This is a genomic window from Microbacterium sp. CCNWLW41 (genome assembly GCF_037083505.1).
Map to the genome: position 1 here is coordinate 399,404 of NZ_JBAOJP010000005.1, position 45,482 is coordinate 444,885.

A 45,482-nucleotide genomic window follows, 5' to 3' on the forward strand; every position below is an offset into this window, starting at 1 on the left:
TCGCGGCACGAAGGTCGTGACGGTGAGCCCCGACTACGCCGACAACACGAAGTTCGCCGACGAGTGGCTGCCCTGCCAGGCGGGCACCGACGCGGCGCTGGCGATGGCGATGGGGCACGTCGTGCTGAAGGAGAACTACGTCGACCGCCGTGTGCCGTTCTTCGCCGACTTCGCCCGGCAGTACACCGACCTCCCCCACCTCGTCCGTCTCGTCGAGCGAGACGGCGCCTTCGTGCCGGGGAGGTTCCTCACTTCGAAGGACCTCGGCGGCGACACCCCCGAGGACGCGTGGAAGACGGTGGTGCTGGATGCCGCGACCGGCGGACCGCGCGTCCCCAACGGATCGATGGGCTTCCGGTACGCCGCGTCGGGTGAGGGCCGCTGGAACCTCGATCTCGAGGGCGTCGAGCCGGCGCTGTCGATCGCCGACCTCGGCACGCCGGGCGAGCCGGTCGAGGTGCTGCTCCCCCGCTTCGACTCGGCGGACGGGTCGGGCGGGGTGCTGCGCCGCGGGGTTCCCGCGACCCGCGTCGACGGCATCCTCGTCACGACCGTGCTCGACCTCATGCTCGCCCAGTACGGCGTCGCGCGCGACGGGCTGCCCGGCGAATGGCCGTCGGGGCTCGACGACGCCGAGACGCCGTACACGCCCGCCTGGCAGGAGGAAATCACCGGCGTGCCCGCGCAGGCGTGCACGCGCATCGCGCGGGAGTTCGCAGCCAACGCCGTCGAGTCCGGCGGCCGCTCGATGATCATCATGGGCGCCGGGATCTGCCAGTGGTTCCACGGGGATGCCACGTACCGGGCGATCCTCGCGCTGCTGATCCTGACGGGGTCGATGGGCCGCAACGGCGGCGGCTGGGCGCACTACGTCGGGCAGGAGAAGTGCCGCCCGATAACCGGCTGGCTCTCGCTCGCGAACGCCCTGGACTGGTCCAGGCCGCCCCGCACGATGATCGGCACGGCCTACTGGTACATGCACACCGACCAGTGGCGCTTCGACGGGTACTCCGCCGATGCCCTCGCCTCGCCCCTGGCCGAGGGCAACCTCGCCGGCATGCACACCGCCGACACGATCGCCCAGTCCGCGCGCCTGGGCTGGATGCCGTTCTACCCGCAGTTCGACGTCAACCCGCTCGACCTCGCCGATCGCGCCGATGCGGCGGTGGCGAACGGGGAGGCGGCGGATGCGGCATCCTTCGTCGCCTCGCAGCTCCAGTCCGGCGACCTGCAGCCGGCGATCTCCGACGTCGACGCCCCGCAGAACTGGCCGCGTCTGCTCACGCTGTGGCGGTCCAACCTCATGGGCTCCAGCGCGAAGGGCAACGAGTACTTCCTGAAGTACCTGCTCGGCACGCACAGCAACGTCATGGCCACCGACGAGGCGAGTGTGCGGCCGAACGACGTCGCCTGGCGCGACGAGATCCCCGAGGGCAAGCTCGACCTGCTGGTGTCGGCCGACTTCCGCATGACCTCGACGACCCTGCTGTCGGACGTCGTCTTCCCCGCGGCCACCTGGTACGAGAAGCACGACCTGTCGTCGACCGACATGCACCCGTTCGTGCACGCGTTCACCCCGGCGATCGACCCGCCCTGGGAGGCGAAGAGCGACTTCGACCTGTTCCACGCGATCGCCGAGGAGTTCTCGGCGCAGGCGCGCACCCACCTCGGCACCCGCCGCGACCTGGTGTCGGTGCCGATGCAGCACGACACGCCCGGTGAGACGTCGCAGCCGGGCGGGGAGGTGCGCGACTGGGCGCGCGGGGACGGCGCCGGCGTCCCGGGCAGGACCATGCCGCAGTTCACGGTGGTCGAACGGGACTACACCGCGATCGCCGACAAGCTCGCCGCCGTCGGGCCGCTGGCCGACACGCTCGGGTTCACGATCAAGAACGTGACCTACGACGTCGCGCACGAGGCCGTGCGACTGGCGCAGAAGAACGGGGTGATGCTCGGCGGCGCGGCCGACGGCCGCCCCGCGATGGACACCGACGTCAAGATGGCCGAGGCGATCCTCGCCTTCTCGGGCACGACCAACGGCGAGCTGGCCGCCCAGGGGTTCCGCACGCTGGAGAAGCGCGTCGGCAAGCCCCTCGCCGACCTCGCCGAGGGCTCCGAGGAGAAGCGGATCACGTTCGCGATGACGCAGGCGGCGCCCGTGCCGGTGATCACGTCACCGGAGTGGTCGGGCTCCGAGAGCGGCGGGCGGCGGTATGCGCCGTTCACGGTGAACATCGAGCGCCTGAAGCCGTTCCACACCCTCACCGGCCGCATGCACTTCTACCTCGACCACGCGTGGATGCGCGATCTCGGCGAGGCGCTGCCGATCTACCGCCCGCCCCTGGACATGCACCGGCTGTTCGGCGAGCCCAAGCTCGGTCCGGACGGTGCGCAGCAGGTGGTGGTGCGCTACCTCACTCCGCACTCCAAGTGGTCGATCCACTCGGAGTACCAGGACAACCTCTTCATGCTGTCGCTGTCGCGCGGCGGCCCGACGGTGTGGATGAGCCCCGCGGATGCCGCGGCCATCGGCGCCGCCGACAACGACTGGGTCGAGTGCGTCAACTCGAACGGCGTGCTCGTGGCGCGGGCGGTCGTGTCGCACCGCATGCCCACGGGCGTGGTCTACGTGCACCACGCGCAGGAGCGCACGATCGACGTGCCCAAGTCCGAGGCGACCGGCCGGCGCGGCGGCATCCACAATTCCGTCACGAGGCTGCTGGTCAAGCCCACGCACCTCATCGGCGGGTACGCGCAGCTGTCGTACGCGTTCAACTATCTGGGACCGACGGGGAACCAGCGCGACATGGTGGCGACGGTGCGCCGCCGCTCGCAGGAGGTGGTGTTCTGATGCGCGTGATGGCCCAGATGGGCATGGTGATGAACCTGGACAAGTGCATCGGATGCCACACCTGCTCGGTCACGTGCAAGCAGGCGTGGACGAACCGGGCAGGCACCGAGTACGTGTGGTTCAACAACGTCGAGACGCGCCCCGGCCAGGGCTATCCCCGCCGCTACGAGGACCAGGAGCAGTGGCGCGGCGGCTGGACGCTCAACAAGCGCGGCCGGCTGTCGCTGCGCACCGGCAGCCGCCTGAAGCGCCTCCTCACGATCTTCTCCTCGCCCGTGCAGCCGAAGCTCGAGGACTACTACGAGCCCTGGACCTACGACTACGAGACGCTCATCGACGCGCCCCTGGGCGACGACTTCCCGGTCGCCCGGCCGAAGTCCCTCATCACCGGCGAGGACACGAAGATCACGTGGTCGGCGAACTGGGACGACGACCTCGGCGGGGCCTCGGAGATGGGACACCTCGATCCCATCGTCCAGCGCGTGCGGCGCGAGTCCGAAGACAAGATCAAGCTGCAGTTCGAGAAGACGTTCATGTTCTACCTGCCCCGGATCTGCGAGCACTGTCTCAATCCGTCGTGCATGGCTTCGTGCCCGTCGGGCGCGATCTACAAGCGCGCCGAGGACGGCATCGTGCTCGTCGATCAGGACCGCTGCCGCGGCTGGCGCCAGTGCATCACCGGCTGCCCGTACAAGAAGATCTACTTCAACCACAAGACCGGCAAGGCCGAGAAGTGCACGCTGTGCTACCCGCGCCTCGAGGTCGGCATCCCGACGGTCTGCTCCGAGACGTGCGTCGGACGACTGCGCTACCTCGGCCTGTTCCTCTACGACGCCGACCGCGTCACCGAGGCTGCCTCCACGCCCGATCCGAAGGATCTCTACGAGGCGCAGCTCGACCTCATGCTGGACCCGAACGACCCCGAGGTGATCGCGGCGGCCCGCGCGCAGGGCGACATCCCCGAGGACTGGATGGATGCCGCCCGCCGCTCCCCCGTCTACGCCCTGGCGAAGACCTACAAGGTGGCGCTGCCGCTGCACCCCGAGTACCGCACGATGCCGATGGTCTGGTACATCCCGCCGCTGTCGCCGATCGTCGACCTGCTGCGCGACCAGGGCCACGACTCGGAGGCCGCCGGCACGCTGTTCGGAGCCATCGAGGCGCTGCGCATCCCGGTCGAGTACCTGGCCGAGCTCTTCACCGCCGGCGACACCGACGTCATCACCGGCGTCCTGTGGCGCCTGGCGGCCATGCGCTCGTACCTGCGCGACATCACGCTCGACCGCGAGCGCGACGAGTCCATCCCCGCGGCCGTCGGCATGACCGGCGAGTCGATCTACGCGATGTACCGGCTCCTCGCGATCGCGAAGTACGAGGACCGCTACGTGATCCCGACCGCCCACTACGAGCGGGCGCACGAGCTCGAGGAGCTCGGGTGCTCGCTCGACTTCGACGGCGGGCCGTACGGCAACGAGCCGGGCATGTTCGGCGAGGCCAGCGGCCGGCCGGTGCCGGTCGCGGTCGAGACCTTCCATGCCCTCAAGGAGCGACAGACCTCCGACGCCGCGGCGAGCGACGAGTCGCTGCGAGGCCGTGTGAACCTCCTGAACTGGGACGGCAACGGCGCGCCGCCCGGCCTGTTCCCCCCTCGGGACCAGGGGACGGATGCCGCTGCCGGAGGCGCTCCGTGAACGTCCGGGTGGTCTACCAGGCGGCGTCGCTGTGCCTGAGCTACCCCGACGACGGCGTGCTGGGGTCGTCGGCGCTGATCGGCCGGGCCGTGAGCGAAGCGGCGCCGCGGGCCGCGGCATCCTTCGCCCCTGTGCTCGAATGGTGGGCGAACACCCCGGCCGCCGACGTGCAGGCCGCGTACGTCGACACGTTCGACATGTCGCGTCGCCACGCGCTGTATCTCAGCTACTGGACCGACGGCGACACCCGCCGGCGCGGTGCCGTGCTGGCCGATCTGAAGCGCCGCTACCGCGAAGCGGGGCTGGCGATCGACGGCACGGGCGAGCTGCCCGACTTCCTGCCGCTCGTGCTCGAGTTCGCCCGGCATGCGCCCGGCGAGGGGGCCGCCCTGCTGCAGGAGTATCGCCCGAGCCTGGAGCTCATCCGGCTGGCGCTCGGCGAGCGCGGATCGCCGTACGCCGGCGTGGTGGCCGCGGTGTGCGACACCCTCCCCGGCCGCTCCCCCGCGGACCGCCAGCAGGCGATGGCGATGGCCGCCGCCGGACCGCCGCGCGAGTCGGTCGGGCTCGACGCGCATGACCCGCGGCTCCTGCCGCTCGAGCCGGTCGGGAGGCGCTGATGGAGCTCTTCCTGTGGGGCATCCTGCCGTACCTCATGGTCGCGGTGCTCATCGGCGGCACGGTCTGGCGCTACCGCTACGACCAGTTCGGCTGGACGACGCGCTCCTCGCAGCTGTACGAGTCGCGGCTGCTGCGCATCGGCTCGCCGCTGTTCCACTTCGGGATCCTCGTCGTGATCATCGGGCACGTCGTGGGGCTCGTCATCCCGAAGGCGTGGACCGACGCGCTCGGCGTCTCGGAGGACATGTACCACCTCGCCGCGCTCGGCCTGGGGACGGTGGCCGGCTTCGCCACGCTCGTCGGGGTCGGCATCCTGATCTATCGCCGCCGCACCACCGGACCGGTGTTCATGGCGACGACGAAGAACGACAAGACCATGTACGTCGTGCTGGTGGCGGCGATCGTCGCGGGCCTGGCCACGACGGTGCTGAGCGTCATCGGCCCGCCGCACGAGACGACGTACCGCGAGACGGTGGCCCCGTGGTTCCGGTCGCTGTTCGTGTTCCAGCCGGACATCGCGGCGATGAGCCATGCGACGCTCGACTTCCAGATCCACACCGTCATCGGCATGGTGCTCTTCATGATCTGGCCGTTCACGCGGCTCGTGCACGCATTCACGGCGCCGGTGCACTACCTCTTCCGCCCGTACATCGTCTACCGCTCGCGGGACGGGCGACCGACGACGGCGCGCGGCATCCGCCGCGGCTGGGCGCCCGTGGGCACCACCGACCGCACTCCCGACCGCAAGGCCTCGACCACGGGCAAGACCGGAGGACGACGATGACCACGGATGCTGCCGCCACCGCCGCGACGGGCACTCGAGAGCTGCCGGGCCGCACGAAGAACCTCCTCCTCGCCCTGCTGGCGTTCACCATCACGTTCTGGGCGTGGAACATGGTCGCGCCGCTCGCGGTGCAGTACACCGCCGAGATGGGACTGACGTCGACGGAGGCCTCGCTCCTCATCGCCACACCGGTGCTGGTCGGTTCGCTCGGCCGCATCCTCACCGGCGCGTTCACCGATCGGTTCGGCGGCCGACTCATGTTCACGATCCTGACCGCGGCGTCGGCCGTGCCCGTCGTGCTCGTCGCACTGGCGGGCGTGTGGGGGTCGTACGCGCTCATGATCGCCTTCGGCTTTCTGCTCGGTATCGCCGGCACGACCTTCGCGATCGGCATCCCCTTCGTCAACGCCTGGTACGAGCCCGCCAAACGCGGCTTCGCCACGGGCCTCTTCGGCGCCGGTATGGGCGGCACCGCGCTGTCGTCGTTCTTCACCCCGCGCATGGTCGCGTGGTTCGGCTACGTCGCGACGCACATCATCATCGCTGTCGCCCTTCTGGTGGTCGCGGTCATCGTGTGGCTGTTCATGCGTGACTCGCCGCTGTGGAAGCCGAACACCGCGCCGGTCATGCCGAAGCTCAAGGCCGCGTCGAAGCTCGCCGTCACGTGGCAGATGGCGTTCCTGTACGCGGTGACGTTCGGCGGCTTCGTGGCCTTCTCGACGTACCTGCCGACCTACCTCAAAGAGGTCTACGGGTACGACCTCGCCGACGCCGGCGCGCGCACCGCGGGCTTCGCGATCGCGGCGGTGATCGCCCGGCCCGTCGGCGGCTGGCTGTCGGACCGCATCGGACCGGCGACCGTGCTCAGCATCTCGCTCGGCGGCGCCGCGGTGATGGCCGTCGTGATCGCCCTCCAGCCGCCTCCCGAGCTGGCGGCGGGAGCATCGTTCGTGCTGATGGCCCTGTTCCTCGGCCTCGGCACCGGCGCGGTGTTCACGTGGGTCGCGCAGCGCGCCCCCTCCGAACGGGTCGGCACGGTCACCGGCATCGTCGGCGCCGCCGGCGGACTCGGCGGCTACTTCCCGCCGCTCGTCATGGGCGCGACGTACAACGCGGAGGCCCACAGCTACACGATCGGGCTCAGCCTGCTGTGCCTCACCGCCCTCGTGGCGCTGGGCTTCGTGATCTTCCTGGCACGGCGAGATCGCCGGGCCGCGTCCTAGCCGGGCACAGCATCGGAGGTCGCGAGCGCCACGCCGGGTCGGCGGCCGGGCGCTCGGCGTGTCGGCGGAAACCTCCGACGCTGTGCACGCCGCCCGCCCGACGCCGGGTCACCTACCGCCCGGTGAGACCGGATTCCGCCAGCTCGGCTCCCGCGTGCGCCAACTCGGCCAGGGCCGCGTCGCTGGATTCGGCGGCGACGCCCGCGACGAGGTCGGTGAGGATGCGCACGTGCCGTCCGTGCTCGATCGCGTCGAGTGCCGACGCGCGCACGCAGTAGTCGGTCGCGATGCCGGCGATGTCGACGTCCACCACGCCGTTCTCCTCGAGCAGGTGCGCGACCGTCTCGCCGTCGTCGGTCGTGCCTTCGAACAGCGAGTACGCCGGCACGCCCTGCCCCTTCTTGACGTGGTGCGTCACCGCCGACGTGTCGAACCCCGGGTCGTACTCCGCCCCCTCGGTGCCGCCCACGCAGTGCACCGGCCACGTGTCGACGAAGTCGGGCTCCGAGTGGAAGTGCCCCCCGTTGTCGCCCTCGGCGTGGTGCCAGTCACGCGAAGCGACGATCACGGCGTAGTCCTCGGCGTGGGTGACGAGGAACTCGGTGATGCGCTGCGCGACGGCGTCACCGCCTTCCACTCCGAGCGCACCCCCCTCGGTGAAGTCGTTCTGGACGTCGACGATGAACAGCGCCTTGCTCATGGTTCGAGCGTACGCCGGTCCTCCGGACCGCGCCGCCAGAGCTTCGAGGGCCACCAGATCGCCCTGCCGATGTCGTACGAGAGCGCCGGCACCAGCAGCGAGCGCACGATGAAGGTGTCCAGCAGCACGCCGAAGGCGACGATGAAGGCGATCTGCGCGAGGAACAGGATCGGGATGACGCCGAGCGCCGCGAACGTCGCCGCGAGCACCAGTCCCGCCGACGTGATGACGCCGCCTGTCGCCACGAGGCCACGCAGGATGCCCGGCCGCGTGCCGTGGACCAGCGACTCCTCGCGCACGCGCGACATCAGGAAGATGTTGTAGTCCACGCCGAGCGCCACCAGGAACACGAAGCCGAAGAGCGGCACCGCCGGGTCGGCTCCGGGGAATCCGAAGACGTTGTTGAAGACGAGGGCGCTCACCCCCAGCGCCGTCGCGAACGACAGGATGACGGTGGCGATGAGCAGCACGGGGGCCAGCACCGAGCGCAGCAGCAGCATCAGGATCAGGAGGATCACGACGAGCACGACCGGGATGATGACGCTGCGATCGCGGGTGGACGTGTCGTTGGTGTCGATGTCGGTGGCGGTCTCGCCTCCGACGATCGCCGTACCGGCGCCGAGCGTCTCGTCGAGGTCGGCGCGGAGTTCGCGAACCTGGTCCTCGGCGGCGACGGAGTCCGCGGCATCCGTCAGCGTCCCGATCACGAGCACGTCGCCGTCCGCGACGGTCGCCTCCGGCGCCGGCGTGCCGGGCGGACCGACCGCGGTGAGCACCGCCTCGCCGTCCTCGACGGTCACCGCGGCCTGACCGGTGGGCGATTCCTCCGAGGCGACGGCGACCGAGTCGATTCCGTCGGCATCCTCCAGCACCTGCGCGGTGTCGGCCAGGTCGCCCTCGGGCACGATGACGTACACCGGCGATCCCGAACCCGCCGGGAAGTGCTCGGCGAGCACCTCCTGGCCGTCGCGGGCCTCCGAGGCTCCCAGCACGAGCTCGCTCGTGGAGACGCCGTCGGCTTTGAGCTGCGTGATGCCGAAGGCGCCGGCCAGCAGCACGATCGTGCAGGCGATCCACACCGTCCGCGCGTTGCGGGCGACGAAGCGCGCCTGCCGCGGCCACAGACCCTTCACCGGCTGAGTGAGGTCCTCGGGGATGGTCGCGAGCGGTTCCTTGGGGATGAACGGCCAGAATGCCGCGCGTCCGCACAGCGCCAGCAGTGCGGGCAGGAACGTCAGCGCCGACAGCACCGAGAAGGCGATGCCGATCGATGCGATCGGGCCCAGCGCCCGGTTGGTGGCGAGGTCCGACAGCAGGAGGCACAGCAGACCCGCGATCACGGTGCCGCCCGAGGCGAGGATGGGCTCGAACGATCCACGCCACGCCGCCAGCGTGGCATCCCACTTCCCCATCCCGGCGGCGATCGCCTCGCGGAACCGGGCGACGTACAGCAATGCGTAGTCGGTCGCCGCGCCGATCACGAGGATGAAGAGGATGCCCTGCACCTGCCCGTTGAGCACGACGATGCCCGCGTAGGCGAGCCACCACACCGTCAGCAGGGCCGCACAGAGCGCGAAGACGGAGGTCGACAGCACGAGGACGGGCAGCAGCGGAGAGCGGTACACCACCACCAGGATCAGGAAGACGGCGATGAGCGCGACGGCCAGCAGCAGCCCGTCGATGCCGAGGAAGCCCTCCGCGAGGTCGGCGGTGAAGCCCGCGGGACCAGTGACCCAGCCCTCGAGGCCCTCGGGCAGGTTCTCGGAGAGCAGCGTGCGCATCTCGTCGACGGTCTCCCCGACCTCGGCCGAGGAGTCGATGGGCACGAAGATCTGCACGGCCTCACCGTCGTCCGAGGGAACGGGCGGTGAGACGTCACCGGCGACGGCGTCGAGGGCGGCGATGTCGTCGACGACGGACTGCACCTGCGCGATCTCGTCCTCGGTCAGCTCGCCTTCTCCGGTGACGACGATCACCGCAGGGATGCTCTCCTCGCCCAGGAAGTCGGCGAGCCGCTCGTTGACCTTGGTGGCGTCGGCGCTCTCGGGCAGGAACGTCGAACGGTCATTGGAGGACACCTCGTCGACCTTGCCGAAGTAGGGCCCGCCGATCGAACCGGCCGCCAGCCAGATGAGGGTGAGGAGCACCGGGATGCCGATGCGCAGCCAGCGGGAGGGACCGCGGCGAGCTTCCTTCTGCACGTGCATATCGCTAGCCTATCTAGCGAAATAAGTTTGCTGCGACCCGTACGAGTCCACGCTTCTACGCTGATTCACGATGCTGCCCGCCGCCGTCGCCCTCCTCGGCGCGCTGACCTACGGCGCGATGCGGCGGCCAACGCGCTCATCCTGCTCGCGCTGAGAACGGGCGACCTCGCCGTCGTGTCGGCGCTCACCGCCCTGTATCCGGCCGGCACCATCATCCTGGCCTCCGTCGTGCTGCGCGAGCGCGTCGCCGCGGTTCAGTGGGTGGGGCTGGGACTCGCGTTGACGGCCGGCGGTCTGCTCGCGATCGCGTGACGCCCGCAGGTCGGGCGCACCCGGGCTCAGCCGCGGACGAACAGCATGATCAGCGACGTGGCCAGCGCGACCACGCCGAGGCCGAGCAGGCCCATCGCCAGCCGCGCCACCGCCCGCACGGCAGGCGAACCCTGGGTCAGCCGCATCCGGTCGAGGGACCCCCGTCGCACGAACACGTCCGCCGTGTCGGCGTCGCCGATCTCGTGCTCCTGCTCGTGGGTGAGGTGGGCCTCGCCCACTCCGCCTTCGTCGTCGAACCAGCGGGCGACGCGTCCGTGCGGCGACTCCTCGACGACGGCGCGCGCCGGGACCCACGTGCCGTCGAAGAGGTACATGATGAGCGCCACGCCCGCGAGCAGGGCGCCCAGGCCGAAGCCGATCCACGAGAAGATCTCGGCGAGGGCGTCGATCGCCTGGGGCACCGCACCACCGTCCTTCGGATACGGAAAACGGCCGCCGCGGCGGCCGCTTCCGGTTCTGAGCCACCTAAGGGAATCGAACCCTTGACCTATTCATTACGAGTGAATCGCTCTGCCGACTGAGCTAAGGTGGCGCGCCCCGCTTGCGCGATGCACAAGCAACGATCTTACAGCCTCCGGCGGGTGCTCGCGAACCACGGCCCTCGTCTCACTCGCACCGCAGACCGTCCTCGGGAGGCGTGCCCTCGAGGAGATAGGTCTCGACCGCGGCGTCGACGCAGCTGTTGCCCTTGTTGTAGCCGGTGTGCCCCTCGCCCACGCGCGTCACGAGCACACCCGACGAGAGCTGATCGGCAAGCGATACCGACCACTCGTACGGTGTCGCCGGATCGTTGGTGGTGCCGACCACGACGATGGGCGCGGCGCCCTCGGCGGCGATGGGCTCGCGGACGCCGGTGGCCGGGTACGGCCAGACCTCGCACGGATCGGGGCCCTCCCAGTACGGCGCGATCGTCGGCGCCTCGGCGGCGAGCAGGGCCTCCGCCGCGGCCTCGGCCTCCGGTGTCGCGTCCACCGGGTAGTCCATGCAGTTGTACGCCCGGAAGGCCTCGGTCTGATTGTTGAGGTACGTGCCGTCCTCGCGGTCGTAGTAGATGTCGGCCAGCTGGAAGGCCGCGGCGGGATCGCCGGCAAGCGTCTCAGCCAGCGCGAACGTCAGGAAGCTCCAGCTGTCGGGCGAGTACAGCGCTGCGACGATCGCGGTCATGAGCGTGTCGGCGCCCAGCAGGCGGCCGTCGGCGCCCGGCAGCGGATCGCGGTCGACCGCGGCCAGGAGCGTGCCGAGGTCGGCCATCGCCTCGTCCACCGTCCCTCGGAAGGGACACTCGTCGTCCTGGAGGCAGTCGGCCATGTACGCCCGCAGCGCAGACTCGAAGCCGAGACCCTGGGTGAGGCCCACGTCGATCCCGGGGATCGACGGATCGATGGCGCCGTCGAGCACGAGGCGCCCCACCTTGTCGGGGAACAGCTTGGCGTAGGTCGCTCCCAGGAAGGTGCCATAGGAGTAGCCGAGGTAATTCAGCTCGGTGTCGCCGAGCACCGCGCGGATCAGATCCATGTCGCGGGCGGCGTTCTCGGTGGTGATGTACGGCAGGATGCCGTCGCTGTTCGCCTCGCACGCCTCGGCGAAGTCCGTGTGGGCCGCAAGAAGCTCGTCCGTCCAGGCCTCGGAGCCGCGCTCGCCTTCCGGGATGTCGAACAGGTAGGCGTCCATGTCGGTGTCGTCGTAGCAGGTCACCGCCGTCGACTCCCCGACCCCGCGGGGGTCGAACCCGATCGTGTGGAACTCCTGGCGCACGGGGTCGCTCACCGCGAAGGACACCGAGTCCCGCACCAGCGAGACGCCGCTCGCCCCGGGGCCGCCCGGGTTCGTCAGGAGCGAGCCGATCGGCTCGCCCGCGCCCTCGGCGCGGCTGCGGATGAGGGCCAGCTCGATCTCGCCCTTCGTGGGGTCCGCCCAGTCCAGCGGCGCCGTCACCGTGGTGCAGTCGAAGTCGTCGCACGCGGTCCAATCGAGCGTCTGCGAGTAGAAGGGAAGCAGCTCGGGCGCCACCCCGGCGACATCGGGCGACTCGCTGGTCGCCGGCCGGGGGGTCGCATCGGGGATGGTCGCGTAGAGGCAGCCGCTCAGCGCGAGGGCGGCCGCGACGAGGCCGGCGAGGACCGTGGCGCCCTTCGACAGGCTCCGGGACCGAGGGCGGGGGCGGGTGCGGGTCACGGGGTCCTTCCGCTGGCGACGGTGATGAGCATGCTCTCGAGGGCGAGCACGGGGGCGGCGTTGAGTTCGAGGTTCTCCCGCGTCGCCGCGATCCGGTCGACGACGGCGAGCGTGCGCTCCGGCGTCCATGCGGCCGCCAGCGCGCGGAGGTCGGATTCGAGCTCGCGGTTGATGAGGTCGCCCTCGCGGCCGAACTGCAGCATGAGGGTGTCGCGGAACATCGATTCGAGGTCGGTGAGGACGCGGTCGATCCCGTCGCGCAGACTGCGTGTCGCGCGGCGCTTCTGCTCGTCCTCGAGGGCCGACAGCTGCGACCGCACCGCAGGCGGCACGGCCGCGCCCTCGGCTATGCCGAGCGTGCGCAGGAGCGTCGCGCGCTCGGCCTCGTCGCGCTCGGCGGTGAGCGCTTTGGCGTCGTCGGCCGCCGCGGCGACGATGGCGCCCGCCACCTCGACGGCGTCGCCCACACCCCGTACGCCCAGCACACCGCGCAGGGTCGCGTCGCGGCGGGCGCGGGCCGCGGCATCCGTCGCCAGACGCTGCGCCATGCCGATGTGCCGCTGCGCATGCCGGGCGGACTGCTCGGCGATCGCGGGATCGGCGCCGCTGCGCCGGACGATGAGCTCTGCGACGTCGTCGACGTCGGGTTCGCGCAGGCGCAGCGTGCGCACGCGCGAGCGGATCGTGGGCAGGAGGTCGGCGTCGCTCGGCGCGCACAGCACCCACACCGTGCGCTCGGGCGGCTCTTCGAGGGCCTTCAGCAGCACGTTGGAGGTGCGCTCCGCCATGCGATCGGCGTCTTCCATGACGATGACGCGATAGCGGCCGAGCGAGGGGGCGAAGTACGACCGCTCCACGAGCGCGCGTGCGTCCTTGATCGAGATGATGACGCCCTCGGTGCGCAGTGCGGTGAGGTCGGGGTGCGTGCCCGCGAGGACCTGCTGCATCGCGCGCTCGTCGCCGGGCTCGGCGATGAGGGCTGCGGCGAACGCGTGCGCGAGGATCGAGCGGCCCGAGCCGGGCGGGCCGGTGATGAGCCACGCGTGGGTCATCGATGCGGGGTCGGATGCCGCATCCCGCAGCGTCGCCACCGCGGCGTCCTGCCCCCACACCTCGCGCCACGGCCCGCCCAGGTCCGCGGCGTCGCGCGCATCGGGAGCGCCCGCGGCGGCGGGCTGGGTCGCGGCATCCATCCCGCCCAGCCTAACCGCCGCCTCCGACGCGAAGCCCCGGTCGCCGCGTCCGACGCGGACCTCCGGCACCGAGCCGATGGTCAGTGGAGCAGCGTCTCGACGCGGGCGCGCACGGCGGCGGCCAGGTCGGCCGCGGGCAGCGCGGCGTCGAGCACCAGGAAGCGCGTCGGCTCGGCTGCCGCGAGGGCCAGGAACTCCTCGCGCACGCGGGCGTGGAAGTGCTCCTCCTCGGCCTCCAGGCGGTCGAAGGGCTTGTCGTCGGCGTCCAGGCGCGACCGCGCGGCGGACGGGTCGAGGTCGAGGAGGACCGTCACGTCGGGGAGGAGCCCTTCGGTGGCCCACAGCGACAGCCGGCGGACCTCATCGCGCCCGAGCACACGGCCGGCGCCCTGATACGCCACGGACGAGTCGAGGTAGCGGTCCTGGATGACGACCTCGCCGCGCGCCAGCGCCGGACGGACCAGCGTCTGGACGTGATGGGCGCGGTCCGCCGCGTACAGCAGGGCCTCCGCGCGGGCGGACACCTCGCCGCGATGGTGCAGCACGATGTCGCGGATGAGCACGCCCACCTCGGTGCCCCCCGGCTCGCGGGTGCGCACGACGGTGCGGCCCGCCTGGGTCAGCCACTCCTCCAGGAGCGCCGCCTGCGTGGTCTTGCCGACGCCGTCCCCGCCTTCGAAGGTGACGAACAGCCCCTTCTCCGGTCGGCGACCGGCGGTGGGCGCAGGCGGCGTGTCCGCGTGCTCCGCCGTCACTTCTTGGCCGCGGTCTTGCGCGTGGTCGTGCGTCGCGCGGGACGCTTCGCGGGGCCCTTCGCCCGCTTGTCGGCGAGAAGCTGCACCGCGCGCTCGAACGTGACCTCCATCGCGTCCTCGCCGCGCGGGATCGTCGCGTTCGTCTCGCCGTCGGTGACGTACGGCCCGAAGCGGCCGTCCTTCAGCTTGATCGGCTTGCCGCTGGTCGGGTCGTTCTCGAACTCCTTGAGAGCCGAACTCGCACCGCGGGCGCCGTACTTCGGCTGCGCGTAGACGGCGAGCGCCTCCTCGATCGTGATGTCGAAGATCTGCTGCTCGCTCTGCAGCGTCCGCGAGTCCGTGCCCTTCTTCAGGTAGGGGCCGTAGCGCCCGTTCTGCGCGGTGATCTCGGCGCCGCTCTCGGGGTCGACTCCCACGACGCGGGGCAGGTCGAGCAGCTGGAGGGCCGCGTCGAGGTCGATGGTGTCGACCGACATCGACTTGAACAGCGATGCCGTGCGGGGCTTCGGCGCCGCCTCCTTCTTCGCGCCGCGCTTCTTGGGCGCGGGCTCCGGCTCGACGGCGACCACCTCTCCGGTCTCCTCGTCGACCTCTTCGTTCGCGGGCGGATCGGTCTCCTGGACGTAGGGGCCGAAGCGCCCGTCCTTCACCACCACGAGCTTGCCGTTGGCCGGGTTCTCCCCCAGCACGCGGTCGCCGGCGACGGGGGCGTCGATGAGCTCCTGCGCCTTGGCGGGGGTCAGCTCGTCGGGTGCGAGGTCTTCGGGGATGTTGACACGGCGGGGCTCGGCATCCGGATTCTCCTTGTCGGGCACCTCCAGGTACGGGCCGTACTTGCCGAACCGCAGCGTGGCGACCTCGCCGATGGGCGTGGAGTTGAGCGCGCGGGCGTCGATCTCGCCGAGGTTGTCGACGATGTTGCGCAGACCCACGTGGTCGGTGGAGCCGAAGTAGAACTCCTTGAGCCAGTCCTCGCGCTTCTGCTCTCCGCGGGCGATCGCGTCGAGGTCGTCCTCGAGGGCCGCGGTGAAGTCGTAGTCGACGAGGTCGGCGAAGTGCTGCTCCAGCAGCCGGACGACGCTGAACGCCAGCCAGCTCGGGATGAGCGCCTGCCCGCGCTTGGTGACGTAGCCGCGGTTGAGGATCACGTCGATGATGCTCGCGAACGTCGAGGGCCGCCCGATGCCCTTCTCCTCGAGCGCCTTGACGAGGCTCGCCTCGGTGTAGCGCGGCTTGGGGCTGGTCGCGTGGCCCTTGGGCTCCACGTCGCGCAGCCGCAGCACGTCGCCCACCGACATCGCCGGAAGCGACTGGTCGTCGGACTTGTCGGCGTCGCCGCGCTTCTCGTCGCGGCCCTCCTCGTACGCCTCGAGGAAGCCCTTGAAGGTGTACACGGTTCCGGATGCCGTGAACTCCGCGCGCCGGGCGCCCGCGGCGACGTCGAGGGTCACCGTCGTCGTCTCGTACTTCGCGTCCGACATCTGGCTGGCCATCGTGCGCTTCCAGATGAGGTCGTACAGCCGCAGCTCGTCGCGGTCGAGCTGGCCGGACACCTCGGAGGGCGTGCGGAACGTCTCGCCCGACGGACGGATCGCCTCGTGCGCCTCCTGGGCGTTCTTGCTGTTGTTGCGGTACGTGCGGGGGTTGAGCGGCACGGACGCGGCACCGTACATCGCGACCGCCTGCTCACGCGCGGCCTGGATGGCCTGCGTCGACAGCGCGGTGGAGTCGGTGCGCATATAGGTGATGTACCCCTTCTCGTAGAGCCGCTGCGCGACGCCCATGGCGTGCTTGGCGCTCATCGAGAGCTTGCGGCCGGCCTCCTGCTGGAGCGTGGACGTCGTGAAGGGGGGCTTGGGGCTGCGGGTTCCCGGCTTGGACTCGAGGGCGGTGACGGATGCCTCGCCCGCCGCTTCGATCGCGGCGGCGAGCTCGCGCACCTGCGTCTCGTCGAGGACGACGACGGCCTTCTTCAGCTGGCCCTTGTCGTCGAAGTCGGTGCCGCGGGCGAGCACCGCTCCGTCCACGCGCGTCAGGCGGGTCGAGAAGGCCTCATCGATGCCCTGGGGGCGGTTGGGCGCGGCGAGCGCCTCGATGTCCCAGTACGACGCCGACACGAACGCCATGCGCTCGCGTTCGCGGTCGACGACCAGGCGCGTGGCCGCGGACTGGACGCGTCCGGCCGAGGTGCCCTGCTGCACCTTGAACCAGAGCACCGGGCTGACGTCCCAGCCGTAGAGACGGTCGAGGATGCGGCGGGTCTCCTGCGCGTCCACGAGCGCGAGGTCGAGTTCCCGGGTGTTGCCGACGGCGGCCTGGATCGCGTCCTTGGTGATCTCGTGGAACACCATCCGCTTGACCGGCACCTTGGGCTTGAGGGTCTGCAGGAGGTGCCACGCGATGGCCTCGCCTTCGCGATCCTCATCGGTGGCGAGCAGGAGCTCGTCCGCCCCCTTCAGCGCTCGCTTGAGCTCGGCGACGGTCTTCTTGCCGCGCTCGCTCTCGACGTAATAGGGGTCGAAGCCGTTGTCGATGTCGATCGAGTACTTCCCGTACGCCTGCTTCTTCTCAGCGGGGATGTCTCTCTTGTCCGCGAGATCGCGGATGTGGCCGACCGAGCTGAGCACCTCGTAGCCATCGCCGAGGTAGCCCTGGATCGACCTCATCTTCGTCGGTGACTCGACGATGACGAGCTTCTTGCCTTCTGCCAACGGGGGCGTCCTTTCTTCGACGCAAACCATACACGCCGCTTCTCGGTGCGAGCGCTGTGAGTCCGGATCACGGCGGCGGCCCGGCCCGGGCGATCGCGTGCGCGGTGACGGGTCCGATGCGCAGCGAGACCGCCACCGTGGCGACGAGTTCGTCCAGGTCGCAGGTCTCGACGACCGCGCCGAACGTGGCGACGACCTCTGCCGCCCGATCGCACGGCGCACCCGGCACGGCGCCGGAGGCCGAGTCCGCCGCGGCGAGCGCGCCCGCGTCCGCCGCGGCGGCGATCCGCTGGCCGGCCACCGCTGCCGCGCCGACCGTCGCCAGGCCGCCGGTGAGCACGACCGCGCCGGCGGCCACGGCGGCCGCCGCGAGCGCGCCGGGCATCAGCCGCCTCCGTGGGACGCTGGTCCCCGCGCCGCGGCGAGCGCGCCGGTCACAGCCCACCCGCCAGCGCGCATCCCTCGGCGCTCACGCGCAGTCCCAGCAGGGCGGGCGCGGATGCCGCCACGCACACCAGGTCGCCGCGCGGTGAGATGTCGACGGACGCACCCGCGACGACGGCCGCCACGGCGTCCCGCGCGCGCGAGGCCGGCTCGCCGCGCGCGCTCAGGCGCGCGGCATCCGCCACCGCATCCTGCAGCCGCACCTGCCTCGCGGCCGCCGCCAGCGTGCCGACGCCCACGAGGAGCACGACCAGCACAGCGGGGAGTGCGACCGCGAACTCGGCGACGACCGACCCGCGGTCGTCGCCGAACCGCGATCTCATCAGGCCACCGTGAGGGCTCGCCGCACGAGGTCCGTGAGGATGCCGCGCACTTCGTCGGAGCGCATGATGACGACGAGCAGGCCGGCGAACGCCACCGCTGCCATCGTCGCGATGGCGTACTCGGCCGTGGCCGCGCCGGTGTCGTCCGCCTCCCGAGGCAGGAACAGTCGCTCGGCTCGACGCCGCGTGAGGCGCGGCACGGTGGGCGTGGTGCGGAAGAGGGACATGGGGTCTCCGTTCGTTGTCGGTTGTGCGGGCACGGTCGGGGTGTCGAGGCCGTCCGGGCTGGGGCGGCAGCGGCCTCACAGCGTCAGCGACATCGTCGACATGACGCTCAGGAGCATCGGCGCGACGCCGAGAAGGAGGAACGCCGGCAGGATGCACACGCCCAGCGGGATCAGCAGCCTCGACGACAGCCGCGCGGCCCGAAGGCGCCCGTCGACGCGTGCCCGATGGCGGGCGTGGGCGGCCGAGGCCCGCAGCAGCTCGACGGCGGGCACGCCCGCCGACCGCGCGAGCGCCAGCACGCGGGCCACGTCCGCCGTCATTCCCGCAGCGGCGCGGTCGCCGGGGCCCTCGGACCCGGCCGCTTCGACGCGGCTCTCGGACACGGCCGCGCCGACGGGGCGTGACCGGCCGACGGCCCGCGCATCCCGCACGACGGCGTGGGCGCGATCGATCGACACCCCGCCGCTCAGGGCGATGGCCACGAGCTCGGCGTCGAGTCCCGGAATGCCGCCTTCGGCGCGAGCGCGTGCGATCAGGCGGCCTGTCCACCGTCGCGCGAGCCCGAGGAGGAGGCCGCCTGCGACGAGGCTCGCGATGCCTAGCGGGTTCGTGATGAGCGCTCCGAGCATGTCGAACCCGAGCAGAGCGCCGAGTCCGAGGGCCACGAGCGGCAGCCAGCCCATGAGCCGTGCCGTCCCGGCGGGTTCGGCGAGCGCGACGCGGACGTCGTCGGCCGCCTCGTGCGCGTCGCGCAGCGCGACGGCGATGCCCCGCAGCGAGTCCGCCAGCGGCGCGCCGACGACCGAGGCGACCTTGTAGGCCGCTGCGATCTCGCGCCACACCGGCGTGCCGATCCCGGCGATGGCCTCCGGCAGCGGCGAACCGTCGCGGTGCGCCGCCACGACGTGGGAGGCTGCGGCGTCGCCCGCCTGAGCGAGGTGCGCCCACGCGCGGGCGGGAGCCAGACCCGCCTGCAGCAGCACCGCCAGCTGGAGCACCGACTCGGCTGCCGCGTCCGCCTCCGCGCCGGGTGGTCCATCGCCGCGGCGGCGCCTCCCGCCCGCTGCCGCTGCCCGCTCGCGGCGGTGCGGCAGGGCGAGGCGGGGTGCCGCCGTCACTCCGCGTCCCATGGCCGCTCCTCGATGGCCAGCCGCCCCGACCGATCCACGATCGGGCGCCCGGTGCCGGCGACGCGGCGCACGCCGTCGGGTCCGCGCTCGACGTGGATGATGAGCCCGATCGCACTGGCGGTCTGCCTCGCCAGTGCGAGGTCGTCGAGCCCGGCCAGGGCGCCCAGCGCCTCCAGTCGCGCCGGGACGTCATGCAGGCTGTTGGCGTGCACGGTGCCGGCGCCGCCGTCGTGACCGGTGTTCAGCGCCGACAGCAGCTCGCGCACCTCCTCGCCGCGGCACTCCCCCACGACCAGGCGGTCGGGCCGCATGCGCAGCGCCTCGCGCACGAGTCTCGCGAGGCCGATGGCGCCGCTTCCCTCGATGTTGGGCTGCCGGGCCTCGAGCCGGACGTGGTGGGGGTGCGCGATGCGCAGCTCGGCGACGTCCTCGATCGTGACGATGCGCTCGTGGTCGGGCGTCTCGCCCAGAAGCGCCGCGAGGAGCGTCGTCTTCCCGGCGCCGGCCGCGCCGGTGACCAGCAGGTTGGTCCTGGCGGCGATCGCGCCCGCGAGGTGCCGCCGCACCTCGTCGCCGAACATCCCGGTGCGTTCCAGGGCATCGAGCGTCGGCAGGCCGACCCGCGGCACCCGTATCGAGATCATCGTCCCGTCAGGGGCGACGGGCGCCAGCACGGCATGCACGCGGATGCCGCCGTCCAGGCGGACGTCGACACACGGTGCAGCGTCGTCGAGGTGACGGCCACCGGCGCCGATGAGGTCGACGGCGAGATCGCGCACCTCTTCTTCTGTGGCGTGCCAGCCGGGCACCGCGACGACGCCGGCGCCGCGGTCGACGAAGAGGCCCGCGCTGCCGTTGACGAAGACGTCGGTGACTTCGGGATCGGCGAGGTGGGTCGCGAACGGCAGGAGGGCCGGCTCCCACGCCTCCCTCGGCGGCATGCTCGCCGGACGCCCGCGCTCCAGCGGTGTCGTCACGGGCCCCGGGCGCTCGGCGGCGTCGCGAGAGTCTCGCCGCCGGGGCACCCACGCCCCGCCCGACGAGCCGGGGGCAGCTTCGGCGTCCTGCGCGGTCTCGCCGACGCGGAACGAGGCCACGGCGGGCACCCGCCCGGCGGGGGCGGCCGGCGCGGAGCGGGTCGCGGCATCCGTCATCCGCCCCGATGGCTCCCGCGAGGCGGAGCGGGGGCGGACGACGAAAGGAGCCGGCATGCCGTCGACGGTAGGGAACGCGGCGGCGCGCGCACCCGGCGATCACCGCATCGGTGGACGGCGATGCTGCGTGGACGGATGTGGAGGAGACTCCGGCCCGGCGGGGGGAGGCGCCTTCCGACCAGAAAATGAAGGCGGCATCCCATGGGGGGAATGGGATGCCGCCGTGCGCGGGCCCGAATTCGGGGGGTGACGTCGGGCGCCGCAATGCCAGAATCGAATGTTCGGCCACCGGTCAGCATAGGCGAGGCGAGGGGGGCCACCAAACGAAAAGGAGAGGATTCTCACCGATATATCGGTGGGAGTCCGATATCCGCAGCCACCTACTATCGGGGGTAGCCGCCCCCGAGCGGCCTGGGTACATTTCCTGGCAGACTCACCGGCACCCCGCCGGCCTCCCTCAAGCCCGCAAAGGAGCGCGCTCCCATGAGCGAACAGATTCCGGTCACGCACCCCGCCAGCAGCCAGATCGACCACCTGCTGAACGAGGATCGGCGCTTCGCCCCCAGCGCGGAGTTCGCCGGCAACGCCGTCGCGACGGCCGCCCTCTACGAGCGGGCGAAAGCCGACCGGCTGGGCTTCTGGGCCGAGCAGGCCCGCGACCTGCACTGGCACAAGCCGTTCACCCAGGTGCTCGACTGGTCGAACCCCCCGTTCGCCAAGTGGTTCGACGACGGCGAGCTGAACGTGGCCTACAACTGCCTCGACCGTCACGTCGAGGCGGGCAACGGCGACCGTGTCGCGCTGCTGTGGGAGGGCGAGCCCGGCGACGCGCGCCGGGTGACCTACGCCGAGCTGACCGACGAGGTCAAGCGGCTCGCCAACGTGCTGGAGGGCCTCGGCGTCGGCGCCGGCGACCGTGTCGCCATCTACATGCCCATGATCCCCGAGGCGATCGCCTCGATGCTCGCGGTCGCGCGCATCGGCGCCATCCACTCCGTCGTCTTCGGCGGGTTCTCCGCCGACAGCCTGCGCGCCCGCATCGACGACGCCGGCGCGAAGCTCGTCATCACCGCCGACGGAGGCTACCGCAAGGGCAAGGTCTCGCCGCTGAAGCCCGCCGTCGACCTCGCGCTCGGCGACCGCGGCGCGGGCGCGCAGGAGACGGTCGAGCACGTGCTCGTGGTCAAGCGCGGCCAGAACGAGGTGGACTGGACCGAGGGCCGCGACCTGTGGTGGCACGACGTCGTGCCGCAGGCATCGGGCGACCACGAGGCCCAGGCGTTCCCGTCCGAGAATCCGCTGTTCATCCTCTACACCTCGGGGACGACAGGAAAGCCGAAGGGCATCCTCCACACCTCGGGCGGGTACCTGACGCAGTCCGCGTTCACCAACAAGGTCGTGCACGACATCCACCCCGAGTCCGACGTCTTCTGGTGCACCGCCGACATCGGCTGGGTCACCGGGCACAGCTACGTCGCGTACGGCCCGCTGGCCAACGGCGCGACGCAGGTGCTGTACGAGGGCACGCCCGACACGCCGCACCCGGGGCGCTGGTGGGAGATCGTGCAGAAGTACGGCGTCACCGTCCTCTACACGGCGCCGACCGCGATCCGCTCCTTCATGAAGCTGGGCCGCGCCATCCCCAAGCAGTACGACCTGTCGTCGCTGCGCCTGCTCGGATCCGTGGGCGAGCCCATCAACCCCGAGGCGTGGATGTGGTACCGCAAGATCATCGGCGGCAAGACGGCGCCGATCGTCGACACGTGGTGGCAGACCGAGACGGGCTCGATCATGATCTCCGCCCTCCCCGGCGTGACCGAGACGAAGCCGGGCTCCGCCCAGGTGCCGCTGCCCGGCATCTCGATCGACGTGGTCGACGAGGACGGCTCGCACGTCGGCAACGGCAACGGCGGGCTGCTGGTCGTCACCGAGCCGTGGCCGTCGATGCTGCGCGGCATCTGGGGCGACCCCGAGCGCTTCGTCGAGACGTACTGGGAGAAGTTCCGCACGCAGGGCTACTACTTCGCCGGCGACGGCGCCCGGCTCGACGACGACGGCGACGTGTGGCTGCTGGGTCGCGTCGACGACGTCATGAACGTGTCGGGCCACCGCCTGTCGACGACCGAGATCGAATCGGCACTCGTCGGCAACGAAGCCGTGGCCGAGGCGGCCGTCGTGGGCGCCTCGGACGAAACGACCGGGCAGGCCGTCGTCGCCTTCGTGATCATCAAGCAGTCGTACCTCGCGGAGCACGCGCCGGACGGCCTCGCCCAGAACCTGCGCGTCTGGGTCGGCGAGCAGATCGGCCCGATCGCCCGGCCGCGAGACGTCTACATCGTCGGAGAGCTGCCCAAGACACGCTCCGGCAAGATCATGCGGCGCCTCCTCCGCGACGTCGCGGAGGGCCGCGAGGTCGGCGACACCACGACGCTCGCCGACACGATGGTCATGTCGGTCATCTCGGCGCAGGTCCGGTAGGGGAACGAGAAGAGCGGATGCCGCAGCCCTGGGCTGCGGCATCCGCTCCGTCGTCTCAGGCGTACGAGAAGACGACCTCGACCTCGACGGGGGCGTCCAGCGGCAGCACCGGAACGCCGACCGCGGAGCGGGCGTGCTTGCCTGCCTCGCCGAAGATGTCGCCGAGCACCTCGCTGGCGCCGTTGATGACGCCGGGCTGGCCGGTGAACTCGGGGACGGATGCCACGAACCCGGTGACCTTCACCACGCCGGTGAGCCGGTCGACGCCGCCGACCGCCGCGGCGGCCGCGGCGATCGCGTTCAGGGCGCTCTGCCGTGCATAGTCCTTGGCGTCGACCGCCGGCACGAGGCCGTGGCCTTCACCGACCTTCCCGGTCGCCGGCAGCGCGCCCGAGATCATCGGCAGCTGGCCGGCGGTGTAGACGAGGTCGCCGTATGCCTTCGCCGGCACGTAGGCCGCGACGGGCGGCACGACGTCGGGAAGGTCGATGCCCAGCTCGGCGAGGCGGTCGCTCACGCTCATGCTCACGACCCCTCGAACTGCCGGGCGGCCTGGGCCGCGGCATCCAGTCCGGCATTCTGCTGGCCGCCGCCCGAGGGCCGCTTGAAGTAAGCGACGAGGCCCCCCTCGGGGCCGGGCACGACCTGGACGAGCTCCCAGCCCTGCTTGCCCCAGTTGTTGAGGATCGCGGCGGTGTTGTGGATCAGAAGGGGCGTGGTGAGGTATTCCCACGTCGTCATCGCGACTCCTCGGTCAGGGAAAGTGACGGCTGGTGAAGGCTGGGAAACATCTTCGCGGGCGCACGTCCGTCAGGGAATCGCCCAGGTATGTCCCCTACGATCAAGCCTATGCCTGATACCAAACGCACGGCCACCGGTGTGCTCGGCGGACTCGCCGGCCTCGTCGGTCTCAGTGCCGCAGCCGGTGTCCTCATCGCCGCCACGGTCACCCCCGCGGTCGCCATCACGAGCACCGCGGCCGAGCGCGCGATCACGATGTTCGACAATCTCCCGAGCGTCCTCGAGCTCGACAAGCTCATGCTCCCGAGCAACTTCTACTACACCGACCCCAACACGGGCGAGCCGGTGCTGATGACGCAGTTCCTCGAGCAGGACCGCACCCCCGTCGCGTTCGATCAGATCTCCCCGGTGATGTACGACGCGCTCCTCTCCAGTGAGGACCCCCGCTACTACCAGCACGGCGGCATCGACCTCATCGGCACGACGCGCGCCCTGCTCTCCAACGCGCAGGGCGGCGGCGAGACCCAGGGCGGGTCGTCGATCAGCCAGCAGTACGTCAAGAACGTGCTCATCCAGAAGTGCGAGCAGAACGCCGAGACGGAGTACGAGACCGACGAGGCCGGCGAGATCATCGTCGACGAGAACGGCGCGCCGAAGGTCAAGACGAGCCGTGACGACGCGCTGCGCAACTGCTGGGTCGAGGCCACGACCGCCGAAGGCACCGAGGGGTACACCCGCAAGCTGCAGGAGATGCGCTACGCCATCGCGCTGGAGCAGAAGTACTCGAAGAACGACATCCTGCTCGGCTACATGAACATCGCCAATTTCGGCGGCATCACGTACGGCATCGAGGCCGCCGCCCGCTACTACTTCAGCACGAACGCCGCGAGCCTGACGGTCGCACAGGCGGCGACCCTCGCCGGCATGGTGCAGAACCCCAACAACTACCGCATCGACCGCCCCGGCGGCTCCATCTTCGGCTCGGACGGCGCGACCTTCAACAAGGCGCCCGACGGCGTCATCGACGAGGGCGCGAACCTCTCCGCGCTCGACGGTCTGGTCGCCTCGGGCGACATCACCGAGGAGCAGAAGCTGGCGGCCGCTGACGGCTACACCTCCACCAAGGTGCGCCAGCTGTACGTGCTCGACCGCATGCTCGAGGACGGCAAGATCACCCGCGAGCAGTTCATCGAGGCTGCGGTGTGGCCGATCACCCCGACCATCAACCCGCCGAAGACCGGCTGCGCCGCCGCCGGCCGCGCCGCCTACTTCTGCCAGTACGTCAAGTACGTGATCCTCAACGACCCCGCCTTCGGCGAGACGACCGAGGACCGGCAGGAGACTCTGCAGCGCGGTGGGCTGAACGTCTACACGACGCTCGACCCGCGCATCCAGACGCCGGCCGAGGATGCCATCGCGACGTACGCTCCGACCTCCATCGAGATGCCGATCTCGCCCGACATCGGGGTCCCGGGCCGGTTCGGCTCGACCACGGTGAGCGTGGAGGCCACGACCGGGCGCATCCTCGCCATGGCGCAGAACACGTCCTTCAGCGAGGACGCGGCCGTCTCGGCCGACCCGAACTTCTCGTCGCTGGTCTTCGCCGGCGACAAGCAGTTCGGCAACTCGACCGGGTTCAACGCCGGATCGACGTTCAAGCTGTTCACTCTCCTCGACTGGCTCGAGAAGGGCAAGTCTGTCAACGAGCGCCTCAACGGCACGCTGCACGTCTTCAAGAAGATGACGAACTCGTGCGACGGCGACTGGTACAACGAGGGCAACACGCTGGTGAACAACTTCGGCAAGAACCGGGGGTACTACGGGACCCCGATGCGGTTCACCGCGGATTCGCTCAACACCGGCTACTTCGCCATGGCCGAGAAGCTCGACCTCTGCGACATCGAGAAGGTCGCCACCAAGATGGGCGTCACCCAGGCGAACGGCACGGAGGTGCAGATGACCAACCTGTCGTCTGTCATCGGCACGGCCGCGGTCTCGCCGCTGGCGATGGCCGAGGCGTACGCCACGGTCGCCAACAACGGCGTCTACTGCCAGCCCCAGGTGATCGACCGCGTGACGGACTCGGACGGCAACGAGCTGCCCAAGCCCGAGCGCGCGTGCAGCCAGGTGCTCGATCCCCGGGTCGCCGCGACCGCCGCGTACGCGCTGCAGGGCGTCATGAACGGCGGTACGGGTGCGCAGGGCAACCCGCGCGACGGCGTGCCGCTCATCGGCAAGACCGGTACCCACGAGTCCATCCAGTCGTGGCTCATCACCTCCAGCACCAAGGTCGCGACCGCCACGTGGGCGGGCAACATCGAGGGCGGCGGCGACATCTTCAAGACCTGGTACAACGACCGGCGGCTGTCCGACATCCGCTACTCGATCGCCCGCTGGGTGCAGGGCGCCGCCAACGCCGCGTACGGCGGTGACCGGTTCGCGAGCCCCGATGCCGAGCTCACGAAGCAGGTGCTGACGGACCTGCCCGACGTGGTCGGCAGGTCGATCGACGAGGCGACCGCGATCCTGGAGAACGCCGGCTTCGGTGTGGTCGTCGGCGATCCGGTGGATTCCGACCAGCCCGAAGGCGTCGTGGCCGGGCAGAACCCCGGTGCCGGCCGAGTTGCGGCAGGCACGGTGGTCACGATCAGCCCGAGCAACGGGCAGGGCATCGCGGTGCCCGATGTGTCGGGTCGCACGCTGGAGGACGCCAAGCGCGCGCTGCGCAGCGCCGGATTCGGCAACGTCAGCGACGGCACCTGCACGCAGGACGCCTCCCTGGGCAATCAGTCGCGCACCGGCGGGACCAACCCCGCCGCGGGCACCGTCGTCAACCGCAATGCCGGCATCACGGTCGATTACAGCGCGGCCGACTGCGGCGGCGGCGGCGGAGGCCGCGGCAACAACGGCAACGGCGACGACTAGTGCCGTCGTCTCCGGCTCGCACCGCCCTCACCGTGCTCGGCACGGTGGGGGCGGTCGCGGCGGGTGCCGCGGTGTGGGGCATCGGCATCGAACGCCACCTGTTCACCGTGCGGTTCCACGAGCTCGCCGTGCTTCCGGCCGGCGCCCGCCCGATCCGGGTGCTCCACGTCTCGGACGCGCACATGGCTCCGTGGCAGCGACGCAAGCAGCGGTGGATGGCTGCGCTCGCCGAGCTGCAGCCGGACCTCGTCGTCAACACCGGCGACAACATGGGCCACCCCGACGGGCTGCGGGGGCTGCGCACCGCGTTCGACCCCCTGCGCGGCATCCCGGGCGTCTTCGTCCACGGATCCAACGACCACGCGGCGCCCTCTCCACGCAACCCGCTCCGGTACTTCACCGGGCCCTCGAAGGTCACCCACACGGCCGAGCCGCTCGACACCGACGCGCTGGACGGCTACCTCGCCGACGAGCTGGGCTGGCTGAATCTCAACAACGCCGGCGGGACGCTGGATGCCGGAGACCTGCGCATCGCCGCGTTCGGCGTCAGCGACGCCCACCGCGGGTGGGACGATCTCGAGGTGCTCCCCGGCCTGGTCTCGCAGCTGCGCGCGGACGACTCCGCGGATCTCACCATCGGCGTGACGCATGCACCCTATCGGCGCGTGCTCGACGACTTCGTCGACCTCGAAGCGGACGCGATCTTCGCAGGGCACACCCACGGCGGACAGGTCCGGGTGCCGGGCTTCGGGGCGCTCGTGGCCAACTGCGACATCCCGCTCCGGCAGGCCCGCGGCCTGAGCGAGTGGACCCATGCCGGACGGACGGCGCCGCTGAACGTCAGCGCCGGCCTCGGACACTCGATCTACGCCCCCGTGCGCTTCGCGTGCCGCCCGGAGGCGTCCCTGCTGACCCTCCTCCCCCGCCACTGACGGCGGCCGGCCGGCGCTCGACGGCGCTCGCCGTCTCGCGGCACGCGCCTCCTCCCCAGGCCGCACCTGACGCCCCGCTGTCCACCGGTGCTGCCGTCCGTGATCCCGCGCAGCCGCGCGGGCGCCAGGCTCGGGACGTGCTGACGAGAACCGCCCCACGCCGCCCACCGCTTTACGATCCGCGTCCGCCCCGGCCGCCTTTGATCGTGAGGCTGCTGCGTGCGCGTCGTCGCGGCCTTCCGCCCGCCGTCTCGGCGCTCGCCCTGACCATCGCGATCGTGGTCCATCTGCTGGTGGCCCTGCTGGCTCCCCAGCCTGCGCACGCCGCATCGCAGGGCAGCGGCTTCGGCAGCTGGGCGCCGATCTCGCGTTACGGCTGGCACGGCTCGATGCTCGTCGACGGTGTGCACACGTACTGCATCACGCCCGGCGCTCCGGCCCCGACCGGGTCCACCACGGACCTCGGGCTCAGCACGACAGCCGCCGGACTCACGCCCCAGCAGCTCGCCGGCATCAACTTCCTCGTCACCACGTACGGTCAGACCGACGACCCCGTCACCGCGGCCGCCGTCGGCTGGGCGGTCAAGGCGATCGCCGACTGGGACGAGACGCTCCACGCCTTCGGCTATCCCGGCGATTCGCTGGCCGGTGCGATCCATTGGACGCTCTCGGCGCTCGCTCCGCAGCACAGCGCGGCGGTGCAGGCGCTCGCCGTGGCCTACTACGACGAGGCCCGCGCCGTGGCCGCGCCGACGACCGCGACCGGGACGATGGTCTTCACCACCGATCCGGGCGATGCCCTGGCCGGCAGCGTGCGCGTCGACGCGACGGTCACGTCTGCCACCGGCTCGCTGTCGCTCGTGAACGCGGTGTTCGCAGACACCGGCGCCGCGACCCGCGACGGGGCCGTCCCCGGCGTCGACTACGCGATCGCGGCCGCCCCTCCCGCGGAGGGTCGCCCCTTCAGTGTCAGCGGCACGGGCCGGTTCACCGCGGGGCTCGTCGCCGCCGTGCGGCATTTCACGACGCCGGGCGGGCAGGACACCGCGGGGCCGGCAGGCGACGTGTCTTTCGAGGTGAGCGGTGCGGATGCCGCGCCGCGCGCTCTCCCCTTCGCGCCCACCATCACGACCCAGGTGGTCAGCCGCTACGTACCGGGCGGGCGGTTCGTAGACGACGTGACGTTCCACGCCGAGGAGGGAACATGGCCCCGCGGCGAGGACGGCTCGTACCTGCCCGTGACCGCCGAGGCCGCGGTGTACCGCACCGACACGGAGCCGGTGACGGGGGACGCCCCGCCGGATGCCGAGCCGGTGGCCACGCTCGCGCTGACCAGCGACCCCGCGACAGGACCCACCGCGGCGTACCGGGTGACCTCGGACGAAGAGATGACGGAGGCAGGCTTCTACACCGCTGTCTGGAGCATCTCCGGCGCGCAGCAGACGGAGGAGGTCGCCGAGCGCACCGGCGTGGGCTACCGCTGGAGCGAGGAGTTCGGCGAGCGCAGCCAGGTCACCATGGTCCCGGCGATCACGACCACCGCGCTGCCGCTCGCTGCGCCGGGCGATCGCCTCAGCGACACCGTGCACGTCGCGCATCCTCTACCGGCCGACGGGCTGCGCATCACATCCGCGGTCTATCGCGCGGTCGAGGGCACTCCGGCCGCGGAGACGTGCACCGAGGAGAACCTGGTCTGGCGCAGCGACGAGATCCTGGTGACGGCGACGGGCGACCACACGGTGACCTCGCCGCCCGTGGATGAGGCCGGAACGTACTACTGGCAGGAGCAGGCGCTCGATGCGGCGGGGCAGATCGTCCACCTCGGGGTGTGCGGCGTCGAGAACGAGACGACGCGCGTCGTCGCGCCATCGCCGACGGCGACGCGGACGGCGACGCCCGCGGCGAACGCCCCGCAGCTTCCGGCGACGGGTGCCGACCCCGACACGCTCCGCGTGCCGACCGCGATCGCGGTGATGCTCCTGTCGGCGGGCGCCGCCGTCGTGGCATCCCGCCGCCCCCGCCGCCCCTGGTTCGGAGCACGGCTCGATATCGGTTAGACTCGGAGGGTTGCAAAACGGGGTGTGGCGCAGCTTGGTAGCGCGCTTCGTTCGGGACGAAGAGGCCGCAGGTTCAAATCCTGTCACCCCGACCACTGAGAGGCTCCGCCGGAAGGCGGGGCCTCTCGCGCGAAAGGACGGACTCGTGACAGACAGCGCCTCGCCCCGCCTCGTCGCCTTCGATCTGGACGACACCCTCGCACCGAGCAAGAGCCGCATCGACCCGCGCATCGGCGACCTGCTCGTGGCGCTCGCCGAGCGCGTCGACGTCGCGATCATCTCCGGTGGTCAGCTCGCGCAGTTCACCAGCCAGGTGGTCGACAGGCTGCCCGACGCGACCGCCGACGCGCGGGGCCGCATGCACCTGCTGCCGACGTGCGGTACCCAGTACTACCGGCTGTCCGACGACGGCGTCGTGACCGTCTACAAGCGCTCGCTGACGGACGACCAGAAGGCCCGCGCCCTCGCCGCCGTGGAGAGCGAGGCCCGCCGCCTGGGCCTCTGGGAGTCCGACACCTGGGGCGACATCCTCGAGGACCGCGGTTCGCAGATCACCTTCTCCGCCCTCGGCCAGCAGGCTCCCGTCGCCGAGAAGATGGCATGGGACCCGACCGGTGAGAAGAAGAACGCGCTGCGCGCGGCCGTCGCGGCGCTCCTCCCCGACCTCGAGGTGCGCTCCGGCGGCTCCACCTCGGTCGACATCACCGAGCGGGGCATCGACAAGGCCTACGGCATGCGCCGACTGTCGGAGCAGACCGGCATCGCGCTCGACGACATGCTCTTCGTCGGCGACCGCCTCGATCCCGACGGCAACGACTACCCGGTGCTGGCGATGGGGGTCCGGTGCCATGCCGTGGACGGCTGGGAGGACACGGCCGACTACCTCGAAGAGCTCATCCCCACGCTTCCGGTGCGCGTCTGAGGCGCAGCACACGACGACAAGGGGTGCCCGCCGTTTCCGGCGGGCACCCCTTCGTCTCGGGACGTCAGGCCTTGGGGCGCGACGCCGATGCCTTCGCGGGACGGGATGCCGCGGCATCCGCCTTGCCGTTGGCCGTGCTCTTCGGAGCGCGTGCGGACGCGCCCGACGCGACGCGCACGCGAGGCGCCCCGCCGCCCACGGCCTCGGCCGGGGCGCCGGCGAGGGGCATGAGGCGCGTGAGCTGGGTCACGTGCCGCGGCTCGAGCTCCGCCAGCGTCGACACGCCCAGCAGCTTCATGGTGCGCTCGATCTCGCTGCGCAGGATCGCGATGGTCCGGTCCACGCCTTCGCGTCCGCCGGCCATCAGCCCGTAGAGGTACGCGCGGCCGATGAGGGTGAACTTGGCGCCGAGCGCGACCGACGCGACGATGTCGGCGCCGTTCATGATGCCGGTGTCGATCATGACCGTGGCGTCCTTGCCCACTTCGCGCACCACTTCGGGCAGCAGGCGGAAGGGGATCGGCGCGCGGTCGAGCTGGCGGCCGCCGTGGTTGGACAGGATGATGCCGTCCACCCCGGCGTCGATGAGGCGCTTGGAGTCGTCCACGTTCTGGACACCCTTGACCACGATCTTGCCGGGCCAGATGTCGCGGATGACAGCGAGATCGTCGTAGCTGATCGTCGGGTCCATCGCCGAGTTGAGCAGCTCGCCGACAGTCCCTCCGGTGGTCGACAGCGACGCGAACTCGAGCTTCGGCGTGGTGAGGAAGTCGTACCACCACCACGGCCGCGGGATCGCGTTGATGATCGTGCCCAGCGTGAGCTGGGGCGGGATCGAGAAGCCGTTGCGCTTGTCGCGCAGGCGGGCGCCGGCGACGGGCGTGTCGACCGTGAACTGCAGCGTGTCGAAGCCCGCCGCGGCCGCGCGGCGCGCGAGCCCGTACGAGATCTCCCGATCGCGCATGACGTAGAGCTGGAACCAGTTGCGTCCGTTCGGGTTCGCCTTCTTGACGTCCTCGATCGAGGTCGTGCCGAGCGTCGAGAGCGTGAACGGGATGCCGGCGGCTCCGGCCGCACTCGCCCCCGCGGTCTCGCCCTCCGTCTGCATGAGGCGCGTGAAGCCCGTCGGCGCGATGCCGAAGGGAAGGGCGGACGGGCCGCCGAGGATCTCCGTCGACATGTCGACGTTCTCGGCGGGGCGGAGGATGTCGGGGTGGAACTCGACGTCCTGGAACGCCTGCCGCGCGCGGGTGAGGGAGAGCTCGCCCTCCGCCGCACCGTCGGTGTAGTCGAATGCGGCCTTGGGCGTGCGACGCTTGGCGATCGTGCGCAGGTCGTCGATCGTGAGCGCGGCGTCCAGCCGGCGCTTCTTGGCGTTGAGCTCGGGCTTCTTGAACTGCATGAGCTCGAGCAGCTCGGCGGGGCGCGGAAGCTGACGGGTGACCATGGGGGTCCCTTTCGGTTTCTCTGTGGGGCTCAGTCGTTGGCGCGGGCGAGGCCCGCCTGTGCGTAGTAGCCGGTGATGTGGTCGTGGACGAGGGCGCGGGCGCGGGCACCGTCGCCCGCATCGACGGCCTCGAGGATCGCCCGATGCTCGGCGCGCAGACGGGCGACGGCGGCATCCCAGTCGGGGATCCTCGCCGCCCCGGCCTGCACGTAGGACTCGATCGCCGTGCGCAGACCCGCCATCATCGCGACGATGACGACGTTGCCCGACGCCTCGGCCAGCGCCAGGTGCAGCTGCGCGTCGAGGGCGAGGAACTCGGGGGGCGTGAGGTCGGCGGCCTCCATCGCATCGACGATCGTGCGGGCCTGGGCCGTTGAGCGCTCCGGGTCGGCCGCGAGCGTCTCGACGACCGCCGACTCCAGGGCGAGGCGGGTGGCGACGACGTCGTCCAGCGGAAAGCCCTGAGCGGCGACCTGCAGGCGCAGCAGCGCCGACATCCCGCCCTGGGGTGTCGCGATGATGATGGCGCCGGATGTCGGGCCGGAGCCGGTGCCGGTGCGGATGAGGCCCATGACCTCCAGCACCCGCAGCGCCTCGCGCACGCTCGATCGGCCGACGCCGAGGGTCGTGGCGAGCTCCCGCTCTGGAGGGAGGCGATCCCCCGGCCGCAGGGCGCCGTCGAGCAGGTCCGCCTCGATCTTCTCGAGCACCACGCGCCAGGCGCGCGCGGGGGCGATCGCAGCCTGGGGTGTGGGAGTGCCTGCCACGGGTCTCCTCGTCGATGTCGGCCCTCCCCGTTGAAGGGCGCGGTGTGGTCAGACCACGATAACTTGTGGTCGGACCACAGACAACCCGTGTGCCGGCGGATGTCGCCGGCCGGAGGCGCCGTGGGCGCTACCCTGACGACATGGATCCCCTCGTCCTGGTCCTCATCGTCGCGGGCATCGCCGCCGCGTTCTGCTGGATCACCTCGCTCGTCACCCACGAGACGTCGTGGATCGACCGCCTGTGGTCCATCGTCCCGGTCGTCTACGTGTGGATCTTCGCCGGCGCCGCGCTGACGTCCGGCGTCGACGCCACACGCCTCATCGTCATGGCCGTGCTCGTGACGGCCTGGGGCGTGCGTCTCACCTTCAACTTCGCCCGCAAGGGCGGCTACACCGGCATGGAGGACTATCGCTGGGCCGTCCTGCGCAGCCGCATGACGTCCTGGCAGTTCCAGCTGTTCAACCTCCTCTTCATCGTGCTCGCGCAGAGCGCCCTGCTGGTGCTCATCACCCTTCCCGCGTACGTCGCGTGGCAGCATCCCGTCCCCTTCACGGGATGGGACGCGGCGTTCGCGGTCCTGTTCGCCGGCTTCCTCGCGGGCGAGACGGTGGCCGACCAGCAGCAGTGGGAGTTCCACCGTGCGAAGAGGCAGGCGGGCGGCACACTCGAACCTGGCTTCCTGTCGACCGGACTCTTCGCCTACAGCCGCCATCCGAACTTCTTCTTCGAGCAGGCGCAGTGGTGGGTGTTCTACGCGCTCGGAGCTGCCGCCCTCGTGGCCGACGGCGGCAGCTGGCTGAACGGCACGATCGCCGGCGCCGTGGGCCTCACCATCCTGTTCATCGGCTCGACGATCTTCACCGAGTCGATCTCCGCCTCGAAGTATCCGGCGTACCGCGACTACCAGCGCAGCACGTCGATGCTCGTCCCGCTCCCCCGCCGGCGGCGCCGCGCGGCCGAGCCCGCGTGAGCGGCCCTTCGCCTACTGCAGGCGGCCGCCCGACGCGCGCAAGTAGTCCTCGGCGCACAGCGACTCGTACGTGACGCGCTCGGCGGTGAGCTCGTCGATCGCGACCTGGTCGCCGTCGAAGACGAATCGTCCGCCGACGAGCCGGGCGTTGAAGAGCGCCTTGCGGCCGCATCGGCAGATCGTCTTGAGCTCTTCGAGACTGTGGGCGAGCTCCAGCAGGCGGGCCGAGCCGGGGAACGCCTGCGTCTGGAAGTCGGTGCGGATCCCGTAGGCGAGCACGGGCACGCCGTCCATCACCACGATCCGCAGCAGATCGTCCACCTGCGTCCTGGTGAGGAACTGCGCCTCATCGATGAGGAGGCATGCGACGTCGACCTCGTGCTCGTCCGACTCCGGCACGAGGGCGGATGCGGCATCCCGCTTCACCCGCGCGCGGTGCTCGGCGAACAGCGTGCGCAGATCGGCGTCGGGGGCGATCAGGAAGTCCACCGTGCGCTTGACGCCGAGCCGGCTGTCGATCTGGTCGGCGCCCTTCGTGTCGATCGCCGGCTTCGCCAGCAGCACGTGCTGTCCCCGCTCCTCGTAGTTGTACGCGGCCTGCAGAAGGGACGTCGACTTGCCGGAGTTCATCGCCCCGTAGCGGAAGTACAGCTTTGCCACGGATCGAGCGTAGTCGGTGTCGTCACCGCGCTCCGGGCTCAGCGGCCGCCGAAGCCTCCGCCGCCGCCCCCGCCGCCGGAGAAGCCGCCGCCCGACGAGCCGCCGGATGACGACCAGCTCGAGCCCGACGAGGAGCTCGAGGAGGACCCCGGTCGCGAGACCGGGGTCGCAGCCAGGCGGCCGATCGACGAGGACGCGTCAGCGAGCGAGCGGGAGGTCACCGCGTCGAAGAGCGCCAGGTCCGTCGCCGTCTCGGTCCCCGCCGCCGCGCGGATCACCCGCACCCACTCCCGCTCCATGCCGAACAGCACCGCGTAGGGCAGCAGCCGCTCGTACAGGTTGACCACGTCGGCCCCGCGCCCGCCGGGCGCTTCCCCGTACGGGCGCCGCCCGGACGACACGAGGTCCGCCGTCCGCGGCGACTGCGCGGCGCGCAGGCGGTCCTCCTCGGCGAGGGCGAGGTACTCGCGGATGCCGTCGAGGTAGGTCCGGTGCATCCCGCCGGCGACAGTCAGGGTCGACGTCGGCAGCGACACGAAGGGAAGGCCGATGAACGCGAAGAAGGCGCTCCCGAGTGCCGCGAAGTAGAGCACGTCACCGAGCGTCCCGAGGGGCCCGAGCACCACGAAGGCGCCGTCCGCGAAGAAGATCAGAAGGAGCGCGAGAGGCATCCCCGTCGTCTGGATGAAGCCGCGCGTCCGTCCGATCCAGGCCGGCAGCTTGCTGCGGTAGCCCCGTTGGACGGTGAACTCGTCGATCCGCCGCACGTACGTGACCGCGCGCGGCGGCGGCTTGGCGGCGAACGCTCCGAGGTCGACGTCGGCGCCGGATTCGGCCTTGCGCCCGAACAGGGTGTCGACGATCCTCCGCTCGTCCGCGTCCAGGCCAGCGGTCTCGCGCAGCACCACCTCGAAGTCGTCGGCGTCCTGCCGGTCGCCGCTGGCGCGCAGCTCCACGGCATCCTTGACGGCGAGGTCGACCACGTGCGCGGCCAGCGCACGCTGGGGCACATCCAGCACGCCCGCCGACAGCGTGAGCGACTCGTCGGCAGGCGGCGCGTACTGCACGATCACCGGCGACCGGTCGGGGTTACGGCGCGCCGCCGCCTTGACCACGAGCAGGAAGGCGAGGCCGCCGACGCCCGAGAGCAGGGCGAGCAGCGGGAGGATCCACAGCCACCACGGGTACGGCGGAGGTGGCGGAGGGCTGGGCGCGGCGAACGTGCCGCGCTCGAAGCCGATCGCCACAGTGACGTTCTCGTCGGGTCCGAGCCCCTCGTCGGCGGCGCGGAACGCGACGGCGCTGGTCGCCGACGAGCCCGACGCCATGGCCCACCACGAGACCTCCTCCGGCAGCGCCTCCGGGGCGTCCGCCCGCTCGATGTCGCACTGCTCGCTGGAGCCCGCCGGCCCGGTGTAGCAGAACACGCGCCCGTCGATGACGGCGGTCGCGGCATCCGTCGCCACATGCACGTCGGCGTGGACGACATCGAACGGCTGGGCGTGGTCGGTGCCCACGGTGTCCCAATAGAACTCGTCGGCCGCGGTGTCCTCGTACCGCAGCACGACGTCGCTCATCTCGTAGGTGATGACGTACGTCTGCGCGCCGTGGACGTACGAGTCGTCGCCGGTGAGGACGTAGATCCAATCGCCGTCCCGCTCGGTCCACCACGGGATCGCGTCGCCGTCCTCGCCCGTGACGCCGAGCACGACGGTGCCCAGCGGAATGCCGCTGTCGACGACCGGCAGCGCGCGCACCATGCCCTTGTTCTGGTCGAACTCGGGGAACCGGGCGACGATCGTCTCGGTCGTGAGCAGCCGGCTGCGATCTCCGGTGCCCCGGACGAGCCAGTAGTCCGCGTCGAACGAGTCGAACGAGAAGTCGTCGACGGATGCCGCCGCCAGCGCGCCGATCACCGGCGGTCGCTCGGGGCCGCGCGCGGAGAAGGCGGCGGGCGCGCGCTCACCCGTCGCGAGCGCCACAGCCCCCGCCACGAGCACCGCGACGATGGACGCCGCGGCGATCCCCCAGCCGCGCCGTGCGCGTCCTGACACCGGCATGCCCCCACCCTAGGGGTCGAGCACCCCGCGCTCACAGGATCGCAGGGACCACCGCCTCATCGGCGGATCACGCGGTGAGGGCCAGCGTCTCCGCCGTCTCGCCGAGGAGCTCGCGCGCGGTCTCAGGGCGCGCGTTGAGGGTCTCGCCATAGCTCGGGATGAGCTCGCGCAGACGCGGCTCCCACGCCTGGATGCGGTCGGGGAAGCACGTCTTCATCAGGCCCAGCATGATCGACACCGCGGTCGAGGCTCCCGGCGAGGCGCCGAGCAGGCCCGCGATGGTGCCGTCGGCGCCGGTGACGACCTCGGTGCCGAACTGCAGGATGCCGCCCTTCTCGGGGTCCTTCTTCATGACCTGCGCGCGCTGCCCGGCCTGCAGCAGCTCCCAGTCCTCATCCTTCGCCGTCGGCATGAAGACACGCAGGCTGTCGACCTTCTTCTTGTGGTTCTTCAGCAGCTCGCCGACGAGATACGAGATGAGGCTGGGGTTGTCCCACGCGACTTTGAGCATCGGCCCCAGGTTGCCCGGACGCACTTGGCCGACGATGTCGAACCAGGAGCCGTTCTTGAGGAACTTTGGGCTGAACGTCGCGAACGGCCCGAACAGCAGGGATGCCTCACCGTCGACGACCCGCGTGTCGAGGTGCGGCACCGACATGGGCGGCGCGCCGACCGACGCCTGCGAGTACACCTTCGCCTTGTGCTGCGACACGATGGCGGGGTTGGTGGTCTTCAGCCACTGACCGCCGATGGGGAACACGCCGTACCCCGAGATCTCGGGGATGCCGGAGCGCTGCAGCAGCTTGAGGGCCCAGCCGCCGGCGCCGACGAAGACGAACTTCGCGCGGATCTCACCGGGCGTGCGTCCGATCGTGCGCCGGTACTTCACGCGCCAGGTGCCGTCGGGAAGACGCTTGAGGCTGCGCACCTCGGTGTTGGTGCGGACGTCGGCGCCGTTCTCGGCGAGGCGGTCGACGAGCTGGCGGGTGAGGGCGCCGAAGTCGACGTCGGTGCCGGCGGGCACGCGGGTCGCGGCGAAGGGCTCGCCCTTCCGGCGCTTCTGCATGAGCAGCGGCGCCCACGTGTTGATGACGCGGGAGTCCTCGCTGTACTCGATGCCGGCGAAGAGCGGCTCATCCTTCAGCGCCTCGTAGCGCTTCTTGAGGTACGCGACATCCTTCTCGCCGCGCACGAACGTCATGTGCGGCGTGGAGTTGATGAACGTCGACGGCGCATCGAGCACGCCCTCGTCGACGAGCGAAGACCAGAGCTGGCGGCTCTGCTGGAACTGCTCGTTGATCGAGATGGCCTTCGCCGGGTCGACCGAGCCATCCTTGCCCTCGGGCATGTAGTTGAGCTCGCAGAGTGCGGCGTGACCCGTGCCGGCGTTGTTCCACGCGTTCGAGCTCTCCATGGCGACGTCGCTGAGCCGCTCGAACAGGGCGATCTTGAGGTCGGGCTGGACCTCCTGCAGCAGGGTGCCGAGCGTCGCGCTCATGATCCCGCCGCCGATCAGCAGGACATCGACCGTGCCGGTGGGGAGGTCGCTGTCGTCGGGGCTGGGCAGGGCGTCGGAGGGCGTTTCGGTCACCAGACGATTCTAGTTCGCCCCGAAAGCGGCCCTGACCGGGGACGGCGGCGCCACCGGAAAATCCGCGCGTTCTTGCCCCGGCGGCAAGCGCGGAGGGTGCCGGCGCTCGGCGTCAGACGCTCGCGCCGAGGTTCGCGGCGACGAGCTCGGCGATCTGCACCGCGTTGAGTGCCGCGCCCTTGCGCAGGTTGTCGTTGGAGATGAAGAGGACGAGGCCCTTGCCCTCCGGCGCGGACTGGTCGGCGCGGATGCGGCCGACGTAGCTGGGGTCGGTACCGGCGGCCTGCAGCGGCGTGGGGACCTCCTCGAGCTTCACGCCGGGTGCGCTCGCGAGCAGCTCGCGCGCACGCTCGGGGGTGATCTCGCGGGCGAACTCGACGTTGATGCTGAGCGAGTGGCCGGTGAAGACCGGGACGCGCACGCACGTTCCGGCGACCCGCAGGTCGGGCAGCTCGAGGATCTTGCGGCTCTCGTTGCGCAGCTTCTTCTCTTCGTCGGTCTCGTTGAGGCCGTCCTCGACGAGGCTGCCGGCGAACGGGATGACGTCGAAGGCGATCGGGGCGATGTACTTCTCCGGCTGGGGGAAGTCCAGCGCGGACCCGTCGCGCGCCAGCCGCTCGACGCCGCCCTGCGCCAGCACGCCCTCGACCTGGCCGAGCAGCTCCTGCACGCCCGCGACGCCGGAGCCGCTCACGGCCTGGTAGGTGCTGACGATCAGCCGCTCGAGTCCCGCCTCGGCGTCGAGCACCTTCAGCACCGGCATCGCGGCCATGGTGGTGCAGTTGGGGTTGGCGATGATGCCCTTGCGCGCCTCGGCGATCGCGTGCGGGTTGACCTCGCTCACGACGAGCGGCACGTCGGGGTCCATGCGCCAGGCGCTGGAGTTGTCGATGACGACGGCGCCCGCCTCGGCGAAGCGGGGCGCGTGCGCGCGGCTGCCGGTCGCTCCGGCCGAGAAGAGGGCGATGTCGATGCCGCTGAGCTCGGCCGTGGCGACATCCTCGACGGTCACGGCCTGGCCGCGGAACACCACGTCCGATCCGGCCGAGCGGGCCGTCGCGAACGCCCGGAGCTCGCGCACCGCGAACCCTCGCTCCTCGAGAATGTCGATCATCGCGCCGCCGACCTGGCCGGTGGCGCCGACGACGGCGACGGAGAGTCCTGAATCGGAGATGCGGGTCATGGGTGGTTCCTCAGCGTGGGCACAAGCGTGGAGCGGACGCGCGGACACCGTCGGACGCGCGGGATTCGCCCGATTCTACCTTTCGCAGCCCTGAGCCCGGGCCGCGGTTACGCGCGGCGGTACTCGTTCATCACGACGCCGGACGCGAAGCTGCGCGAGCGCTCCAGCACGAACGACGACGGCGCATACCCGCCGGCGAACAGCGGAAGGCCGTCGCCGAAGACGATGGGGTTCACTTTGAGGACGAGACGGTCGATGTGCTCCCGCAGCTCCGTGGCGAGCACTCCCCCGCCGCACAGCCAGATGTCAGCGGCCTCCTGCGCCTTCAGCTCGGCGACGACGGCACGCGGGTCCTCGGCGGTGATCCGCACTCCGGCGCCGACGTCCGCCGAGGTGCGTGTTCGCGAGAACACGATCTGCTCGAGGTGGGGGTACGGGCTGTCGGTGAACTCCAGCCCTGCGGCGAACGTGTTCCAGCCCATCAGCACGGTCGAGAATCGCCCGCGCGGGGCGCTCATGCCCCGCGCGTCGTACATCGCACCGGGGACGGTGTCAGCCCACTCTGCGTTGATGACGTCGATGTGGTCGCCCTCGACGGGAAAGGCGTCGAAAGCCCCGCGCGGCGACGCGATCCGTCCATCGAGGCTGACGGCGGCGTAGTAGACGAGATCGCGCATGTGGATCCTTTCACGACATGTGTAGTGAATGCCAGACTACGACATCTGTCGTGGATTCGCTACGCTGATCCCGTGGCACGTAACGAGGAGCGACGGCGCCTGCTGGCGGATGCCGGAATCTCCGTGCTGGCGGCGGAAGGCATGCGAGGGCTCACCCATCGGGCGGTCGACGCCCGGGCCGGCGTGCCGACGGGAACGGCGTCGAACTACTTCCGCAGCCGGAACCTGCTGATCTCAGCGCTCGTGGAGCGGATCGGCGAGCGGTTGGCGCCCGACCCGGCCGTACACGCCAGATGGCAGGACCGACCCGCCGACCGCGCGCTGTTCGCCGACTACACACGCGACATCGTGCGCCGGCTGACGTCGGAGCGGGAGGTGACGCTCGCACTCTTCACCCTCCGCCTGGAGGCTGCGCGTTCGCAGGAGATCGCCGACGCGCTGGGGGCGTGGATGCGCGCCGGCTTCGCCGCCGACGTCGCGTTCAACGAGTCCGCAGGGCTGCCCGGCGGCGCGTTCGAGATCGCCCTCTTCCACTACGCGATCGAGGGACTGATCCTCGATCGGCTCACCGTGTCCATCGACGCGGACACTCCGACCGACGACATCGTCGAAGCGCTCGTCGAGGGTCTGCTCACCGACGGTCGCGACGTCTCGGCGGGCTGACGCCGGAGCGGGGGATGCCGCGGATCGCGGCATCCGTCATCCTCTGCCGCTCGCGTCAGCGACCGGTGCCGGCGTAGACCGTCGCCTCGACGTCGCCGTCCAGGTCGTACGCGGTGTGCACGACCCGCGCCGCTTCGGCGAGGTCGTCGCCTCGGACCACGACCGAGATGCGGATCTCGGAGGTCGAGATCATCTCGATGTTGATGCCGGCGACGCTCAGGGCCTCGAAGAGGGTCGCCGAGACGCCGGAGTGCGTGCGCATGCCGGCGCCGACGACCGACAGCTTGCCGATCTGGTCGTCGTGCACGAGGTTCTCGAAGCCGATCTCGGCCTGGTCGCCGGCGAGCGCCTTGAGCGCGATGGCGGCGTCGGTCTTGGGGAGCGTGAACGAGATGTCGGTGCGCCCGGTGGCGGCCGCCGACACGTTCTGCACGATCATGTCGACGTTGGCGCCGGACTTCGCGACGACCTTGAAGATCTCGGCCGCCTTGCCGGGAACGTCGGGGACGCCGATGATCGTGATCTTGGCCTGGCCGAGGTCGGTGGCGACTCCGGCGACGATGGGCTCTTCCATCTCTTCTCCCTCTCCGGCGTCGGGGATGCTCATCCCCGGGCCGAGCACGTAGGTCCCCACGCCCGAGCTGAACGTGGAGCGGGCGTGGATCAGCACGCCGTGGCGGCGGGCGTACTCGACAGCGCGGATGTACAGCACCTTCGCGCCGTTCGCGGCGAGCTCGAGCATCTCCTCGGCGGAGACCGCGCCGAGCTTGCGGGCCTTCGGCACGACGCGGGGGTCTGCGGTGAAGATGCCGTCCACATCGCTGTAGATCTCGCACACGTCGGCCTCGAGCGCCGCGGCGAGCGCGACGGCGGTGGTGTCGGAGCCGCCGCGACCGAGGGTCGTGATGTCGCGGGTGTCGCGGTTGAAGCCCTGGAATCCCGCGACGATGACGATGGCGCCCTCTTCGAGCGCCTCGCGCAGGCGGATCGGGGTGACGTCGACGATCCGCGCGGATCCGTGGTCGGCCGTCGTGATCATGCCGGCCTGGCTGCCGGTGAACGAGCGGGCCTCGAAGCCCATCGAGTGGATGGCCATCGCCAGCAGCGCCATCGAGATGCGCTCGCCGCTGGACAGCAGCATGTCCAACTCGCGGGGCGCCGGGATCGGCGCGACCTGGCCGGCGAGGTCGAGGAGCTCGTCGGTCGTGTCGCCCATGGCGCTGACGGCGACGACGACGTCATGACCGGCGCGGCGGGTGTCGACGATGCGCTTCGCGACGCGCTTGATGCTCTCGGCGTCGGCGACCGACGATCCGCCGTACTTCTGGACGATGAGCGCCACGATGAGTCTCCACGCGTGTCTCGAGGGGCGGGCGGGAACGGATGCCGCACCCGACGTTCCATCTTACGGACGCGCCCATGCGCGCCCGGTCATGTGACGGGCCCGCGGCGTCCGCCAGCTCACCGCAGCACAGGATCGGAGATCTGCGGTGACACGCGGCGCGGAGCGCGCGCGGATCGGCGTGTCGCTGAAAGGTTCCGATTCTGTGCGCCGCGTGGCGGCGCCGCCGCGCGCTAGCATCCGTGCCATGGAGCAGATCGAGGCCTGGTCGGAGTTCAACGTCGCCATGGTGGGCGCGACGGCCGCCCTCGCGGGCCTGGTGATCGTGGCGGCGAGCGTGAACATCGCCGAGATCATCAAGGAGGCCTCGCTCACCGCCCGCCTCGCCGCCGGGATCGCGGGGCTCGTCCTGGCGCTGGCCGGCTCGGCCATCGGGCTCATCCCGGGCATCGGCCCGCAGGGCTACGGCGTCGCGATGTGTCTGCTGGCGGTCGGCGCGGCCGCGTTCGCCGTGCAGGCTGCGCGACGGATCTTCGAGAACCGGCATCCGCGGAACCGGCTCCGGGCAGGCAAGGCCGCGGTGGGCTTCATCGCACCGCTGGCGTATCTCGTGGGCGGCGCGCTGCTCGCGGCCGGCCAGGGTCACGGGCTGCTGTGGTTCGCCGTCGGCTCGATCGTCGGCATCATGGCCGCGCTGATGGTGTCGTGGATCGTGCTTGTGGAAGTCCTGCGCTGAGCCCGAATGACCCGATCGCCCGTCACGGCGACGGGATGGGCGGGAACTCCGCCTCGGCCCGCGGCGCTCGCAGCCGCCCTCCCGTGGCGGCGAGCCAGCAGCCCACGATGACCAGGGGGAAGCCGACGAGCAGCCCGGCGGTGAGCGGCTCGCTCAGGACGATGGTGCCGAGCACGATTGCGACGACCGGGTTCACGTACGTGAACAGCGGCGCCCGCACCGGGCCGACGCGCGCGATCAGCGCGAAGAAGGCGATGAAGGCCACGGCTGTGCAGAGCACCGCGAGCAGGACGAGCGACACCGTGCTCTCGACCGTCGGGACCTGATGCTGCGTGAGGAACGCGATGGGGGTGTAGAAGATGCCCACCGCGAGCAGCGCGAGCGTGATCGTGCCGAGCGCAGGCACATCGCGGAGCTTCGTGGCGATGACGAACGGCGCGATGGCGTAGAGCAGAGCCACGAGCAGCACCTCGCCGACGGCGAGGAGTCCGCCCCCGCCCTCCACGGCCAGGCCGGGCCCCGCGACGATGACGAACACGCCGACGAACCCGACGACGAGACCGATCGCCCGGGCGGGGCTCAGCACCGAGCGGTCGCCGCCGCCGAAGGCGATGAGCGCGGCGAACAGCGGCACGGTGGCGACGAGGAGGCCGGTGAGCCCGGAGGGAAGGGTCTGCTCGGCGTGGCCGAGGAGCAGGAACGGGCCCGCCATCTCGATGGCGCCGAACACGAGCACCCAGCCGATCTTCGAGAACGCCGGGCGCAGCGCCTTCTGCTTCAGCGCGAACGGCAGCAGCAGCAGCGCACCGAGCAGCGTGCGGCCCGCCACGACCGCCGCCGGCGAGTACGACTCGACCGCGATGCTGATGAACAGATACGGGATGCCCCACAGCACCGCCATCGCGGCGAAGAGCAGCCACGCACGCATGTCGAAGCGCTGCGAGGAGTACATGGGGTCCTTCCGTCTCAGATGCCGGCACCCGCGCGGCATCGGACCGTCGTCGACCAAGACTGGACCGACACCGCCGCGCCCGCGAGGCGGACGACCGCCAATATACGGCGGACTTCCGACATCGCGGCTAGACCGAGCGGCGCCCTTCGAACGCCCGCCCGAGGGTGACCTCGTCGGCGTACTCGAGGTCGCCGCCGACGGGGAGCCCGGAGGCGAGACGGGTGACGGCGATCTCGAGGGTGTGCAGCAGACGGCTCAGGTATGTGGCGGTCGCCTCGCCCTCGAGGTTGGGGTTGGTGGCGAGGATGACCTCCTGCACGGTGCCGTCGGCGAGGCGCTGCATGAGCTGCGTGATGCGCAGATCGTCCGGGCCGATGCCGGCGATCGGGCTGATCGCCCCGCCGAGCACGTGGTACAGGCCGCGGAACTCCCTCGTGCGCTCGATGGCGGCGACGTCCTTCGCGTCCTCCACGACGCAGATCAGGGTGTGATTGCGCCGTGGGTCGCGACAGATCGAGCAGCGCTCCTGCTCCGTGACGTTGCCGCACACCTCGCAGAAGCGCACCTTCTCGCGCACTTCGCTGAGCAGCTCGGCGAGGTGGGAGACGTCGAAGTTCGGGGTCTGCAGGATGTGGAAGGCGATGCGCTGCGCGGACTTCGGGCCGATGCCGGGAAGGCGGCCGAACTCGTCGATCAGATCCTGGACGATGCCGTCGTACATGGCCTAGCTGAACCTCGTGGGCGGCTCGTAGGGCTCTTCGCGCACGAATCGGGCGCCGAGCACCTGACGGACGACGGCCTCGCCGTACCGCTGCACGCCGCCGTTGCGCGTCCTCACAGAGGGCACCAGCGGCGGCGCCACCGTGGGGGGCACGGGGACGTCGGCGATCGCCGCGCTCTCGTCATCGACGTCGTCATCGTCGTCGTCGCGCTCGATCGACGGTGCGACCTCGGAGGGCGGCAGGACCTCGCCCTCGCGCGCGGGCGCGAGCGTCGCGACGCGGACGGGCGCCGCGCCGGCGTCCTCCGGCTCGTCGTCGACGGCGAACTGGCTGGGCATGGCGGCGGGACCGGGGTCGGGCGGGGGCGCGTCGTCGTCGGACGGGATCGGCGCGACGGCCCACTCGGTGACCGGGGCGGCAGCCGCAGGGGCGCCATAGGAGCCGGTGCCCGTCGCCGAGCGCGGCGCGGCGGGCGCGGACGCCCGGGGTGCGGGGCCTACGGCGTCGCGGGAAGGTCCGCTCGCCTGGGACCGCGGAGCGGGAGCCGCCGACGCGGAAGGTGCCGGGCCGGGGTGGCGGGCCGCCGCGGGTGCCGTCTGCGGCGATGCGCCGGTCGGCCGTGCCGGTCGGTCGGGCGCGGGCGCTCGACCCTCGCCTGACGCTCCTGCCGGGTCCGGTGCGGCCGGGCCGCCGGTGGCGGCGGGACCACCGGGGGCCGCCGGCCCGCCGGAGCCACCGCCGGAGTCGTGCCGCGCGATGTACTTCACCCGGATGCCGAGCTCGGCGAGGATCGCCTGGCGGAGGTCCTCGCTCGGGCCCTTGCCGGCGGCGAGGTGCTTGAACTTCACGACGTCGGTCTGGCTCCCGAAACCGAGCGTGAGGACGTCATCGTCCAGCCCGAGGAGCCGCGCGCCGGAGGCGAGCATCCACGAGGACCTGCTGACGTCCTCCAGGCGACCGAGCACCTGCGGCCAGGCGTCCTTCATGCGCTCCAGGGTCACCGGTCCGGCCGGGACCGGCGCCGGCGCGGCGGCGGGGATTCGCGAAGGAGACCCATTCCGCGGGCGCCGCGGGCGCGAAGACCTTCGAGGGCGGGTTCAAGGGTGCCGGGGCCCGCACGGGCCGGACGCTCG

39 protein-coding genes and 2 tRNA genes (1 of these 41 cut by a window edge) are annotated in these 45,482 nt (G+C 71.2%); 15 read left to right on the plus strand and 26 right to left on the minus strand.

The genetic code is table 11. The annotated features are described in order from the left end of the window. The 5 genes in view from V6R91_RS20275 to V6R91_RS20295 are tightly spaced (each overlapping or abutting the next) and all read left to right on the plus strand, a layout consistent with a single transcriptional unit that may run on beyond the window. A protein-coding gene (locus V6R91_RS20275) for a nitrate reductase subunit alpha (protein ID WP_336396721.1) crosses the window boundary here: on the plus strand, positions 1-2,851 show its 3' portion. The gene continues 848 nt to the left of window position 1, outside the view; only the last 2,851 of its 3,699 coding nucleotides appear in the window; the start codon falls outside the window, past its left edge; the stop codon is at positions 2,849-2,851. Beyond that, positions 2,851-4,542: a nitrate reductase subunit beta gene (gene narH / locus V6R91_RS20280; protein WP_336396722.1), complete on the plus strand. Its 1,692-nt coding sequence runs from the start codon at positions 2,851-2,853 to the stop codon at positions 4,540-4,542. The genes V6R91_RS20275 and narH overlap by 1 nt, the downstream gene beginning before the upstream one ends. After that, positions 4,539-5,162 carry a nitrate reductase molybdenum cofactor assembly chaperone gene (gene narJ / locus V6R91_RS20285; RefSeq protein WP_336396723.1) on the plus strand — a complete coding sequence of 208 codons (624 nt, stop codon included), beginning with the start codon at positions 4,539-4,541 and terminating at the stop codon, positions 5,160-5,162. The genes narH and narJ overlap by 4 nt, the downstream gene beginning before the upstream one ends. Beyond that, complete coding sequence (gene narI, locus V6R91_RS20290) at positions 5,162-5,947, plus strand: respiratory nitrate reductase subunit gamma (RefSeq protein ID WP_336396724.1); 786 nt, start codon at positions 5,162-5,164, stop codon at positions 5,945-5,947. Before narJ ends, narI begins: the two co-directional genes overlap by 1 nt. Next, on the plus strand, positions 5,944-7,170 hold the full coding sequence (locus V6R91_RS20295; RefSeq protein ID WP_336396725.1) for a nitrate/nitrite transporter: 1,227 nt from the start codon (positions 5,944-5,946) through the stop codon (positions 7,168-7,170). Before narI ends, V6R91_RS20295 begins: the two co-directional genes overlap by 4 nt. A gap of 112 nt (positions 7,171-7,282) precedes the next feature. On the opposite strand, the gene V6R91_RS20300 is transcribed toward V6R91_RS20295, so the two are convergent. Next, a complete protein-coding gene (locus tag V6R91_RS20300) occupies positions 7,283-7,870 on the minus strand; it encodes an isochorismatase family protein (RefSeq protein ID WP_336396726.1) in 588 nt (195 codons plus the stop codon). Next, on the minus strand, positions 7,867-10,077 hold the full coding sequence (locus V6R91_RS20305; RefSeq protein ID WP_336396727.1) for an MMPL family transporter: 2,211 nt from the start codon (positions 10,075-10,077) through the stop codon (positions 7,867-7,869). Before V6R91_RS20305 ends, V6R91_RS20300 begins: the two co-directional genes overlap by 4 nt. On the opposite strand from V6R91_RS20305, the gene V6R91_RS20310 reads away from it, so the two are divergent. Further along, positions 10,072-10,389: an EamA family transporter gene (locus tag V6R91_RS20310; protein ID WP_336396728.1), complete on the plus strand. Its 318-nt coding sequence runs from the start codon at positions 10,072-10,074 to the stop codon at positions 10,387-10,389. The genes V6R91_RS20305 and V6R91_RS20310 overlap by 6 nt on opposite strands. 26 nt (positions 10,390-10,415) lie before the next feature. On the opposite strand, the gene V6R91_RS20315 is transcribed toward V6R91_RS20310, so the two are convergent. From V6R91_RS20315 to V6R91_RS20365, 11 genes are all read right to left on the minus strand, one after another. Next, on the minus strand, positions 10,416-10,811 hold the full coding sequence (locus V6R91_RS20315; RefSeq protein ID WP_336396729.1) for a hypothetical protein: 396 nt from the start codon (positions 10,809-10,811) through the stop codon (positions 10,416-10,418). Positions 10,812-10,869: 58 nt separating this feature from the next. Continuing rightward, positions 10,870-10,942, minus strand: a tRNA-Thr gene (locus V6R91_RS20320). Positions 10,943-11,016: 74 nt separating this feature from the next. Then, positions 11,017-12,585 (minus strand): alpha/beta hydrolase, encoded by a 1,569-nt coding sequence (locus tag V6R91_RS20325; protein WP_336396730.1) that lies wholly within the window; start codon positions 12,583-12,585, stop codon positions 11,017-11,019. Then, positions 12,582-13,778, minus strand: a complete 1,197-nt coding sequence (locus V6R91_RS20330; protein WP_336396731.1) for a DNA polymerase III subunit delta' — start codon at positions 13,776-13,778, stop codon at positions 12,582-12,584. The genes V6R91_RS20325 and V6R91_RS20330 overlap by 4 nt, the downstream gene beginning before the upstream one ends. Positions 13,779-13,858: 80 nt before the next feature. Further along, the gene (tmk, locus tag V6R91_RS20335) at positions 13,859-14,533 is read right to left on the minus strand and encodes a dTMP kinase (RefSeq protein ID WP_336396732.1); all 675 of its coding nucleotides are present in this window, start codon (positions 14,531-14,533) and stop codon (positions 13,859-13,861) included. After that, entirely contained in the window at positions 14,530-17,244 is a 2,715-nt protein-coding gene (gene topA / locus V6R91_RS20340) for a type I DNA topoisomerase (RefSeq protein ID WP_336396733.1), read from the minus strand. Before topA ends, tmk begins: the two co-directional genes overlap by 4 nt. Positions 17,245-17,311: 67 nt before the next feature. Next, positions 17,312-17,629: a helicase gene (locus V6R91_RS20345; protein WP_336396734.1), complete on the minus strand. Its 318-nt coding sequence runs from the start codon at positions 17,627-17,629 to the stop codon at positions 17,312-17,314. 49 nt (positions 17,630-17,678) lie between these two features. Next, complete coding sequence (locus V6R91_RS20350) at positions 17,679-18,011, minus strand: TadE family type IV pilus minor pilin (RefSeq protein WP_336396735.1); 333 nt, start codon at positions 18,009-18,011, stop codon at positions 17,679-17,681. Beyond that, positions 18,011-18,238 carry a DUF4244 domain-containing protein gene (locus tag V6R91_RS20355; protein WP_336396736.1) on the minus strand — a complete coding sequence of 76 codons (228 nt, stop codon included), beginning with the start codon at positions 18,236-18,238 and terminating at the stop codon, positions 18,011-18,013. The genes V6R91_RS20350 and V6R91_RS20355 overlap by 1 nt, the downstream gene beginning before the upstream one ends. 75 nt (positions 18,239-18,313) lie before the next feature. Continuing rightward, positions 18,314-19,369, minus strand: a complete 1,056-nt coding sequence (locus V6R91_RS20360) for a type II secretion system F family protein (RefSeq protein WP_336396737.1) — start codon at positions 19,367-19,369, stop codon at positions 18,314-18,316. Next, positions 19,354-20,580, minus strand: a complete 1,227-nt coding sequence (locus V6R91_RS20365; RefSeq protein ID WP_336396738.1) for a TadA family conjugal transfer-associated ATPase — start codon at positions 20,578-20,580, stop codon at positions 19,354-19,356. The genes V6R91_RS20360 and V6R91_RS20365 overlap by 16 nt, the downstream gene beginning before the upstream one ends. Positions 20,581-21,006: 426 nt before the next feature. Here V6R91_RS20365 and acs point away from each other — a divergent pair, with 426 nt between their 5' ends. Continuing rightward, the gene (gene acs, locus V6R91_RS20370) at positions 21,007-23,001 is read left to right on the plus strand and encodes an acetate--CoA ligase (RefSeq protein ID WP_336396739.1); all 1,995 of its coding nucleotides are present in this window, start codon (positions 21,007-21,009) and stop codon (positions 22,999-23,001) included. 55 nt (positions 23,002-23,056) lie between these two features. Here the strand turns inward: acs and V6R91_RS20375 are convergent, their stop codons facing one another. Then, the gene (locus V6R91_RS20375) at positions 23,057-23,524 is read right to left on the minus strand and encodes a RidA family protein (RefSeq protein WP_336396740.1); all 468 of its coding nucleotides are present in this window, start codon (positions 23,522-23,524) and stop codon (positions 23,057-23,059) included. A gap of 2 nt (positions 23,525-23,526) precedes the next feature. Then, entirely contained in the window at positions 23,527-23,742 is a 216-nt protein-coding gene (locus tag V6R91_RS20380) for a hypothetical protein (RefSeq protein ID WP_336396741.1), read from the minus strand. A 108-nt stretch (positions 23,743-23,850) separates the two neighbouring features. Between V6R91_RS20380 and V6R91_RS20385 the strand changes: the two genes are divergently transcribed. The 5 genes from V6R91_RS20385 (at position 23,851) to V6R91_RS20405 (ending at position 30,578) form a co-directional block, all read left to right on the plus strand. Beyond that, on the plus strand, positions 23,851-26,667 hold the full coding sequence (locus V6R91_RS20385) for a transglycosylase domain-containing protein (protein WP_336396742.1): 2,817 nt from the start codon (positions 23,851-23,853) through the stop codon (positions 26,665-26,667). Then, positions 26,667-27,599: a metallophosphoesterase gene (locus tag V6R91_RS20390; RefSeq protein WP_336396743.1), complete on the plus strand. Its 933-nt coding sequence runs from the start codon at positions 26,667-26,669 to the stop codon at positions 27,597-27,599. The genes V6R91_RS20385 and V6R91_RS20390 overlap by 1 nt, the downstream gene beginning before the upstream one ends. A 206-nt stretch (positions 27,600-27,805) precedes the next feature. After that, on the plus strand, positions 27,806-29,656 hold the full coding sequence (locus V6R91_RS20395) for a hypothetical protein (RefSeq protein WP_336396744.1): 1,851 nt from the start codon (positions 27,806-27,808) through the stop codon (positions 29,654-29,656). Between the two features lie 18 nt (positions 29,657-29,674). Further along, positions 29,675-29,751: transfer RNA gene (locus tag V6R91_RS20400), tRNA-Pro, on the plus strand. 50 nt (positions 29,752-29,801) lie between these two features. After that, positions 29,802-30,578 carry an HAD-IIB family hydrolase gene (locus V6R91_RS20405; RefSeq protein WP_336396745.1) on the plus strand — a complete coding sequence of 259 codons (777 nt, stop codon included), beginning with the start codon at positions 29,802-29,804 and terminating at the stop codon, positions 30,576-30,578. 64 nt (positions 30,579-30,642) lie between these two features. Here the strand turns inward: V6R91_RS20405 and V6R91_RS20410 are convergent, their stop codons facing one another. Next, positions 30,643-32,025 carry an alpha-hydroxy acid oxidase gene (locus V6R91_RS20410; protein ID WP_336396746.1) on the minus strand — a complete coding sequence of 461 codons (1,383 nt, stop codon included), beginning with the start codon at positions 32,023-32,025 and terminating at the stop codon, positions 30,643-30,645. A gap of 29 nt (positions 32,026-32,054) precedes the next feature. Further along, the gene (locus tag V6R91_RS20415) at positions 32,055-32,792 is read right to left on the minus strand and encodes a FadR/GntR family transcriptional regulator (RefSeq protein WP_336396747.1); all 738 of its coding nucleotides are present in this window, start codon (positions 32,790-32,792) and stop codon (positions 32,055-32,057) included. 140 nt (positions 32,793-32,932) lie between these two features. Here V6R91_RS20415 and V6R91_RS20420 point away from each other — a divergent pair, with 140 nt between their 5' ends. Beyond that, positions 32,933-33,763, plus strand: coding sequence for a DUF1295 domain-containing protein (locus V6R91_RS20420; RefSeq protein ID WP_336396748.1), 831 nt, complete (start codon positions 32,933-32,935; stop codon positions 33,761-33,763). Between the two features lie 12 nt (positions 33,764-33,775). Here V6R91_RS20420 and V6R91_RS20425 read toward each other — a convergent pair whose 3' ends face one another. From V6R91_RS20425 to V6R91_RS20445, 5 genes are all read right to left on the minus strand, one after another. After that, complete coding sequence (locus V6R91_RS20425; RefSeq protein ID WP_336396749.1) at positions 33,776-34,423, minus strand: thymidine kinase; 648 nt, start codon at positions 34,421-34,423, stop codon at positions 33,776-33,778. 38 nt (positions 34,424-34,461) lie between these two features. Then, positions 34,462-36,483 (minus strand): DUF2207 domain-containing protein, encoded by a 2,022-nt coding sequence (locus tag V6R91_RS20430; RefSeq protein WP_336396750.1) that lies wholly within the window; start codon positions 36,481-36,483, stop codon positions 34,462-34,464. Between the two features lie 67 nt (positions 36,484-36,550). Beyond that, the gene (locus V6R91_RS20435) at positions 36,551-38,050 is read right to left on the minus strand and encodes a malate:quinone oxidoreductase (protein WP_336396774.1); all 1,500 of its coding nucleotides are present in this window, start codon (positions 38,048-38,050) and stop codon (positions 36,551-36,553) included. A 136-nt stretch (positions 38,051-38,186) separates the two neighbouring features. Next, positions 38,187-39,257, minus strand: a complete 1,071-nt coding sequence (locus tag V6R91_RS20440) for an aspartate-semialdehyde dehydrogenase (RefSeq protein ID WP_336396751.1) — start codon at positions 39,255-39,257, stop codon at positions 38,187-38,189. Positions 39,258-39,364: 107 nt separating this feature from the next. Further along, complete coding sequence (locus V6R91_RS20445; protein WP_336396752.1) at positions 39,365-39,934, minus strand: dihydrofolate reductase family protein; 570 nt, start codon at positions 39,932-39,934, stop codon at positions 39,365-39,367. Between the two features lie 72 nt (positions 39,935-40,006). Here V6R91_RS20445 and V6R91_RS20450 point away from each other — a divergent pair, with 72 nt between their 5' ends. Continuing rightward, positions 40,007-40,597, plus strand: coding sequence for a TetR/AcrR family transcriptional regulator (locus tag V6R91_RS20450; RefSeq protein ID WP_336396753.1), 591 nt, complete (start codon positions 40,007-40,009; stop codon positions 40,595-40,597). 55 nt (positions 40,598-40,652) lie between these two features. On the opposite strand, the gene V6R91_RS20455 is transcribed toward V6R91_RS20450, so the two are convergent. After that, entirely contained in the window at positions 40,653-41,939 is a 1,287-nt protein-coding gene (locus tag V6R91_RS20455; RefSeq protein ID WP_336396754.1) for an aspartate kinase, read from the minus strand. Between the two features lie 247 nt (positions 41,940-42,186). Between V6R91_RS20455 and V6R91_RS20460 the strand changes: the two genes are divergently transcribed. After that, on the plus strand, positions 42,187-42,675 hold the full coding sequence (locus V6R91_RS20460) for a hypothetical protein (protein WP_336396755.1): 489 nt from the start codon (positions 42,187-42,189) through the stop codon (positions 42,673-42,675). 22 nt (positions 42,676-42,697) lie between these two features. On the opposite strand, the gene V6R91_RS20465 is transcribed toward V6R91_RS20460, so the two are convergent. From V6R91_RS20465 to V6R91_RS20475, 3 genes are all read right to left on the minus strand, one after another. Beyond that, complete coding sequence (locus tag V6R91_RS20465; protein ID WP_336396756.1) at positions 42,698-43,627, minus strand: DMT family transporter; 930 nt, start codon at positions 43,625-43,627, stop codon at positions 42,698-42,700. A 127-nt stretch (positions 43,628-43,754) separates the two neighbouring features. Beyond that, positions 43,755-44,348, minus strand: coding sequence for a recombination mediator RecR (gene recR, locus V6R91_RS20470; protein ID WP_336396757.1), 594 nt, complete (start codon positions 44,346-44,348; stop codon positions 43,755-43,757). A gap of 3 nt (positions 44,349-44,351) precedes the next feature. Further along, positions 44,352-45,335 carry a hypothetical protein gene (locus V6R91_RS20475; RefSeq protein ID WP_336396758.1) on the minus strand — a complete coding sequence of 328 codons (984 nt, stop codon included), beginning with the start codon at positions 45,333-45,335 and terminating at the stop codon, positions 44,352-44,354. Between the last annotated feature and the right edge of the window lie 147 nt (positions 45,336-45,482).

What these genes read in the sequence shown, in the direction of transcription:
- narH (WP_336396722.1), top strand. Translation starts at nt 2,851, where the DNA reads ATGCGCGTGATGGCCCAGATGGGCATGGTGATGAACCTGGACAAGTGC.
- narI (WP_336396724.1), top strand. Translation starts at nt 5,162, where the DNA reads ATGGAGCTCTTCCTGTGGGGCATCCTGCCGTACCTCATGGTCGCGGTG.
- V6R91_RS20295 (WP_336396725.1), top strand. Translation starts at nt 5,944, where the DNA reads ATGACCACGGATGCTGCCGCCACCGCCGCGACGGGCACTCGAGAGCTG.
- V6R91_RS20300 (WP_336396726.1), bottom strand. Translation starts at nt 7,870, where the DNA reads ATGAGCAAGGCGCTGTTCATCGTCGACGTCCAGAACGACTTCACCGAG.
- V6R91_RS20305 (WP_336396727.1), bottom strand. Translation starts at nt 10,077, where the DNA reads ATGCACGTGCAGAAGGAAGCTCGCCGCGGTCCCTCCCGCTGGCTGCGC.
- V6R91_RS20330 (WP_336396731.1), bottom strand. Translation starts at nt 13,778, where the DNA reads ATGGATGCCGCGACCCAGCCCGCCGCCGCGGGCGCTCCCGATGCGCGC.
- V6R91_RS20345 (WP_336396734.1), bottom strand. Translation starts at nt 17,629, where the DNA reads ATGCCCGGCGCGCTCGCGGCGGCCGCCGTGGCCGCCGGCGCGGTCGTG.
- V6R91_RS20350 (WP_336396735.1), bottom strand. Translation starts at nt 18,011, where the DNA reads ATGAGATCGCGGTTCGGCGACGACCGCGGGTCGGTCGTCGCCGAGTTC.
- V6R91_RS20355 (WP_336396736.1), bottom strand. Translation starts at nt 18,238, where the DNA reads ATGTCCCTCTTCCGCACCACGCCCACCGTGCCGCGCCTCACGCGGCGT.
- V6R91_RS20360 (WP_336396737.1), bottom strand. Translation starts at nt 19,369, where the DNA reads ATGGGACGCGGAGTGACGGCGGCACCCCGCCTCGCCCTGCCGCACCGC.
- V6R91_RS20365 (WP_336396738.1), bottom strand. Translation starts at nt 20,580, where the DNA reads ATGCCGGCTCCTTTCGTCGTCCGCCCCCGCTCCGCCTCGCGGGAGCCA.
- acs (WP_336396739.1), top strand. Translation starts at nt 21,007, where the DNA reads ATGAGCGAACAGATTCCGGTCACGCACCCCGCCAGCAGCCAGATCGAC.
- V6R91_RS20375 (WP_336396740.1), bottom strand. Translation starts at nt 23,524, where the DNA reads ATGAGCGTGAGCGACCGCCTCGCCGAGCTGGGCATCGACCTTCCCGAC.
- V6R91_RS20380 (WP_336396741.1), bottom strand. Translation starts at nt 23,742, where the DNA reads ATGACGACGTGGGAATACCTCACCACGCCCCTTCTGATCCACAACACC.
- V6R91_RS20385 (WP_336396742.1), top strand. Translation starts at nt 23,851, where the DNA reads ATGCCTGATACCAAACGCACGGCCACCGGTGTGCTCGGCGGACTCGCC.
- V6R91_RS20410 (WP_336396746.1), bottom strand. Translation starts at nt 32,025, where the DNA reads ATGGTCACCCGTCAGCTTCCGCGCCCCGCCGAGCTGCTCGAGCTCATG.
- V6R91_RS20420 (WP_336396748.1), top strand. Translation starts at nt 32,933, where the DNA reads ATGGATCCCCTCGTCCTGGTCCTCATCGTCGCGGGCATCGCCGCCGCG.
- V6R91_RS20430 (WP_336396750.1), bottom strand. Translation starts at nt 36,483, where the DNA reads ATGCCGGTGTCAGGACGCGCACGGCGCGGCTGGGGGATCGCCGCGGCG.
- V6R91_RS20440 (WP_336396751.1), bottom strand. Translation starts at nt 39,257, where the DNA reads ATGACCCGCATCTCCGATTCAGGACTCTCCGTCGCCGTCGTCGGCGCC.
- V6R91_RS20445 (WP_336396752.1), bottom strand. Translation starts at nt 39,934, where the DNA reads ATGCGCGATCTCGTCTACTACGCCGCCGTCAGCCTCGATGGACGGATC.
- V6R91_RS20460 (WP_336396755.1), top strand. Translation starts at nt 42,187, where the DNA reads ATGGAGCAGATCGAGGCCTGGTCGGAGTTCAACGTCGCCATGGTGGGC.
- V6R91_RS20465 (WP_336396756.1), bottom strand. Translation starts at nt 43,627, where the DNA reads ATGTACTCCTCGCAGCGCTTCGACATGCGTGCGTGGCTGCTCTTCGCC.
- recR (WP_336396757.1), bottom strand. Translation starts at nt 44,348, where the DNA reads ATGTACGACGGCATCGTCCAGGATCTGATCGACGAGTTCGGCCGCCTT.
- V6R91_RS20475 (WP_336396758.1), bottom strand. Translation starts at nt 45,335, where the DNA reads ATGAAGGACGCCTGGCCGCAGGTGCTCGGTCGCCTGGAGGACGTCAGC.